We start from the raw sequence: 56230 nt of genomic DNA on the forward strand, positions 1-56230 counted from the left end.
TGGTACGAGGTAACGTATCGTGTCAGGAGGTCCGGTGAAGCGCCATACCCTATTGAGACCACAGTGGTAGTAGGGAGTTGGGGTCGTTCCGGAGGGCGTCCGGTGGTGGCAGGAAACTGCCAATGGTACGGAAACGTGCCAGTGACACGGGAACGTGTCATTCACGTCTGTCCGAGAGGGAGCCCGCGTGTTCATGATAAAAGGCCCGGGCGAGGCGAACAGCCAATGCCGAAGAAACATATCTAACAAGTAGCGCAGGCAAAGCCTGTTCGCCTTGCTCCACCCGCTAAACGGGATCCTCAAACACAAACACCGCCGGGATGATCCAGCGGTGATATTCGTGCTTGTCAGTTTGAGCGGGCTGAAACGCTAGATCTTATGCCCGCAGTGGCCTTCTTCAAAAGCCCAAATGCCAAGGCCTTCGCCTTCTTCAAGAATGGAATAGGCGACGTGGATGTCGGCATTTGCCGGAATATCTACGCTGAACAGCGGTGGATCAGCGTCAATGTCCTCGCATGTACAGCCAAGCTTTTCCAGCTTGGACCATTGCTTGGAGAATTCTTCCGGCAGTGTCGTCTCTTCCACCATGATCCGGTAGGTGGAATGACCCGATGCCTTATCGACCCTGTCAAAAACAAGCTGCCCTTTTTGCCGGTTGGCAAGCAGCTCGTCACCATTGGCAACGCCGCAAGCAAAGAAGGGTGTGTTTTCAAGCTTATAGCGATTGCCACCGAGCGAGCGTACCCACACAGTTTCACTCTCAATGCCGTGCCAGTCATGTGGATCCAGCTGGAAGACAAGTTTGTGCAGATTGCTGTTCTTATTCATGGGGCCTCACAAATTCTAAGCGCAATATACTCATGCGTTCCAGCGAAGCAACAAGCATCTTGAGGTAATGTGTTCATAGCCTAACAGAGCCGGTTTTTAGGTTAAGAGGCACGTTTAAACACGTGGAACCCGCTCCGGTTAGTCAAGAAAAAAGCCGAAGCAATCGCCCCGGCTTTAATTGATCAGATCTGATCTAAAACTTAGTCGCGCAGAAGATCGTTCACAGAGGTCTTTGCACGGGTCTGTGCATCAACGCGCTTCACGATAACCGCACAGCCCAGGTTCGGACCTGGAGTGCCGTCTGGAAGCGGTTTGCCTGGCATGGAGCCCGGAACAACAACGGAGTACGCAGGAACTTCACCGTAGAAGATTTCACCGGTCGTGCGGTCGACGATTTTGGTCGTTGCGGAGATGAACACGCCCATAGAAAGCACGGCACCTTCACGAACAACAACGCCTTCAACAACCTCGGAACGAGCACCGATGAAGCAGTTGTCTTCAATGATAACCGGACCAGCCTGAAGCGGCTCAAGAACACCACCAATGCCAACGCCGCCGGAAAGGTGAACGTTTTTACCGATCTGAGCACAGGAACCAACGGTCACCCAGGTATCAACCATTGTGCCTTCGTCAACGAATGCACCAAGGTTTACGAAGGAAGGCATCAAAACAGCGGACTTGCCGATGAATGCACTACGACGAACAATGGAACCTGGAACAGCGCGGAAGCCAGCTTCTTCAAAGTCGATCGCGCCCCAGCCATCAAACTTGGAAGGAACTTTATCCCACCAAGGAGCTTCGTCCGGACCGCCTTTGATGATCTGCATTGGGTTCAGGCGGAAAGAAAGCAGAACAGCTTTCTTGGCCCACTGATTAACAACCCAGTCGCCAGAGGATTTTTCCGCAACGCGCAGCTTGCCGTGATCCATAAGGTTCAGTGCGGTGTTTACTGCATCACGCACGTCACCTGTGGTGTCAGTGCTGATGTTGTCACGGTCATCAAATGCAGCGTTGATGGTGGCCTCAAGGGCCGCAAGATCAATCTGGCTCATTGGCGGCAGACTCTCATAATTAATGGGTTTCGAATTAGAGCTACCGAGGGGTACGCAAGCCCCAACCAGAAGTCAATACTCTCAGACTTCCGGTTGTCTCATGTATCAATTTAGGTTGCTTCATGTGCCTTGAATGGCTGCTGGGATTGTTCCATTAGCCATTTGTGGAAGGAAGATACCGGACGGGTCAAAGGACGGTTCGCATTACGTACAAACCAATAGCCACTTTCCAGAGAAAGGCGCGGCCAGTCCGGAACCACCAGATGACCTGCAGCCACTTCCTGTTCCACAAAGCGGGTATCAATCGCAATTGCACCCATGCCTGCAACAGCAGCCTGAATAGCCATGTTCCGGCTTTCAAACATCGCACCAGAGGTCTGATCCGGATGAGGCAGGCCAGTGCCATTCAACCAACGCGGCCAGTCTTCACGTCTGGAGGAGGTATGCAGCAATTTCAGCTTATCAAGCAGCTTGATGTCAGGGTTCGGGTCGCCGTTACTCAACTGAGGAGCAAACGCAACAACCAGATCTTCCTGCCAGAGTTGGTGCCGCTCAACATGCGGCCAGGCCCCATCTCCCAATCGGATTGCGCAATCATAGGACTCTCGGTCAAGGTCCACGACGCGCATACTCGTCGAGATCAGCAGCTCAATATCCGGATGCTTATCCTGAAAGTCCGGCAACCGCGGAATAAGCCAGCGTGTTGCAACTGTAGAAAGGGTAGATATGCGCAACTCAGTCCGGCTTCTGCGCCGGAACGCTTCAACAGCGTGCTCGATTTGGTCAAACGAATTGCCAAGATTGGAGGACAGGCGCTGCCCTTCTTCAGTCAGGGCAAGTCCGCGGCCATCACGAATAACCAGCGCGGCGCCAAGCTCATTTTCCAATGATCGGAGCAGGTGCGTCAGGGCTGATGGTGTTACGCCAAGATCCTCTGCGGCACGAGCTGCTCGGCCGTGTTTGGCCAACAGTGAAAATGCGTGTAGCGCGCGCAGTGAAACCATGACGAATGCCCTTCCTTATGAGTTCTTGAATTAATCTCAATAAAGGGAAAAAAGGCATTCGTCTAGACGATCGTGATATTTTTTCTCTTTGCGCCTTATTATGCGCAAAAATTGCAATTTTTGGTCGAAACTGCCCCTACAGGAGTTTGAGATGCGAAACCGAGGCACCTTCGTGTTTTGATGGAATAGCTCTAATTCTTGAGTTCCCCTAGGATATTATAGAGGAAACCGTCCAGATGATCGGTCACGAAATCCACGTGAGGCTCGCTGCCGCTCGAAAGCTCCCAATCCTCGCGGAAAACCTCACGTGTTCCGTCCGGAATGACAAGAACAGTGCGCATGCCAAGAGAGTTTGGAACAACCAGATTGCGTGAAAGGTCCTCAAACATGGCTGCTTTCTGCGGAAGAATGCCGTTTTTCTCCAAAAAACGCTGATAGGTTGCTTCAGCAGGTTTTGGAACTAAATCTGCTTCCATAATCCCGAAGATGTCTTCGAAGTGCTGTGTGATACCCAGACGATTGGCAACAGATTCCGCGTGTTTCCGCGTTCCATTCGTCAGGATGTAGCACTTGCCCGGCAGTTGGTTGATCGCATCTGCAAGCTGAGGATTTGGGTCCAGCACAGAGTGGTCAATGTCATGCACGTACTCAAGGAACTCATCGGGCTCAATGTGATGCTCAAGCATCAAACCACGAAGCGTGGTTCCATACTCTTTGTAATAGGAGATCTGTAACTCTCTCGCCTGCTCAGCCGGTTTTCCGGTGAGCTTTTGTACAAACTCAGACATCCGCTGATCGATTTGATCGAACAAATTTGAATGGTGAGGGTAGAGAGTATTGTCCAGATCGAAAACCCAGCTTTCAACGCTGGCAAATGGGGAATTGGTCATGCTTATCCGTTCAGTTATCAGCTATGCCGATAAGTGTTGTTTGATACCAAGCAAAACAGGAAAGAATAAGGATAGCAAGAGAGGCAAGCGTCTTTCACCTCCCTGCATCAATTATCAAGGTACGATCAGAGTACCAGCGCCATGGTCGGTGAAGAGTTCCAACAAAACGGCGTGGGCGACTTTTCCGTCAACAATAACAACGCCTTCAACACCCTGTTCAAGGGCTTCGAGACAGGTCTCAACCTTCGGAATCATGCCGCCGGAGATTGTGCCATCCTCAATAAGAGCCCGGGCTCCGGCACGGGTCAGCTGCTTGATAAGCTTGCCGTCTTTGTCCAGAACACCCGGAACGTCGGTAAGGAACAGCAAGCGTTTGGCGTTCAAAGAGCCCGCAATCGCACCAGCAAAGGTATCTGCATTGATGTTGTAAGTCGCACCATCACGACCCGGCGCAACAGGAGCAACAACAGGAATGAGGTCACGTTCAAGGATCAGCTCAAGCACCTTGGCGTTGACTGCTTCGGGCTCGCCAACAAACCCAAGGTCCAGAACCTCTTCGATCTTGGAATCCGGATCACGGTGCTTGCGGTGCAATTTACGTGCAGTGACCATGTCACCGTCTTTGCCACAAAGACCAACAGCACGTCCACCTTCGCGGTTGATGTCTGCCACAATGCCTTTGTTGATGGAGCCAGCCAGCACCATCTCAACAACCTCAACGGTCGCCTGATCCGTCACACGAAGGCCGCCTTTAAACTCGCTCTTGATGTTGAGACGATCAAGCATCGAACCAATCTGAGGACCACCACCGTGAACAACAACCGGATGAACACCAGACTGGCGCAACAGAGTGATATCTCGGGCAAAGGCGCGGGAAAGGGAGTCATCTCCCATGGCATTGCCGCCGTATTTTACGACAACACGTCGGTCATCATAGCGCTGCATATAAGGGAGAGCTTGGGCAATGACGTGCGCACGATTACTGGATTCCGAGAAACTCATAGCGATTTGTACACCTGGAGAAGACAAAGGACTGATACGCAAATCACACGGACTGCGTGTGAAGTATATAGCCGCATTATGAACACGTCACAAATGTTCAGTCATCCCCACCTGCGTGGATTTACTCAAGTAATCGAGGAAATTGTCTAATGCCTCTCGCGCAAATAATCTGTAAAACCGTCTTCACCCGCTGGAGGGGAGAACAAAAAGCCCTGAGCATTGGTGCAGCCGCTGCTTTCCAGCAAGTGCATCTGCTCTTCCGTCTCAACACCTTCAGCCGTCACTTCCATGTCTAGCAAATGAGCCAGTTCAATCAGATGAGCGCAAGCGGTGCTGTGAACAGCAGAGGTTGGCACTCCAGATAGGAAACTGCGGTCGATCTTGATCCGGTCAACAGGGCAATCCAACAAGTGCTTCATAGAGGCAAAGCCAGTGCCGAAGTCATCAAAGGCCACTGAGATACCCATCTCCTGCAGCTCGCGCATGTTCTCCATGGCATGTGGTGCTCTGTCCAGATCAATTCGTTCTGTAACTTCAAGCTCTAAGAAATGCCCGGGGGTGCCTGTGTCCTGTAAAATCTTTTGAATGCGGGAGACGATGTATTGGTCAACAAACATCCTGCCGCAAATGTTCACGGAGATCTTGAAACTAGGATCAACAAGATTGCTCCATCCACTGCGTGCTTTGCAGGCCTCACGGATAACCCAGTAACCGACGTCCTTTCCAAGGCAACTGCGGCACAGGGTTGTGATGAAACGGGAAGGGGGCAACAAACCACTCTCAGGGTGCTCCCATCTGATCAAAGCCTCGGCCCCAACGAGCTTGCGATCTGTCACACGGACGATTGGCTGATAATGCAGCACGAACTCATCACGGAGGTAGGCAGAAATCAGTGAACGCTCCAGTGGGGTAGGGCCAAGCTGGCGTGCTTTGTACCACTTCTTCAAATTCAGCCCTGCCAACAGCAGCGTTGGTAGCGCATGAATGAAACGCCAAACATAGGTCAACGCATTGGTAATGGTATGCTCAGGTACAAGAGCCCAATGATGACGGAGGGACGGAGTTGCACACATACATCACCCCCTTTGACTGATTTTGGCACTGTGATTGTAATCTTGCTTGTCTTTTCCAGACATTTGACGACCTCCCCTTCGACGACGGTCTGTCTATATTCGGGGGGTAAATTGACCCAAGGTCAAGAAGAGGTTAAGGCGGGCTGGGGAAAAGGCAGCAAAACGTGAGAACAAGGGAAGTTTTGGAAATTGCAGGATGGACAAGGGATGTTGGATATGTTTGCGGGGCCGCTATCCGAAAGAGGAAGGCGCAGGGAAATATGAGCCCTGCACCTGCAATTGATTAGCCGTAACTGACCAGCTGCGCGATCTCTGCGCGCAATTCATCCAGACCGTTGCCTTTTTCTGAAGAGGTGGCAATGACTTCCGGGTGTGCAGCAGGACGTTTCGCGAGTACTTTCAGAGTCTCATCTTTCATACGCTGCAGTTGCCCTGGCTTCAGTTTATCTGCCTTGGTGAGCACGACCTGATAAGGCACAGCGGACTTGTCCAGAATCGCCATGGCATCAAGATCGTTCTTTTTGATACCGTGACGTGAGTCGATCAAAGAGAACACACGACGCAAGGTGCTTCGACCGCGTAGGTAGTCAAAAATAAGTGATGTCCACGCATCGACCATGCCTTTTGGTGCTTCGGCGTACCCGTAGCCCGGCATATCGACAATCTTGAGGATGGAGTGCTCTGCTCCAAAGAAGTTCAGCATCTGGGTCCGGCCAGGTGTGTTGGATGTACGAGCCAACGTTTTCTTACCGGTGAGCTTGTTGATTAGGCTGGACTTACCAACGTTGGAACGACCGGCAAACGCGATCTCGATACCATCCAGCTCAGGAAGCTGATGCATCTCTTTCACACTGGTAATAAAATCCCAAGGACGCGCAAACAGAAGGCGTCCCGCCTCCAGTTGTTCTGCTGAATATTCTTTTTCTGAGCTCATGCCCTGCCTTTTAACCTGCAATCTCGATTTGGTCGAGTGCTGTTTTCCAAAGCGCAGCCTTATTGTTTGTCACGATGAAGCTTCACCACAAAAGGTGCTAACCCCAAACAAAAAACGCGACCCTAAGGCCGCGTTTTCGAAGTCTTATTCAAAGAGGAAAGCTTACTTACTTTCTTCCCTAGGCTTACGCTTAAATGTGCTCTTCAGGTTGTCAAACAGCTCAAGTTTCACGCCCTGACGACGCATGATGATTCCCTGCTGTGCAACGGAAAGAGTGTTGTTCCATGCCCAGTAGATTACGAGACCAGCTGGGAATGTTGCCAGCATGAAGGTGAACAGAACAGGCATCCAGTTGAAGATCATCTGCTGTGCAGGCTCAGCTGGCGCTGGGTTCATCTTCATCTGCAGGAACATGGTTACACCCATGATCAGAGGCCAAACACCAATCATCAGGAAGCTTGGCGGATCCCAAGGGATCAGACCGAACAGGTTGAAGATTGTGGTTGGGTCTGGAGCAGAAAGATCCTGAATCCATCCGAAGAATGGCGCATGACGCATCTCGATGGTAACGAACAGAACCTTATAGAGGGAGAAGAAGACAGGGATCTGAATAACCATCGGCAAACACCCTGCCAACGGATTGATCTTTTCCTTCTTATACAGCTCCATCATGGCTTGCTGCTGTTTCTGCTTGTCGTCCTTGAATTTCTCGCGGATCTCAGTCATCTGCGGCTGCACGAGCTTCATTTTACTCATGGAGACGTAGGACTTGTTTGCCAGCGGGAAGAACAGGGCCTTCACAATAACGGTCACAAGCAGGATAGCGACACCGAAGTTGCCAACCAGAGAATAGAGCCAGTCAATCGCCCAGAACATCGGCTTGGTCAGGAAGTAGAACCAACCCCAGTCGATCATGAGATCGAAGCTTTCGATGTTGTAGGATGCCTGATAGCCTTCGATCAGCTTGGTAACTTTTGCACCTGCATAGAGCAGTGATGAGCTGGTGATTTTAGTGCCATCAGCTATCTGAACCGCGTCACCAAGATAGTCACTCTGGAAGTTCTGAGTGCGGGCGTTGTAGGAGAAGTTTGGCTGGAACTCAGTGCCCGGAGTTGGGATCAGTGTTGCAGCCCAGTACTTATCAGTAAAGCCGAGCCAACCCGTGTTAGCGCGACCTGGGCGAATGCTTCCATCCTCAATCAGGTCAGAATAGTTGATTTCCTGGAGGCCTTCTTCGCCGATAACGCCGATAAGACCTTCATGCAGTACGAAGAAGCCAGCGGTTTCTGGCTCGCCGTTACGCGCAATCAAACCATAAGGATAAAGCTGAACGTTCTGGCCAGTGCTGTTCTGCACTTCCTGGTCAACAGTGAACATGTAGTTCTCGTCGACGGAGAAAGTGCGCTTGAACACCAGCCCTTCGCCATTGTCCCAGCTCAGAACGATAGGGGAAGACGGTGTCAGGTTACCAGAAGTCTCTGCAGTCCAGACAGTTTCAGCATTCGGAAGCTTAACCTGTGCTCCTGGATCTGCAACCCAGCCATGCTCAGCGTAGTATGGCTCTGGGCTGCCTTTTGGCGAGAACAGAACAACAGTTTCACTGTCCTTAGCCTGTGTCTGACGGTAGTCATTCAGGCGAAGGTCATCCAGCTTCGCGCCTTTCAGATTGACAGAGCCGGAGAGGCTAGGGGTGTCAATGGTCAGGCGAGGAGATGCAGCCAGTGCTTGTGCGCGACTGACGAATGATTGCGCAGCGGTCCCGCTATCGGTGCCTGGCGCAGCCACTTGACCGGATGCACCTTCAGGCAGTGCAACGGGTGAGCTGGAACCGGCTTGTTGTGCATCGTCTGCCAGCTGCGCCTGTTGCGCTTCCTGCTGAGCTTCTAACTGTGGTCCGGCAATAAAATATTGCCAGCCCAATAGCACAACCAGCGACAGCACGATCGCTACGATCATATTGCGATTATCGTTCATCGACTGGATCACTCATTTTCAAAAGGGTGGAATAATTGGTCATCACTGGTCAATTGGCCTCAACTTTATCATGTGGAGGTTTAGAATTTGCCAGCGAATTCGGTTTTGATCGGATAGGGCGAGGTTTACGAGGCTTGAACGCATTTCTTACACTACCTTTGAGGTCTTTCAGAAGCTCCTCGAAAGGTTGTGAGAGCGCTGCTCTCCTGCCAACCAGAACATAGTCGGCGCCTATCTGGGCAATATCCAAATTAAGGGAGGCAACAGCGGCTCGAAGTCGGCGCTTTATTCGACTGCGCTCAACAGAGTTTCCGGTTTTCTTGGTGACCGTATAACCCATTCGAGGGTCGCCATCACTGCGGGTTTTAGCCGCTTGAAGCACAAAAGCACGCCGAGCTATCCTTCCGCCTTTTGCGACGGTAAGAAACTCGGAGCGCTTTTTGAGTGTTTTCATGTTTTTGCGGCGGAACTTTTGTTCAATGGATATGAAGTGAATGCCGCCGCGCAACGTCGCGATTAAGCGCTAAGACGCTTACGGCCTTTAGCACGACGACGTGCCAGAACCTGGCGGCCATTTTTAGTTGCCATACGTGCCCGGAAGCCGTGGCGACGCTTGCGAACAAGGTTGCTCGGTTGGAAAGTACGCTTCATTTTATTACCCTAGCAGAGCCGTTAGCTCCAACTTAAACGTTAATTTGGATTGTGCGTCTTCTCCCCGAAGTCACTGCGACTTTATTCAAGTTACAGGACTTTGCGCAGGGGATCCGCACTCCTATTCGTCGGCGCTTATATTAGTGTGCGTGCTTCAAGTCAATAATTGCTGTGCCGGAATCTACGATATCCTGACTCTTTATTGCCTCACAGCCTCGTGTAGAGCTGTTACCCCTCATTCAAAACAGAGTGAAACTACGGGTAACGCACGAACCTGTGATAACACCGGAGGTCTTTCTGATTGTATGAAAATTGTAAGACATCAATTCACTAGGCGATTGAGCCTGCAAAAAACATAGTAACCTATTCAGTCTAGACTAGGCAAGAACACTGAGGTTTCGGTTCTTTTCAGGTCTGAACGTTGAAACCATCTAAGGAAAAGCACATGGGAATCACGGAACACAATGATAACAAGTCGCCAGCCGAGGGAGCTTTGGGCTTCGTCAAACGCTGGGGACTACTCTTTGTTATCCTTGCCGTGTCCGCCTATGGCATCTCTCAGGGCTGGCATCAGCAAATCACAATCAGCAACCTGATCAAAAATCAGCAACTGCTTTCTGGTTATCTGGCCGAATACCCAATCCTGACCCCACTGATCTATTTCGTCGTGTACACACTTGCTGTTGCGCTGTCTTTCCCGGGTGCATCCCTGCTCACAATCGCAGGCGGCTTTTTGTTCGGATGGTTCTTCGGTGGTTTGCTCACCGTTCTGGCAGCAACAATTGGTGCTTCACTGTTGTTCATCGCTGCAAAAACGTCGGTTGGCGCAACGCTCAAAGCAAGAGCAGGGCCGTTCCTGGATAAAATGTCAGAGGGCTTCCGTAAGAACGCGTTCAGTTATCTTCTCTTTCTGCGTCTCACCCCAGTGTTTCCGTTCTGGCTCGTCAACATTGCACCTGCGTTGTTCCATGTTCCGTTAAGCACATACCTGATCGCAACATTCGTCGGTATCATTCCAGGCACATTCGCCTATGCCTTCGTTGGGGCTGGTCTGGATAGCGTGATCCTGGCGCAAGAGCAGGCAAATCCGGGTTGTTCGGCTGCTGGCACATGTGAAGTGGAGATTTCCGCACTCATCACGCCTGAGCTGATTTGGGCATTTGCGGCGCTAGGTTTGGTAGCGCTCATTCCGCCGATTGTTCAGCGTTTTCGCGGCAAATAAATCTCAGACCAGATCAATTTCGAAATGACGGATTTTCTCGATGACAAATAACAATAATGCAAAAACATTGACCCCGGATATCTGTGTTATTGGCGCTGGCTCGGGCGGCCTCTCAGTCGCGGCAGCTGCAGCAGCCTTTGGCGTGGATGTTGTCCTGATTGAAAAGGGGAAGATGGGCGGTGACTGTCTGAATTATGGTTGCGTCCCATCCAAAGCAATTATTGCAGCTGGTAAAGCCGCTGCTACCTTTCGGTCCTCAGAAAAGTTTGGCGTTGGCGCTCAAGAGCCTGAGATTGATTTCTCTAAGGTGAATGATCACGTTCATGATGTGATCGCCACCATAGCTCCACATGACTCTGTTGAGCGCTTCGAAGGTTTGGGTGTGCACGTCATTCAGGGTGCGGGTGAGTTTACTTCCGCAGATACCGTCAAAGTCGGTGAGCAGATTATTAAAGCACGCCGCTTTGTCATTGCCACGGGCTCCAGCGCTGCAGTCCCTCCGATCCCTGGTATTGAAAACACACCGTACCTGACAAACGAAAATCTATTCGAACTGAAAGAGCGCCCAGAACACCTGATCATTATTGGTGCAGGGCCAATCGGCATGGAGATGGCACAGGCTCACCGTCGTCTGGGAAGCCGTGTCACAGTCATTGAAGCATTGCGTCCATTAGCAGTGACCGATCCTGCCCATGCTACTCAAGTCATCGAGAAGATGGAATCCGAAGGTGTTGAGATTCTTGCAAACACCAAGGTCAACAGCGTTGAACGCACTGACGCTGGCGTAAAAGTCTCTATCAAAGTTGATGATGAAGCCGAAGGAACCGTTGAAGGCACACATCTGCTGATCGCGGTAGGTCGTGCCCCGAACGTCTCTTCTCTTGGTTTGGAAGCCGCTGGCATTGAGTATAGCCGCAAAGGCATCAAAGCAGATGACGGGCTACGCACCACAAACCGTAAAGTTTATGCGATCGGTGATGTCACCGGTGGAGCGCAGTTTACACATGCCGCAGGAGCGCACGCATCACTCGTCATTCGCTCAATCCTGTTCCGCATGCCGGTCAACCACAACAACATAACAATGCCTGCGGTGACCTACACTGAGCCTGAGATTGGGCAGGTTGGTCTTTCAGAGCAGCAAGCACGCGAACAGCTGGGCGATAAACTGAAAATCTTGACCGCAGAGTTTTCCGGAAACGACAGAGCGCTTGCTGAAGGCAAAGGTAAGGGCCAGGTTAAGCTCCTGACTAACGGAAAAGGACAGCTCGTTGGAGCATCTATTGTGGGCCCAGGCGCTGGTGAACAGATTGGTCTGCTGGCTTTGATGATCTCTCAAAAGTTGAAGGTCGGCGCTCTCTTAGGAGTGGTCCTCCCGTACCCGACACTAAATGAAGCAATTCGTAGGGCTGCACTTACGTATTATGCGGATGCCCCCAAAAATCCATGGGTCCGCAGAATTCTGGCGCTTCTGAGAAAGTTCGGATGACGCAGTTGTGATCAGCTGTGAGAGAAGTGTGTTGCTTGGCACACGTCATCTGCTAAAAATGAGTAAGGCATAGCGCGTAACAACAAATTGCGCTGCACGATCATTGTGTACCAACTCATCAGGTAGGTGGATGGCTCAAAATAATGGGAGAGTGGCCTCTGAAACAGAGGTCACACCGAAAAAGCTGAACTCGGATGAAACTCCGAAAGACAGACACCGCAAGATATTTGGCGGTGGAATGGGCCTCTCTGGCAAACTTTTGCTGCTGACAATCTTGTTTGTCATGCTCAGTGAAGTTCTTATTTTTGTCCCTTCAATTGCGAATTATCGAAACACTTGGCTGCGTGATCGATTGGCGGTTGGCGGTGTTGCCGCAACTTTGTTGTCAGAAAGCGAGACACTATCTCCGCAAGTCCAGCAAAAGCTGCTTGAAGCAACGGGCGCTCAGGCGATTTCACTTGCCGTTGGAGAGCGCCGTAATTTGATCGCTATGGAGAGTTCAGAAATGAACATCACCAAGACGATTGATATGACACAGGATTCCCCATGGGATGCGATTGGGTGTAGCCTTCAGTTTCTGACTGGAACGCGAACCGGCCAGATCCGCGTCATCGGCGATATTGATATGCGCTCAGGCGGCAGAGTGGATATGGTCTTCCCAGCATCTTTGCTGCGAGACGATTTGCAGAAATATGCTCTGAACATTCTGCAGTTATCTCTCCTCATCTCATGCCTAACAGCCGCGCTTGTTTATCTGTCCATTCGGTCATTGCTGCTGCGTCCTTTACAACGGCTCACTGGCTCCATGATGCGGTTTGCTGAATCCCCTGAGAATGCGCGGGAAATTATCAAGCCAAGCGGGCGTGCGGATGAGCTGGGTGAGGCTGAAATTCAATTGCAGTCCATGCAGAAGTCTCTGAACCAGACATTGAACCAGCAACGCCGTATGGCAGCGTTGGGGCTAGCTGTTTCCAAGATCAACCATGATATGCGGAATTTGCTCGCGTCAGCGCAGCTGTTCCTTGAGCGATTGGAGCTACTGCCAGACCCGACCGTACAACGTGTTGCACCCAAGATCCTTGCAACGCTCGACCGGGCGGCCAGCTACACCAGCGCAGTGTTGTCCTACGGCAAGGCTCAGGAGGCTGCTCCTGAGCTGCGTGTCATCCGCCTTGCATCGGTTCTGCGCGATGTGGAGGAGGTTCTTGGCCTGTCCAGATACGCTGATGGCATAGAGATGCATGTCAGCGTACCGGAGACGCAGGAGCTGGAAGCAGATCCTGAGCAAATATTCCGCGTACTGCTCAACCTCTGCCGGAACTCGGTGCAGGCGATGGAAGCGTCCAAAGGCGCGTCTGGCGTTGTTTGCAGGATTGAGATCCATTCAGAGGTTAAAGACGACATGCTGTCCATCTATGTCTCTGATACGGGACCAGGCATCCCAGCAAAAGCTCAGGAGGGATTGTTCAAAGCATTCCAGACATCCGGCAAAGTTGGTGGAACAGGATTGGGTCTGGCGATTGCTGCAGAGATCGTTGTGGCGCACGGTGGTAAGATCACGTTGGAGAAAGAGGTGACGACCGGGGCTTGTTTCAAAATCCAGCTGCCATACCGGCATGGGGCACAAGCGACTGAAAAAATTACGAGACTATTCCCTGCTGACAGCAGCAAGGGCTAATCTCTGGAAAAGCTGTACTGTGCAAGTGCAGCTTTTCTCACGTTTAGGCTGCAATGCCCTACGTCTTTGTTCTGATAGTCAGAAATTGTTATCCCCAAAACGCAAAATCACTTTAAAAAACTTCTCTAAAGCGCTTGCCAAGGTCCAGTAAGGCGGCTACATAGACCCCCGTTCCGCAGGGAACGCGGCCTGCACCGGTAGCTCAGCTGGATAGAGCACCAGACTACGAATCTGGGGGTCGGGGGTTCGAATCCTCCCCGGTGCGCCATTTACTCTTCTCTAAAGAGTAGGTGGCTTAGATAGCATTAGGCCGATACATAATTCTTGTTCGCAAGAAACAGCGCACCGGTAGCTCAGCTGGATAGAGCACCAGACTACGAATCTGGGGGTCGGGGGTTCGAATCCTCCCCGGTGCGCCAATTTTCTCTCCCTTAAAATTTAGCTGTTTCATCTGATAGATGAGTTATGCTTACTAAACTCTTCAAGCATTCAATTGCTTGATGCGAGAGTTTCTTCTTCGCTCTGCCCTTGTGGAAGATTTTCCAACAAAAACCTGACGATGTTTTCGCCCATCACAGCTGCAATCTGTTTTTCTGTGAAGCCCTTTTTCAAAAGTTCCTGTGTCAGAACCGCATATTCAGATGTATCGAAGGCAGTCGTAACAGAACCATCGAAGTCAGATCCCAGCGCCACATGGTCGATACCGGCAATTGAAACAGCATAATCAATTGAAGCTGCAACGCCCTTTGGGCTGATGTCGCAAGCTGCTGCATCCCAAAAACCGATACCAATCAACCCGCCTTTTGCTGAAATCTTCCTGACTTGATCATCTGTGAGATTGCGAGGCGTGTCACAAATCCCCTTCACGCCTGTGTGAGAAACGATGATCGGTCGTGTCGCCATTGCCAGCACATCTTCAACCACCGCTGGAGAGGAGTGAGCAACGTCAACAATCATCTCCTTCTTCTCCATAAGCCGTACCACGTCCTTGCCGAAGTCCGTGAGGCCTGCCTTGGATTGGCCATGGAGAGAGCCACCCAGTTTATTGTCGAAGAAGTGCTGGAGGCCCATCAACCTCAAGCCGCCCTCATAAAGCCGATCCACGTTCTTGATATCACCATCCAGTGCATGCCCACCTTCTGTGCCTAAGACCCCGGCAATGATTTTGGAGCCTTGGGCTCTGGCTGTCAGGACAGCTTTCAGTTCTTCTCTATTATGGACAACAGTAATTTCGTCTGGATGCTTCTGCTCCAGATCGTAAAGGCGCTGCGCTTGCAACAGCGCACGCTCAGAAAGCCTATTCAGTGCGCTAGAAGGCCAGCTTTGCAGCCAACCTAGCAGAGTGATGTTGTCAAAGGCCTCGGCTGAGTTCTTCTTGTAGTTTTGTCCACGGGGGGACTTGGTGACGCTGGTGAAGATTTGTACACCAACATTACCCTTTTTGAAGCGCGGCAGGTCTGAGTGACCGATCGAAGATTCCTGCGATATGTTCCGGCCCCAAAGCAAAACATCATTGTGAAGGTCCGCAATGCGTAGCTTATCGTGTAAAGCCTGTGCATCTGCACTGATGGGATAGGAAGCGTGTTCGACAACGTGATTTTGGGATTGATCAACATACTGGGCAACGTAGCCAGATCGAATAATACCGTATCCAGCTGCTGCAATAATCACAACGGCACCTAAACCAACCTTTAAATAAGAGATACCCATAATACACGCTCAATATGTTTGTAGTCACCGACCCAGAAATATTGGTTTACCTTAAGGTAAATCGCATGTTTGTCCAGATACTCTAGCCGAGAGATGCTCCCGTTATAGTGCAGGCGTGTTGCGTATCTCCTTGTAGGCAGACAACACTTCTGGGTAATATGAGAGCGAATTTCATCGGTTCTATAAACAGTTAAAGGCGAAAGGCGTTATCATGAATGCTCAGCAACTGGTCGAGACCATTCGCTCGCGTACATCTGCATCTCTTAAGCTCATGAAAGCTCCCGGGCCGAATAGAGAAGAGATGAAGCTGATAATTGAGGCCGCTGCAGCTGCTCCTGATCACGGGCATCTACATCCATTCCGAATTTTGGAGATCCCGACAGACGCACGCAATGATCTGGGAGATCTGTTTGTAAAAGCCGTTGAAGAAATAAAAGATGACCCAACCGAAGAAGCGCTTACCCGTGCAAGGGAAAAAGCGCATAAAGGGCCTGTGCTTCTGGTTTTGATCGGATGTTTTCACGGTTCTGATGAGACCCGTATTCCCCAATATGAGCAAATGCTCTCAGCGGGGACAGCTTTGCAAAACATGGTGCTTGTAGCTCACGCAATGGGGTATGCATCCCGGATTACCAGTGGTGACAGTGCGCGTTCCTCTGCCTTCCATAAAGGACTGGGTCTCTCAGAAAACGAGGAATTCCTGTGCTTTATCTCTCTTGGTAAGATTGACGAAGCAAGGCCTGCCAAGGGTAGACAAGAAGCCCAGGAAATTCACTCTACGTGGGTGCCGGAATAACGCGCTTACTTCGCTTTTGGGCGGAACGCCACAATCACATCTGGGTCCGTTTCAATGCGCCCAGCACCGATCAGATCAAGACAGTACGGCACCGCTTGGAACACTGCATCAAGGCAGGTTTTAATGCTGGCTGGTTTACCCGGCAAGTTGATGATGAGGCTTTTGCCCCGAATGCCAGCTGTCTGACGTGAAAGAATTGCTGTCGGCACTTCTTTCAGGGACAACTGTCGCATCAGTTCACCAAACCCGCGAAGCTCTTTCTCCATAACGAGCTCCATAGCTTCCGGAGTCAGATCGCGAGGAGAGGGGCCTGTTCCGCCTGTTGTAAGGATGAGGTCGATGCCATCTTCATCAGCCAATTGCTTCAAAGTAGTGCTGACGCTTTCGATTCCATCCGGAATGATCTTATGGATGGGCTCCCACGGACTTGTCACAGCTTCTTCAAGGTATGCGAGAATAGCTGGGCCACTTTTGTCTTCGTAAGTTCCATCACTGGCGCGATCGGAGATGGTAACAGCTGCAATCTTCATGGATATCTCTCATAGACACGGATGATTTGCAGCGAGAGTAAGCGTGGAAATGCTTGGGTTCAAACATTAATTGCCTGCTACTTTCCTTGTCCTCTTATTCTTTATGGCCTGCAGAGAGCTGACATCCTTCCGCGGTTCGCCATCTATTCCCCATGTGTTTCTCACTGTGTATTTTGATAGACTGACGCTTCTTTGTTTAAACGTTACTATCCCGTCATTACTGAAGTTTTTAGGATGTTATCTACGTAATCCGGGGGGAGAAGCTGCAACAGATTGAGATGCATTTTACCCGTAACAGTAATGGTCTCTTGCAAGTCCGATACTAACTTTGGGTAAGGTCATGTGCAGTTATTCTAAGACACTCTCAGCTTACAACTTTGATGTGCCGGGATGTTTCGGACATGTACTCTGCAGCTGTGCTAAATAGAACAGGTATGGGTAAGTACGTAGAATAGCTTGGCGATCTGAATTTTGAAATGCACTCAAACAGCTGTTGGGCTGCAAAGCGTAAGGAATCCGCTTAATGCGTAAAGTGCAAGTTGCTGCATTAGATGAACTTGAAGATCGTAAGCCTGCTCATGCACTTGTTAGCGAGGTGGATCTCGTTGTCGTAAGGTTCGATGAGGACATCTCCGTCCTCTACGGTCGTTGCCTCCATCGAGGTGCATTGCTTTCTGATGGATATGTCAGAGGTCGCAATCTGATTTGTGGATTGCATCAGTGGGATTATCGCCTGAACTCCGGCGTCAGCGCCTATGACAACAAAGAGTGCCTGCGAAAATTCACGCATTTCGTTGAAGACGGCAACATCTATGTTGATGAAGATGAAGTGAAGGCATGGGCAAAGGACAATCCGCAACCCTATTTCCGCAAAGCCTATCTGGGTGAGTACGCGGACTTTCATGGTACGGAAGAAGAGCCTCATAACAAACTGATTCAGACATACGCACGGGCAGGGCTGAAGCAGACGGGCCATCACGGTGCAATTGAAGCTATGGGAGTGCCGACAACAGAACTGCCTCAATGGGAAGATATTCAGATACTGACAGCGCAACTGCAAAAGCCGCCGCGGTTGGATGAAGAACCCGTTGGAACTGATATTGTTATCGGCCCCAAAGCCCAGAAGCCGTTACACCTGAAAATCCCGCTCTTTGTCTCAGACATGAGCTTTGGTGCACTATCAGAACCCGCCAAGATTGCACTCGCTCGCGGCGCAGAGAGCGTTGGCACAGGCATCTGTTCTGGTGAAGGCGGGATGCTTCCAGAAGAGCAAGCAGAAAACACACGCTACTTTTATGAGTTAGCTTCTGCGCGTTTTGGTTTCTCTTGGGATCAGTTGGAAAAAGTTCAGGCCTTTCATTTCAAGGGCGGGCAAGCTGCCAAAACCGGAACTGGCGGACACCTGCCAGCTGCGAAAGTGACTGAGAAAATCGCAGCGGTGAGGGGACTACCTCCGGGAGAGGGCGCAATCTCGCCTGCAAGATTTCCTGAGTGGATGAAACCAGCAGATTTCCGCAAGTTTGCAGATGAAGTGCGCGACAAGACTGGCGGGATCCCAATTGGTTTCAAGCTGTCTGCACAGCATATCGAGAAAGACATCGATGCCGCTCTGGAAGTTGGCGTTGATTACATTATCCTCGATGGACGTGGTGGCGGCACCGGTGCCTCTCCGCTCGTGTTTAGAGATAATATCTCTGTTCCAACCATTCCGGCGTTGGCGAGAGCGCGTCGTCACCTGGATCGTAGTGGTCAACGGGATGTAACGCTTGTCATCACCGGCGGTCTTCGCAAACCGGAAGATTTTGTGAAAGCAATGGCCTTGGGTGCCGATGCCATAGCCCTGGCGAATGCGCCAATGCAGGCCATCGGCTGTATCGCCATGAGAGCATGCCACACCAACAACTGCCCGGTCGGTATTGCCACCCAGAAAGACCATCTGGTCGCGCGTCTGGAAGTTGAAAAGTCTGCAAAGCGTCTGGAGAAGTTTTTCACGGCCTCAGTTGAACTGATGAAGGTGATGGCCCGGGCTTGCGGGCATGCGCATATTTCCGACTTCTCTATCGACGATATTACAAGTTGGAAAAAGGAAATGTCGGAGCTTGCTGGTATCAACTGGGCAGGGCACGGCCCCAATGACTAATTCTCCCTGCCATCAACGGCAGCACAAAATCAGTAGGGTGCAGAAATGATTGTTGCTGAAGGTATTATTCTGATTGCACAAATTTACTGCGTGATTGGTCTTGTCGTCGCACTGGCCTTTATCAGTTTTGGCCTTGGGCGCGTGGAACTTGCCGCACGTGGAGCTTTTCTTTTCCGCCTGCAAATCATCCCGGGGCTGATCCTGCTTTGGCCAATAGTCATTGTGCGTTGGATTGCGTTGGAACGCTCCGGTGAAAAAATCTTGCTCGATAAAGAAGAAAAAGAACTCCACGAAGAGCAGGAGGCCAAGAAGTAATGCAACGTGCCTATAGAAAAGCCCACCGCACCATTTGGCTCATTCTGGCCATTCTCATTCCTCTCGTTTTGGGCCTAGCGCTTTTGATGCGTCCAACAGGAACGCACGAACAGCCGCCTGTTCCCCTTGACGACACAGCAAAGTCGGCTCTGGAGGCAAACCAGTGAGTGTTAAATATGTACCGGTAATCTGGAACCGTACAAAATTTGTCTATGATGCCGTCGTCTTGGCAACTGTTGGCGCATATCTGGGAATCTACATCTACATCGCGCCGATGTTCCAGACAGTCACAAGACCGATTGATTGGGATATCTACAAAGCGCAGGCATTTGGTACCTGTGTCTTCTTCCTACTCACATTTATTCTATGTATCGGGCCACTAGCTCGACTGGACAAGCGCTTCCTGCCGCTTCTTTATAACCGCCGTCACCTGGGCGTGATCACTTGCGTGCTGGCCTACTTCCATGTCGACAACATTCTTGGCTGGTACAATGCGTTCTCGCCAATTAATCGTTACGTCTCGGTCTTCATTGTAAATACCAGCTTCGACCGTTTTCTTGGTTTCCCATTCGAAATCCTAGGCGTCTTTGCTCTTCTGATCCTGACCATTCTCGCAGTTACAAGTCATGATTTCTGGCTCCATTTCCTAAAGCCTACGCTTTGGAAGACACTTCATATGGGGATCTATCTGGCTTATGCGCTGGTTGTTGCCCATGTTGCACTCGGTGCTTTGCAGAGTGCTGCAGGTCCTTTCATGACCACTGCAGTCGGTGCGTCTGTTGCGCTTGTCGCCACCTTACACTTGCTTGCTGCAAGAAAAGAGCATCTCTTTGATACGCAACAGAATACGATGGATGACAGCAGCACGTGGATGGATGCAGGTGATCCAAAAGATGTTCCTGATAAGCGGGCGAGAATTATTTCCATTACCGATGATGAGCGCGTCGCGATCTTCAGAAATGGCAAGAAACTCTCTGCGATCTCCAATGTTTGCGCCCACCAGAACGGACCTTTGGGAGAAGGTAAGATTGTCTATGGCTGTGTGACCTGCCCATGGCATGGCTATCAGTACCGCCTGGAAGATGGAAAATCTCCACCTCCATTTACAGAGAAAATTTCCACCTATCGGCTCAAATTGGAAAACGGTCGTTTGTGGCTGAACGTAGAGGCTCTGCCACCGGGAACGTATGTTGAACCTATTGTTTCTCCGATAATGGCGGAGGGAAGCTAATGGCCAAAAAGAAACCAGATCCCTTCTTTATCGGTTGGGCGAAAAAGCCACCAAAGAGCCTGCAAGGCTTCTTGTTCCTAATCTCTGCAATTCTCGTTGGCGCAGCAGCAGGCGTGGCGTTTGGTATTGGCTCGTCTGTTCCGGACCCGGGTGACGCTCGCTTTGCTTGGGGCGCTGGATATCAAACGTTTACAGGCTACGTAGATGCAAAACCTTACCCTCTACTCCGGCTTCCTGCAGGAGAAAATGGGCGTGACAAGCCGCATGCCATGCTGATTTCTGGTATTGGCAAACGCGGCATGCAGCAACTTGCCGGCCCTTTGGATGGTCAGCCTGTTGATGCTGGCGGCATTTTGCTGAAGCGTGGCGATCTCGATATGTTGCAGGTCGGAGGTAAGGTCTCTCTTCGCGCTGCGGAAAATCCGGTCCAAAATTTTACCCCAGCACCAGCAGAACATTTAGGCAAATGGCGTCTAACCGGTGAGATTTGTGACGGTAAATGCTACAATGGCGCAATGCGTCCGGGCGTCGGATTAGCCCACAAAGCCTGCGCAAATCTCTGCATCATTGGCGGTATTCCTCCCGTTTTTGTGACTTCTACACCTCTTATGGGAAGTGAATTCTTCGTATTGGCTGACGAAAATGGTGAGCCCTTGACTGCTGAGGTTGAAGATTGGGTTGCTCTACTGATTTCGTTGGAAGGTGAGGTCGAGCGCCGGGATGATCTGATGATCTTCAAGGTGAACCTGGACAGCGCTAAACAACTCTAGCTTATCGGAGACAGCACTTACGGCGGCGAAGCAGTTTGCCGCCCAAAAACAGCGTACCCAAAGGTTGAAGTGGCGAAACAATTCATAGACTGCTAAAAACACCACGTTTGCAGTGCAACACAAATTGTATTGCGTCCTCCTTCCTAGGCGCTCTTGTTTGCCGCATGTTCCCAAGCGTGCGCACAAAGCAGCGCCGCCGCTAAGCACAATCTGGTGATCCAATGATACAATTTTATGCCTACCCAGAATCCGTATTCTGCGCGAAAGTTCGAATTGCTTTGGATATGAAAGATCTGGATTACGCCGAGCTACCGCCCCCAGATGGATATGGATCAGCAGCCTATAAGAAGATCGTTCCAGCGGGTTCAATTCCCGGCCTGAAGGATGGTGAAGCTGCTCTGTCAGATTCAAACGCGATCCTTGAGTATCTTGAGGAAACCGCACCGTCTCCAGCGCTAATGCCAGAACACCCTGTCGAGCGCGCTAAAGTCAGAGCATTGATGGGCCTGCACGACACGCGGATTGAGCCATCAGTTCGTGCATTTTATGCCCCAATCAAAGCCGGAAAGCCGCCGAGGGATGAAATCTACAAGCAGTTGATCAATGACATGAGTGCTGTGTTCGAACGTTTGGAGGACATGATTGAGGCTGAGCCGTATGCGATCGGTCATCATGTTACTTTGGTTGATGTAGCCTTTGCCACAACGTTTTCTCAGGCTCAGCAGCTTGCTGGTATGTTTGGTGGAGAGCTAATGCTGAAGCCTAAATGCCAACATTGGTGGCAAGCTATGCAATCTCTCTCTCATGCAGCAACGTCAATCGATATAAACCGCAAAGCGATGCAGGATTGGGTTGCAAAGTTTATTCAGGTAGACGCATAAGCGTGCCGTGAGCTCAAAAGATAAAGGCGCCCCAATTTGAGGCGCCTTTCTTATTCTGCATGAACAATTTTTACTGCGCCAAGCCCCATTTCTGAGCTGTCGCATCAAGGAAACCATTCATTTTTTTAATCTTGATCCAGTTGTTGATGTAGTTGATCCAAACCTGATCAGTCTGTGGCATCAACATAGCGATCGGAGTCGGGTTTCTGCTTTCAGAAACTGGCACGTTGGTGATCTGCTTGAACTTTGCTTTCAGCGTAGCACCTTCAATGTTGGAGGTGATGAAAACATCAGCGCGGCCTGACAGCACTTCCTGATAACCACGAGCAGGTGCCTCAACAACCTTGATAGTCGCATTCGGGAACCATTCCTTGCTCAGCTTCTCAAATGTAGTGCCAAGCGTGGTTGCGACCGTCACGTCTTTCTGGTTGATGTTGTCCCAGCTGTTGAACTCACCAACTTTGCTGGTGGTCGTATACGGCAGGATCTCAACGGAAATATAGCTTTCGGAGTAACCAGCCACTTTCATGCGGCTTGGGGAGATTGAAGCAGAGCCAGTCAGGTTATACTTGCCTGCAACGATACCATTCACCAAGGTTTTCCAATCGGTTGGAATAAAGGTGAGCTTCACACCAAGGTCGGTTGCAAGCTCGTTCATGATGTCGATGTCATAACCTTTATAACCATTGCTGGCAGGATCACGAACAGACATTGGGTTCCAGTCTCCGGTTGTACCAACCCTCAGTTCACCGGAATCCAAAATTTCGTTAAGCGCGGATTGCGCAAATGCAGAGCCGGAGAACAACGTGCCCGCGGCGAAAATTACAGTAAGAAATGAACGTAGCATCTTCATGAGAGTTCCTTGAAACGCAGTTGGAATCTGGCCCAATGCAAACCTAGCCATTTTAGCGATAACTACAATGCTGTTTTTGAGAGAAAACCGACTTCAATTAATTGTGTGCGGTAAGTCTCTATAAGATTTGTATAAGAGCGCACGACACTCTAGGTTTTGTGTCCGGCAATCTATCTGTGTTGAGGCAGATACATGAGCTGCTTACGTGTTTTGCTTCCGTTGGCAGCCTTCTTAAATTTGGAAGGTGGATACCTTGAAATTCCGAAATGCAGCAGTGCTCGTCGCATTGGCATTCGTTTTGGCGGGCTGCACTGGTGACCAGTGGGGCTGGTATGTAGTCTCACCAGATACTGAGACAGGAAGAGTTAATCTCGGTTTCATGATCGCCGGGCTGCAAGAAACAGTCAGTGTCTCGCTCACAGCAATCGCAATCTCCATGTTCGTTGGCCTTATTGTCGCTCTGCCGGGGCTTTCAGACAATAAATACGGAATTGCGTTTAACAGAACTTACGTTGAAGTGGTGCGCTCAGTGCCAAGTCTGGTGCTGATTTTTTGGGTTTATTACGGCTTGCCTGTTGTCGCGAATATTTCGATCAACGTGTTCTGGGCAGGTGTACTGGCTCTTGCCCTGTCAGACAGCGCGTTTCAGGCTGAAATTTTCAGAGCAGGTATACAGTCAGTCGACAAAGGACAGATCGAAGCGGGGCGCTCTCTTGGGCTGAGTTATTTTCAGCGTCTTCGTTTTATCATTCTTCCTCTTGCTATCCGCCGTATGCTGCCACCGCTCGGAAACCAATTGGTCTATATGCTGAAAATGTCGAGTTTGGTGTCCGTGATTGGCCTGCAAGACCTGACAAGGCGTGCAAATGAGCTGGTCGTCACAGAATATCGACCACTCGAAATCTACAGCGTCCTTGTTCTGGAATATTTGGTTTTGATCCTGATTGTTTCGCAAGGTGTCCGTTGGCTGGAGCGTCGTTTTAAGGCTGAGCATGCCTAGAAAACAGGTTGTTACCTAGCTTTTCTCTGGTGACCAGTTGGCCAGCAAAGCCTTTAGTTCCGGCTCATCTACAGCATGAACAGCATCGCTTACGGAGAACCATTTCCGTGTGCGCTCGTCCTTTTCTGGCCAGTCCTCAAGCATCTCAGTCACTTCCAGCGGATAAACCTTCACGCGGCAAGGGATTGGTTCTTTGGTGACCCGAAGTTTAGGGTAATGGTAGATGCCCGCAGCTTGATCTGTCAGCTCACCTTTGATGCCAGCTTCTTCGAAGGCTTCTTGCTCTGCAGCTTCTCCACCACTGAGATCCTTCATTGGCCAGCCTTTAGGGAGAACCCAACGCTTGGTTTCGCGGGACGTAATCAGAAGAATTTGTAGCTTACCTTTTTTATTCGTTTTGAAAGGCAGTGCAGCAAACTGGCGTTTTGGTTCTGGCCAGACTTGTGCCTCTGTCTTTCTAAGGGCACTCTTCATGGGTTTCTTCCTTAACAGTGATCCGGCCTAGTTTCATTTTTGTTTGATCCAGATCTTCAGCCGTGAGCAGAGCTTTCCTTTGTTTGTGGTAGGAAGTTAGGTCTGCCCCTGACTATCTAGTGTACTGCTTATATTTTTTCAGCGCTATTGCAAGATATAGCTGTGATTGCAGCCCGGTTGAGCGAGATTTATTTCCTTTTCTACATATTTAGAATATTTGTTCTGAAATTTCCAGATAATACTTTTTACCTAGACTTCATGGCGAGACTGTTGCTAAAAATACTTTAAACTTGAAATATTAAAAAATGGAATCGCAGCTCGGTATTGCTTTGATGCCAAAAAGAGTGTGATCATAAAAACGATAATAGGGGGCTGATAGTGGAACTGGATGCAGTAAGCATTGAGCAAAGAGATGGAGCTGACCCGCTCGCTCATTTGCGCCAGCTTTTCTCAATTCCTGATGGGATTATCTATCTGGACGGAAACTCATTGGGGGCTCTACCTAAGAATGTGTCTGCGGTTTTAGCCAATGCAGTCGAAGAGCAGTGGGGCAAAAGTCTCATTAAAGGGTGGAATTGCCACGGCTGGATTGATCTGCCAAGCAAAGTCGGAAACCGGATTGCCAAGCTCGTTGGAGCTGATGACGGAACCTTGATCTGCGCCGACAGCACCTCTCTGAATGTCTTCAAAGTCCTGGCGACTGCCATCAAGATGCGCCCAGGCCGTAAAGTTATTCTCTCCGATACAGGAAACTTCCCGACTGACCTCTACATGGCGCAAGGTCTGAAAGAACTGACCGGCGGCGACATTGAGTTGCGTCTGGTTGCTCCGGAAGAGGTTGAGGCTGCCCTCGATGATACTGTTGCAGTCATGATGCTCACAGAAGTGGATTACCGCACAGGTCGCAAGCACGACATGAAAGCGTTAACTGAGAAAGCGCATTCTGTTGGAGCGTTGGCGATGTGGGATCTATGCCACTCAGCAGGTGCTTTTCCGGTCCATCTGAAGGAAGCAAAGGCGGACTTTGCTGTTGGTTGCTCCTACAAGTATCTGAATGGCGGCCCCGGTGCTCCGGCATTTGTTTATGTGGCACCCCAGCATCAGAACCATTCAGGCAACCCACTAACGGGCTGGATGGGACACGATGCGCCGTTTGCTTTCGATCTGGGATACACGCCATCTGCTAAAACAGACCAGATGCGCGTTGGTACGCCTCAGGTTCTTGCCATGACCGCTCTGGATGCATCTTTGGATGTGTTTGATGAAACTTCTTTGGAGGCGTTGCAGGCTAAATCCATTGAGTTGAGTGAGCTGTTTATTGCCGAAGTCAAACGTCGCTGCCCTAATCTGGAGCTTGCGTCACCAACGGACCCACTTAAGCGCGGTTCTCAAGTCTCGTTCCGTCATGAGCAAGGCTATGCAGTCATGCAAGCACTCATTGATCGTGGAGTGATTGGAGACTTCCGCGCGCCAAATATCATCCGTTTCGGGTTTGCTCCTCTATACCTCTCTTTTGCTGAGGTCCTTAAAGCTGCTGAGATTCTTGAAGAAATTATTGCCGGAGATCTCTGGGACAAGCCGGAATACCACCAGAAGAGCAAGGTTACATAAGCATGGTTGAGAGTATTGATCGCAAATTAGAGCACCACGGGGCAGAGCTCTCTTTCAAAGAAAACATGTCTTATGGCGATTACCTTCGTCTTTCCGATGTACTGGGTGCGCAAGCACCTCTAACTGAAGCCCATGATGAACTGCTGTTTATCATTCAGCATCAAACAGCGGAACTTTGGATGAAGTTGGCGATCCGTGAGATGTCGGAGGCTTGCACTGCTTTGGCAAAGGATGAGTTTGCTGAGGTCTCAAAGCTGATGGCCCGCGTCAACAAGATCTTCGCGCAGCTCAACAGCGCGTGGGACATTCTGCGCACCATGACGCCAAGCGATTACACCACGTTTCGTGATAGCCTTGGCAAGTCATCTGGATTCCAAAGCTACCAATACCGTGCCATCGAATTTGTGGTCGGTAACAAAAACCCGGCCCTGATGAAACCACATGAGCATATGCCGGAAGTATCAGCATGGCTTCATCAGATTTATGAGGCACCGGGCATCTATGATCAGATGGTGCGTGCTTTGGCGCGTGCAGGCTTCGAAATCTCCGATGCAGTACTCAACCGAGACGTCACTAAGCCATATACAACTGATGCGTCAGTTCAGAAGGCTTGGGAAATAATATATCGCAATCCACGTGATAATTGGCATTTCTACGATCTTGCGGAGAAGTTAATCGACTTTGAGGACTTTTTTCGTCGGTGGCGATTCAATCACCTTACAACTGTAGAGCGTATTATTGGAAGCAAAATGGGCACTGGAGGCACTTCAGGGGCACCGTACTTGAAAAAAATGTTGGATACTGTGCTGTTTCCAGAACTTTGGCAGGTGCGCAGTGATCTGTAAGATTGCTGCGAAAACTACTCAATTTATGAAATTATTTTGTTCTAAAATCTCTTTAAATTGCGCATATAAGTGGAATTATCTATATGTTTCAGGCAATATATGCGCAGTCGAAGCTGTTTCCTCGCAACTTATGGGAAGGTTGTTGGGAGATGGAATCTGGAAAGTTTCACTCAACTTGTCCAGATAGAACCACAATAATCGAGTGATTAGGCTGCAAATGGCGCGGACTTCTGCCTTGAAATAATATGCTACTAAGGGCATTAGGTGGGTGCTTGACAACAATAAAACGCCAGTCCTTTGCAGTCTGGGGGGATAATAATGCTGGAAATCGAACAGCTGTCGAAGCAATTCGGCGGGTTTAGAGCCGTCAATAATTGCTCATTTTCGGTTCAAAAGGGCACAATCACAGGTTTAGTCGGTCCAAATGGAGCTGGTAAAACCACAACGTTTAATCTGATTGCCGGTGCCCTTCAGCCAACTGCTGGAAAAATCAAATTTTTGGGAGAAGATGTAACGCGCCTCAGCTCTGATCAGCTGTTTCATAAAGGCTTGGTACGTACATTTCAGATCCCGCATGAGTTTCATCGTCTGTCAGCTCTCGAAAACCTCATGTTGGTTCCGCCCGCTCAAAAGGGTGAGAGCTTATTCCAGAACTGGCTCAGCTTTGGCAGCGTGAAGAAGCAAGAAGAAGAAGTACGCCAGAAAGCTTTAGAGACACTGGAGTTTCTGGAACTGTCTCATGTTGTAAATGAGCGTGCAGGTAATCTGTCCGGTGGACAGAAAAAGCTTCTTGAGCTTGGTCGTACAATGATGACCGATGCAAAGCTTGTTCTGTTGGACGAGCCTGCCGCTGGTGTCAACAGAACATTGCTACGCCGCCTTGAAGACAAAATCCAAATCCTGAACCAGGAACGTGGCTACACATTCGTTCTGATTGAGCACGATATGGAGATGATCGAGAAGCTCTGCGATCCGGTCATCTGTATGGCGGAAGGCTCGGTTCTGATTGAAGGTGATTTCCAGACCGTTCGTTCTGATGCGCGGGTGCTTGAAGCCTACCTCGGTGAAACGGTTGGGGAGGCTGCACTCTAATGACGTCTCAAGCAATTGCAGAGCAACCAATGTCAAAGAACTCCGTGCAACAAGAATACTCCGGCAAACCAATCCTCACCATGACAGGTGTTCGTGGCGGATATGGCGATGCAGACATCCTGCAGGGTGTCGACATGCAAGTGACCGAGCAGGAAATTGTTGTAATTGTTGGCCCGAATGGAGCTGGCAAATCGACTGCGATGAAGGCGATCTTTGGCCTTTTGAAGGTTCGCGGAGGTTCTATTGTCGTCAATGGAACAGATATCGCGGGCTGGAAGCCAAACCGTATTGTACAGCACGGTGTTTGTTACGTCCCTCAGGTCAACAACATCTTCCGTGAGATGACCATTCACGAAAATCTCGAAATGGGGGCCTTCCTACGGAAAGGTGACATTTCTAAAAGCTTGGAAAGGGTCTACACCCTGTTCCCTGATCTCAAAGAACGCCGCAATGCGTTGGCTGGAAACCTGTCAGGCGGTCAGCGTCAAATGGTGGCAATGGGCCGTGCATTAATGCTCAACCCGTCATTGCTCTTGCTGGATGAGCCGACCGCTGGTCTCTCTCCAAAATACATGGAGCAGATTTTTGAGATCACCCGCAACCTGCGTGATGCAGGTCTTTCGATCTTGCTCGTAGAGCAGCACGCCAAGCAAGCATTAGCATTTGCTGACAAAGGCTACGTTCTTGCAGCTGGTAGCAACCGGCATGAAGGAACGGGGCAGGAGCTGCTCGCAGATCGTGAAGTCGCTGAAATGTTCCTCGGCGGGTAATAAGGGAAAATCCAATGCCATTCATGGAATTCGTCAATTTTTACCTCATGCCGGGGATCGTACTGGGCTCAATTTACGCTCTGGGCGCAGTTGGTATCACGCTGGTATTCGGCATCTTGAGATTTGCGCACCTTGCGCATGGTGACCTCGCAACGCTTGGCGCATTTGCGGCTCTCGGCGTGGTGACCATCTTCGGAGTAAGCCCTTGGGTTGCTCTTCCCGTTGCCATGGTTGTTTGCGCGTTTATGGCGATCGGCATCGACAAACTATTCTACGACTACCTCTCAGAGCGTCCAAAGATCATCGTGGTGATGTCCTCACTAGGTATCGCTCTCATGTTGCGTGCCGTTGTTCAGGTGGTCTGGGGTGTTGATACAGAAACATATACCCGTGGTATCGTCAGACCAGATGATTACTGGGGCATCCGCATCCGTGATCGCGAGATCTACACCATCATTGCAATGTTTGTGATCGTTGGCGTGTTGTGGGCGTTCTTGCAGAAAACCAAGTGGGGCAAGGCCATGCGTGCCATGTCCGACAACCCGGATCTTGCGCTGCTTTCTGGCGTTGATAACCGTAAGATCACAATGTTGACTTGGGGCATCGTCGGCGTTCTGTGTGCTGCTTCTGGTTTCTTCCTTGGCATCAACACAGAACTGAAACCGCTCATGGGCTGGACGATGCTTCTGCCAATGTTCGCAGCTGCAATTCTTGGCGGTGTAGGGCGTGTGGAAGGTGCAGTCATTGGCGGCTTGATTGTTGGCATAGCTGAAGAAACATCTGTTCTGTTTATCCCGGGAGAGTACAAGGCCGCTATGGCGTTTGCGATCCTCCTGCTCATCCTTCTTGTGCGGCCAACTGGCTTGCTCAAGGGTAAAGTTCTGTAGGGGGGGGGAAGAAACATGGAACTCATCGGTCTGCTTAACTATGCGGTGTTCATGGCGATCTTTATCGGCATTTACTCCCTTCTGGCTCTCGGCCTTAACATTCAATGGGGCTTTTCCGGTCTCTTTAACGCTGGTATCGCAGGCTTCTTCGCCGTTGGAGCTTATTCATCTGCGCTGCTCACGGCACCAGAATCCGCTGTCCATCTGGGTGGCTACCAGCTGCCCGTTGTTGTGGGTTGGATCGGTGCGATGGTCGCTGCTGGCGCAATTGCATGGCCAATCGGCAAAGTATGCTTGCGCTTCCGCTCTGATTATCTGGCAATCGCGACAATCGGCGTGGCGGAAATCATCCGTCTGGTCGTGAAGTCAGAAGGTTGGATGACAGGTGGCGCACGCGGCGTGAATAAGATCCCGCGTCCATTTGGTGATCTGTCCTATCTGTATTCCCAGCTGGCTTATCTTGCTCTGGTCTTTGCCATCGTGCTCGTCGTGTACTGGGCTATCGAGCGTCAGATTTCGGCTCCTTGGGGCCGTATGATGCGCGGTATCCGTGACAATGAAGATGCGGCAACGGCAATGGGTAAGGACATCAAGGCGCGTCGTCTGGAAGCATTCATCTTCGGTGCTGCTGTGATGGGGCTTGGTGGTGCGCTGTTTGCTCACTTTAACCGTTCCATAACCCCTGAAGCCATCGACCCGATGATCGCCACATTCCTGATCTGGATTATGTTGATCCTTGGTGGCTCAGGTAACAATCGCGGTGCACTTCTCGGCGTAGCCGTTGTCTGGATCATCTGGTCTGCGTCAGAGTTTGTAACGGATCAGCTGCCAACAGAATACGCCATCAAAGCTAAGTATATGCGCGTGTTTATCATTGGCTTGCTTCTGCAATTGGTCCTCCGGTTCAGACCGGAAGGGATCTTGCCGGAACCTCAGGGAACCGCTGGCAGTCCAGAAGTCAAAACCTTTCAAAAACAAGAAAGTGCAGCGAAATAACGCCAGCACTCGTGGAAATCAATTTTAACGCCCTGGTCAATCCGGATAGTATTTGAAACAGGGCTCTTTGGAGGTGAACTGATGCTTAAGAAAATCGCATTGGCAGCAGGCTTGTTCAGCGCTACTGCACTTGCATCCAACGCTGTTCAGGCTGATGTAAAAGTCGGTCTTCTGGGAGGTATTTCTGGTCCAATCGCGGCTATGGCTCCACCAATGCTGGACTCTGCAAAACTGGCTATCCAGCAGGTGAACGAGCAGGGCGGTATTCTGGGTGGCCAGAAGCTTGAAGCTGTTGTGGGCGACAGTGCGTGTAACCCGCAGAACGGCGTGGATTCCGCAACCAAGCTGGTAAACATTGAACAGGTTGCGGGTCTTATCGGCCCACACTGCTCTGGTTCAGTTCTGGCTGTTGCGAACTCTGTGACTGTTCCTGCTGGTATCACGCTGATCACACCATCAGGGACTTCCCCTGAAATCACAGGTCTGGAAGATAAAGGTCAGGTATTCCGTACAGTACCTTCCGATGACTTCCAGGGCCGCTCACTCGCGCGTACGCTGTTGAACCTCGGCACTAAGAAAGTTGCTGTTGCCTACCTCAATAACGATTATGGCAGCGGCCTTGCAAATGCTTTCAAAGTTGAATTTGAAGCAAACGGCGGTGAGATTGCTGGATATTCAGCACACGAAGAAGGTAAGGCATCTTACCGTTCCAACCTTGCTGAGCTGTCCCGTGGTGGCGCAGATACGCTTGTAATCTTCGATTACGGTGACGGCACTGGCCTGACCATCCTGCGCCAGGCGCTGGAAAACGGTTTCTTCACCAACTTCGTTGGCGGCGATGGCATGAAGTCAGATGCAATCATCCGTGAACTCGGCGCTGAAAATCTGACCACATTCATTGCTTCTTCTCCAGTAGGCGAGAAGTCCAACAGCCTTGAGCTCTTCAACGAAGCGTACAAAGCGGTTGGCGGTAACCCGGATGCAATCTTCGTATCCAACTCCTACGATGCTGCATTCCTGATGGCTCTGGCTCTGGAAAAAGCTGGTGGTGACGCTGCTAAGGTTTCCGAGGCAATGGCTGCTGTGTCCGACGGACAGGGTGAAGCTGTTCTTCCTGGTGAATGGAAGAAGGCAGTTGAGCTGATCGCAGCTGGCAAAGACATCGACTACAAGGGCGCATCTGGCGACCTGAACTTTGACAATGCTGGCGACGTTCCTGGCTCTTACGGCCTGTTCAAGGTCGAAGGCGATGCATTCGCGCTGCAGCAGGCTCTGAACTAAGGCTCAGAACAGTCAAATAAGGAAAGAGCCGGCCTCATCTCAGGCCGGCTTTTTTCATGGCAAACTTCTCACTTAGTAAGAATCAATTTGCCAAGTTTCGTGATCGACAATCGGTAGTTATCTTCGCGATGGGAGATTGTGATCTCGCGCTCATCGCCAAAGAGTGCCTTGCTATCAACAGTGCGCTCATGTGGCTGACTTTGTGAGCTTTCCTGAGCTTTTTCCATATCAGTCATTCGCCTCAGCCTTTCCCCAATTTTGGCTAGCGTGGATGGTCGCGATACCCTCAAGAGCTAGGGGGACTCTATCGCGTTTATTTCTTGACTTTCATATTCATGTTTTATTACAAGTGCAATGCCTACTCAATAATTGCTGGAGATCGCGTCCTCCCGCAAACCGTCCTGGAGTAGGATTTATATCGATGCGCAAGCCAGCTGTTACTCTCTCCCTCAACAGCCAGCCAGCCCACGATATCCTTGATATCTGCGACTGATTTGCATTTGCAACTAAGTTTTAATTTTTGGGTTGGGGTCCTATGAATAAGTTGGTTAAGCTGTTTTCACTTGCTCTTGCTGCCTTGTGGATAACGCAAATAACTGCAGCTGAAGCAGCAAACACGACAAGAGAACCAGTGATCGCTCTCCAGTTGAATAAAGCTGAGACCACTCAGAACGGGTGTCGTGTAAGCCTTCTTGTTCGCAATCACCTTAAAGATGAGATCAATCAACTGGCGTTGGACTTGGTAGTCTTTGATAGTGCAGGCGGAATTGCTGATTTCCTGAGCATGAAGACAGGTCGTCTTCCTTCCGGAAAGACGCGAGTTCAGCAGTATGACCTCCCATCCAGCAGTTGTGCAGACATCTCGTCATTGCTCATCAATGATGTCAGCCAATGCGAGGGAGCTGAAAATGTATCTCCGGCTAGCTGCTTAGACTCATTGAATGTATCCTCTCGCGCTGCGATAGAACTAACACTCTGAACCGCTGCAGAACCGAATTAGAAAAACAACGAGATTTCCAGAATGAATGCCATGATTGAAAACCTGGGCCTGACTGCAGCAATGACACCTTTTATGGATCTGCTTGCAAAAGGTGGTGTGGTTGTTGGGTTGCTGCTGGTTGTCAGCGTACTTGCTCTAACAATTGTTATTGCAAAACTCTGGCAGTTCTGGATTGCAGGCGTTGGTCGTCATCGTAAAGCTGAGCAGGCTGTGGCCTTCTGGCGCGTCGGCAAGCGTGATCAGGCCTACAGGATCGTGGTAACAGATCGCTCTCCGGTCTCCGACGTTCTGGCACATGCCATGCGCGGTCTCATGAAACCGCAGGTGCCAGAGAAAAGAGTCCGGGAAGATGTCGAGCGCGTTTGCTTCACGCATCTCGCGGATCTTCGCAGTTATCTGCGGGCATTGGATATGATTGCCCAGATCGCTCCTCTACTCGGCCTGTTCGGAACAGTGCTTGGTATGATCGGGGCGTTTCAGGCTATGGCCGACGCTGGTTCGCAGGTCGATCCATCTACTCTGGCAGGTGGCATCTGGGTCGCGCTGCTGACAACTGCCGTTGGTCTGGCCGTTGCAATCCCAGCTTCCGTGATGCTGTCACTGTTCGAAGGCCGCATCGAACGCGAGCAGGGGGCAATGGAAAAGATCGTCACTGAACTCTTCACCGGGGCAGTCACCTCCATCGCTACTCAAACTGAAGAAGCGGAACAGGTTGGAACACAGCCACGTTTTGAGGTTGTTCACGATGCGCCTTAGTGAGGCTCCAAAAAGAAGTCGTGCGCCTGGTCTCACATCTCTGATTGATGTGATCTTCCTTTTGTTGATGTTCTTCATGCTCGCCTCCACGTTCTCGATCTACCAAAAGTTGGATGTGACATCGGGAGTTGAGGGCGCAGGGCAAATGGAACAGTCCCCAATCCTTTTGCAAGTATTCGCAGAAGGACAGCTGTCGGTGAACGGTGACCGGGTGAAGGTTGAGGCGTTGATTGCGGCGCTCGACAACGCAGGTATAGAAAAAGTACGACCTGTGGCGATCATCCCTGCCAAGGATTCCACCGTGCAGGATGTCGTGAGTGCGCTTGAGATGCTTAAAACAGCAGGCTGGTCAGCGACGATCGTTGGCAATTGAATTCAGAATATTGCGAAATAAGAAGTTTAAAGAATGCGTCTGAAGACAAAACCACAAAAGAGGACATTTGAGAACACGATTCCATTGATCAATATCGTGTTCCTGATGCTCATCTTCTTCCTCTTTGCAGGTTCAATTGATAGAGACGATGCAAAAAACGTGAGCCCTGCAGAAACGCAGGAGCAATCCAGTCGTGAGCTTATTGCCGGAGCGCTGATTATCGCTCCTGATGGATCGATAAGCCAAAACGAACAACCAGTTCTTGTTGAGGATCTGATACCGCTGGACGGTAATAAAGACCCTCTGATGGTTGTTGCTGACAAGGCACTGTCTGGTCAGACACTCGCCAGAACCCTTGCCGCGCTGAAAAAACAAGGTTTCTCTGATATTACATTGGTCACCGTAAGGGCTGCCCAATGAAGAAGAGCATTCGCAGGAAAATCGGTGGTTCAGCCCTCACGACCGCCTTACTCGTGTCTGTCAGCGTTCACGCAGCTGGGTTTGCTTGGTTCTATACACGGGCTCCTGAAGTTCAGGTTGCCTCAACACGGTCAACGTCACTTTCTGTCGTCGGGTCGATTGAGGATCTTATTGCAGGTTCTAAGGAAGCTGTTGAACCGATTGAGCCGGACCAGCCAGATGAAGTTGAGCCTCGTGAGATTGAAACTTCGATAGAGCAAGTCAAAGAGATTGAGTCTGTTGAGCCCATTGAGCTGGTTAAAGCAGAGATCACACCAATCAAACCGATTGCAACGCAGGCTGTGAAACCATTACCAGAACCTGTTGCTGAAGGTGTTACCATCAAGGCTGAGATTGAGCCAATCAAGCCAAAAGAAGAAATTAAGCCGCTCAAACTTGAGCTTCAGCCTGAACAAATCAAACCTGCTGAGGTGCAGGAGATTAAGCCCGTTGAAGTTGCAAAAGTTCTGCCTGTTAAACAGCAAGAACCAGTAGAGCCGACTAAAGACGTCGATCCTGTAAAGCTGAAAGAGCAACAAGACCCAGTCAAACCGGACGAAGCCAAAATATCTCAACCAGAAAAACTGGAAGTGGTGGAGCAGGAAACACCGGAAGAACTGAAGCCGGTAGAAAAGAAGTCTGCTGAACTCGTTGATGAAAAGAAAGAGCTTGAGGCAAAGCCCGTTGAGACTGAAGTTGCTGCAGTAACTGTTCCAGTCCCGCGAGCAGCGCCGCCACGTCCAAAGCAGCCGCGGAAAACCAAGCCTAAGAAAACCGCAAAGAAGGCTCCTGCAAAAGTCAAAAAAGAGCCTGCCAAGAAAGCAGGTAACTCGGATGTTAATTCTGCTCGAGGCTCCAAGGTTGCCCGTAAAGGCTCCAACACCTCAAAGAATGGCAACAACATCGCTGGCTCCGGCGACGGTGCAGGCAATGCTGCAACGAGCAATTACTGGGGCAAGGTGCAAAAGAAGATCCAACGTGCTGCGGATAGACGATACCCGAGACGTGAGAAGAATCGGAAGAAGTCAGGCATCGTCCGTGTGAGTTTTGTCGTGCACAGAGATGGGGCTGTAACGGGAATTAGGCTATCCCGTTCGAGTGGGAATAAGCGATTTGATCAGGCCGCGTTGAAAGCCCTAAAGGCCGCTGCGCCATTCCCTGCATTTCCATCCTCGATGAGGAACAATACGGTCAGTAGAACAGCGCCGATAGTCTTCAAAGTACGATAACAAAAAAGGCAGCGAATATTCGCTGCCTGATCATCTCGTCGCTGATGGCGCGCTTACTCAGCAGCAGCCATATTCTTTGGCAGAAGTGGGTCTTCAATCTGCAACAGGTGGCGAATGCTCGCACGGTTGTCAGCAAGATCCGCAATCGTGCACTTGTCGAGCACACCGAGGAACGCTTCCAGCGCTTCATGCAGAACAGAATTGAAGCCGCAGTGATTGACGAGCGGGCAGTCCTGACGGCCACTGTCAAAGCACTCAGCAAGAAGGAATGACTCTTCAGTCGCACGTACCACCTGACCCACGCTGATTTGCTCAGCTGGACGTGGCAATACGATACCACCGTTACGCCCTCGGATGGTTTTCATCAGATCAGCGTCAACGAGCACCTTCATGATCTTGAAAAGGTGAGTTTCCGACATGGAAAACGAAGCCGCGATCTCAGCAACTTTGCTTGGCTTGCCAGGATTTGCCGCACAATACATCAGGGCACGTACAGCATAGTTGGTTTGTTGAGTGAGTCTCATAATATTAGCTATGCGTCTTCCGGTGTCTGTCGTCAATAAAAATATGCATCTCTAACTCAACAATAAACCATTCCCAGTTTAGAGTCATTAAAAACTTTGTCGGTGCTGGAAACAAACCCGACACCGTTCTTTTGCCAGTGCGCGTGCAAAATATATCTAAATCCAGCTGATCCTACAATAATCACAGAGCAAATATCTGGCGTGAGAAACTCGTCATTTATTCAGCAAGCTAATGGTGATACAGCTCAAATATGAGAGTGAACACGACGGACGCAATTGAGTTCCAATGAAGATTTCAAAACAAAGCCTTGAGGAGCAAGCCGCAGATTTTCTGAGGCAGCAGATTTTGGCGGGTCATTATGTCTCAGGCGACAAGCTGACGGAAAGTACGCTTGCAAAAGGTCTGGAGCTGTCACGCACAACTGTGCGCATGGCGTTGAACACACTCTCGAGCGAAGGACTTGTCTCGCAAAAGCCTTATGCTGGGTGGAGCGTGACGACACTGACGGACCACGATATCTGGGAAATCTACCATCTCCGTGTTGCGTTGGAGAGTCAGGCTGCTCAAATGGCAGCTGAAACGATCACGCCTGAAAAGGCTGTTCGGCTGCGTAAAGAGCTGGAGGTCTTCAAGGAGATCTGCCAGCAAGACGGTGTCTCCCTAACAGAAGTCACGTTCTATGACTTTGAGCTTCACAAGCTAATCATTGAACTGAGTGAAAGCGCACGCTTGGCGCACATGTACAAGAGCGTGATCAATCAGCTCTCAATTTATATTCGCATCACGCACTTTGACTTTGATATTGAAGACAGTGCGAACACTCATGTCGGTTTAGTGGAAGCCATTTGCTCTGGCGAGGCGGAAAAGGCCCGCAAGCTCGCTATTGAGAACATCAGTACCTTCACTGAAATGGGCCATAAGCTGAAACATGAACATGTGAAGCTGGCGACTGACGACTGATAGCGCTTGAAGATTTGAGATAGTCATAAAAAAGGGCGGCCCGGAGGTCGCCCTTTTGCTTTGCCTGAGGAGGAAGCTTATTCCGCAAGAACAGCACCAGCTGCTTCGCGGGACTGCCGGAGAATATCTTCGCCACTTGTTAAAGCGAAGTCCTCACGCATCCACTTGATGAATCCGTAAACCATATAGCTGATGATAAACATCAGTGGGATAGAGGTTACGATGGCACATGTTTTGATGGTGTTCAGTGGGGCGTCAATGAACATCATCGCAAGTGGAACTGCAGCCAGCATCACACACCAGAACAGGCGCAGCATTGGAGATGGCTCTTCGTTCTCTTTCAGACCCTTTGTAGAAGCCGCTGCCATGGTGAAGGCTGCAGAGTCCAGAGTGGTTGCCAGGAAGAGAACGGAGACCAGCGCAAACAGAACGATGAAGATCGCGCTGAGTGGCAGGGTGTTCATGACCTGAACAATCGCCTGATTTCCTTCGCCGGAAGCTACAAGACCAGCAACATCAACAAGACCGGTTACGTTTGCTGACTGAGACAGACCGCCAAGGATACCGAAGAAGAAGAAGCAACCAGCACTACCGCTCAGCAGCATGTTCGTGATGACGCCGCGGATACTACGACCCTTGGAGATTTTGGTCACGAAGATGGATACGAACGGAGTGTAGGTGATCCAGTAGAGCCAGTAAAAGATTGTCCAACCTTCTGGGAAACCGCCATTGTCAACCGGATCAGTGTAAAGGCTCATGCGGATGAAATCCTGGATCATGATGCCAAGACCATTCACCGTAGACTTCGCGATGAACATTGTTGGGCCAACCAGGAACACAGCAATACAGAAGCCGATTGCCAGATATGTGTTCATTGAGCTGATACGCGCCATACCCTTCTGAATGCCCACATATGAACTCAGAGAGAAGAATGCGGAGATAATCAGTATCAGTACCAGATTCACATTGAAGGTTGGTTCAATACCGATCAGAGAAGACAGGATCTCAGAAACCATCGGCACAGACACACCAAGTGTGATGGAAAGTGCACCGAAGATGGTGAAGATGAAGATCACGTCAATCACACGGCTGATCAAGCGCCAAAGCGGAGTTATCGGCTTGTCACCGCGGATAGCAGTACACACAGCTGAGAGGCTGAGACCAGGGTTCTTGCGAACGTGGAAGTGGTAAGCAACTGGCAGAGAGACAATGCAGTAAGCTGCCCAGGCGCTGAAGCCCCAGTGGAACAGGTTGTAAGCAGTGCCCAGCTCGTAAGCCGCAGTCGTACCAGTCTGAACTCCTAGAGGAGGGGCGTTGAAGTAATATGCCCACTCAGTAAAGGCCCAGTATACTGTTGCAGAACCCAGACCTGCACAGATCATCATGGAAACCCATGCGAATGTGCTGTACTCAGGGCTGCCTTCACCCAGACGGATATTGCCGTATTTGCTTATCCCAAGCGCAGCCAGAAAGATAACTGATCCAAACACAAGCAGCAGCACAGGCGTGCCGAAGATCGCATTGAATGTACCGAACAGGTAGTTGGCTATCTCGTTGCCCTTTTCAGGGAAGATTGTCAGGCCAGCAACAATGGCGATGACAAACCCCAGACTTATTGAAAGCAGTAAGGTGTCTAATCTTTTCCCAGTGTTAGACATTTGTTATTCCTCCATCTTCAAGCGTAAGCAGGTTGTGCATTCACTTGATATTTTTTGATTAGGTCTTCGTTCAGCTCGATCCCAAGGCCTGGGCGATCAGGAACAACAAGCTGCCCCTCAGCGAAGACCACTGGCTCTTTAGCCAGCCCGTTACCCGCAACAAGCGGACTATTGCTCTGGGAGTATTCCATCAGGTTTCCTTGCTCGCAGGAGGCAAGGAAATGCACAGATGCAGCAAGCAGAATGTCTGTGCTGAACCCATGAGGAATGAGTTGGACACCGCGCATCTGCGCCATGTCATAAATCTTGCGCATCTCGGTGATGCCACCACAACGCGTAATGTCTGGTTGAATGATGTCTGGCTCACAACGCTCCAGCATGTCGTGGAACTCGCGACATGTGGTCAGAGCTTCACCGCCAGCAATCTTCTGAGAAGCCTGAGCTCCAAGTTTCACATAGCCACGTTCATCGTCAGCCATGACGGGCTCTTCAATCCAGTGCAGATTGAAAGGTTCCAGACGCTTACACATATGCAAAGCATGAGAGGCAGTGCGCCATTTGGTGGCAAGATCGATCTGCAGCTGTATGTCTGGACCGATTGCTTCACGCACAACGCGTACAATCTCATAATCAGTGTCTGGATCATCACCCAGAATGCCACCGCCAAATTTCAGGCTGGTGAAGCCCTTTGCGACCAGATCCTGTGCGATCTTGCGGTTGTCTTCTGGGTTATCTGCTGGGATGAAAGTGCCGTAAGCCGGAATTCGGTCACGATACTTCGCTCCTAGCAGAATATGCAGTGGCACACCATAGTGCTTGGCGGAGATGTCCCACAGTGCAATATCGATAGCGCTCATGGCATGAATGCCAGCACCGCGACGACCAACATAGTTGCTGGACCAATACATCTTGTTCCATAAGCGGCTGATCTCAAGTGGATTTTCGCCGATCAGCAGGGACTTCAGACCCGTGCAATACAAGTTGGACTGCGGTGCTTCAATGAGTGCTGCAATCACGGTTGGCGAGCTGTCTGACTCCCCAAGCCCCACCAGACCAGTGTCGGTGTGGATGCGTACGATCAGTGCATCTTCGCCCCACTCGCAATTTTGTGCGAGCAGCGGGACACGAAGATGGATGACCTCAACATCAGTGATCTTCATTTTATTCTCCCTGATGCGCCGGTCCTCAAAGAAGGCCTGCGCGTTGTTTTAATTATTCTGCGGGGATGGAAAGCAAACGCTCGACGCGCTGATCTTTCTGAATGAGTGAGCAGTAAGCGTAGCCAAAGTCTTCGATGGCGGTTTTCTCGCCATTGATCACGCCTTCGAGTGTTTTCAGGATTTGTTCGGAGACATTCTCAAGGCTGTCTTCACCGCGCATGATGCCGGTTGCATCAATGTCGATGTCTTCATTGATCAGTTGACTGTTGCCACTGACGCGGATGACTGGAACAATCGGATTATTGAAACCAGCCCCACCAGTGGTCCAAAGGATCACCTGACAGCCGAGTGCTGCAAAATGCATCGCTGAGCCACCACAAAGCATTGTCGTTTCAGACAAGTACATGCCTGGAGCCTCTGGCTTCTCCAACTTAGTCGCATTGATGCGCAAGATATCCTGAATTGGCTTGGAGCCTGTCTTTGCAAGAGCGCCGAGTGACTTTTCTTCGATGGTTGTCAGGCCGCCAATGCTGTTACCAACACTCATGGTTTCAACCTGAGTGCCCTCAACATGCCAGCGCTTTTCTTCATCACTGATCAGCTGGTCGATCTTCTCAGAGACTTCTAAGGTGACAGCCCGCTCTTTAAGAATATGCTCGCAGCCAAGCAGCTCCAGAAGCTCACCTGCCACGGCAGAAGCCCCCATATCAATCAGCTTGTCAGCAGCAAGACCAACACTTGGGTTAGAAGCAATGCCAGAGCTGGTGTCTGAGCCACCACATTTGATACCCACCAGCAGCTTGCTGATTGGAGCATCAACCATCGGTGTTGCATTGGCGTGCTCAACGATCTTGGCAATCCGTTTCAACCCTTCGCGAATAGTCGAAACTGTTCCGCTTTCTTTAATGCAGGTGAGGGTCTCAACAGGACGCCCGGTTGCACGGATTGGCCCAGCCACAAGGTCAGGCGTAATGCTGCCACAACCCATATTGATCACCAGCGCCCCGGCGATGTTCGGGTTGGTCGCTGCGTTGATCATGGTGCCAATCATCTCTTCGTTGCCACCATACATGCAGGTATTGTAATTGGTGACGACAACAGTACCGGGTGTCTTCTCAGAGATCGCACGTGCGATGCCTTCCGCGCACTCATCGGCAGCGATAACCATGATGAGATTGCGGATGCCGACAGATCCATCTTCTCGCTGATAGCCTCTGAACGTCTGCATCAGTCCACCTCAATTTCCATTTGGGTGATGATTTCGTTGATCATCACCTCTGGAATATCCAGATTTAAGCTTCGAATGTTTTGAACGTGAGCAAGCTGGCCCTGAGGAACAGGTTTGATTGCTTTGCCGACTGCGACGCCGCCTTTAATCAGCTGGTCCTCTGGTTTCATGGGGCGCAGTGCGACTTTGTTGCCGAAGGGAATAGCTTGCAGAAGCTCCAGCTCTCCCAAGCTTTCGTTCTGTTCGGAGATCACCAGAACTGTCTCCCCCTTGCTGGCATTTTCCAGCAGGGTTGCAACATTGTCTGCAGCATTAAGGCGAAGTGCCTTGATCATAATGTACTCCGTCGATTGTCCTACAATCGACTATTACATAAAATACACATCAAGTCTTGAGAAAAATCAATATTGTCTGACAATCGAGGTGGCGGGGGAATTAATTATTAAAATTCAGCGACTTGGCTTTGAAAAATTTCGGGTGCTGGGGGCTGATGAATGTTCTCAGCTAGGAAAAACTAAGTAAAATCCAGCAGAAATATGGGCTTTTTACAAAAAAAACACGGCGCAAAACCAAAAGCTTCACGCCGTGCCACCAAATGAGTCTCCCTGTTCTACCCAGGAAGGGATCAGCTATTTCTCCTAAAGTGGAGAAACGTCGACATAGACCTGATAGTCATAAATCAGAGTGTCATTGAGCTTCAAAACAGCTGAGAAAGGGATCTGGAGTGTGCTTTTGTCATGACGCGTATAATGCACCGTGCCCGTGCAAATGACTGTATCACCAACACTCCAGGCGTCTTTGAGTGTGTGTGACATAGCTGCGATGGATTGGAAAAAGGCTGCATTTGCATCGACAACCTGCTGGTAACCTGAAATCTCATCAAAATTCCCAAGCTGGAACCGAACGTCTTGTGCCAGAAAAGATCCGACAGCCTCAGCGCTCAAAGAGTCGACGGCTTGATAAAGCTTATTGGCAAAGTCGCGTGCATCTACGTGTGCCTTAGTGAGGGATGTCATTTTCTTTCCTATCGTTCTTTTAGGTTGGGAGAGTGGTTGCTGCATCTGAAAGCTTAGAATTCAGGAAGCTCGAAGTTTCGTGAGTCGAATGTGTCCGTTTGTCAGTGCCAGCCCAAAGAACAGAACGGCAATAGCAGCGAAGATGGCCATGCTGATGGGTTCTGAAAACACCAGTGCAGCAACCAAAATACCTGAAACTGTGGCAAAATATCCGACTTGGCTGAAGCCAACACTGTCCGTTCTGTCTTGAATAAAGAACGTGAGAGCATAGCTCGCTGCACTAAGAAATCCGATGCCAAGGATGATCCACCAGATGTCCTGGAATGGCTCGACAAGCGCTGGCAGACTATCGCCAAGAAGAAGCAAAGGCAGCAGCAACAGCACTTGAGAGAACATGGTCCCGGTTGCAGTCCCAACTGAGGAGGCGTCTTTGGGATAGGCTTTGTTGCGGTAGATGTTTGCAATTGCCAGCGACAAAGGCATGCCTGTCCCAATCAAAATCCAGATAGGATCAAACTGACTGACTTGAGCACTACTGAGTGTCACAAAACTAATCCCGGCAAGCCCAACCAAAATCCCGACAAGCCGCTGTGTTGCAATCAGCTTTCCATTGACGATTGATGAGAGCACCGCCGTAATCAAAGGCGATAGAGTTACAAGAACAGTCAAAAGCCAGGCTGGAATATGCTGTAGGACCAGGTATGCAACCAGCGAAGGCACTGTGATCCCAAGGAAGCCATTGATGATGTAATACTTGATATGGCGGCGTTTCAGCGAGAGGCTCTCATGCTTCAGATGAAGCAAGAGGTAGAGGAACAAACCCGCCAATAGTAACTGCGCAAATGTTGCGCTCAGTGCTGTGACCCCAGCTTTTGTCACAAGCTTGGCAAGAGCGTAATTAACGCCAACAATTGCGCCGATCAGGATGATGTAACCTGTTGGATTATTGTGCTTTCCAGTTTCCGTATAAGTTGCTTGACAATCCATTAGGCAGCTCCTTTTTGGAAGACACTGGTCTGGTCGCGACCGTGCGGTTTCAGCAGGTCCGACTGCGGGCCAATTGAAACGATACCTGTGGGATTGAGATGACGGTGGCTGCGGAAATAATGCTCCCGCATACGTTGGAAGTTCACTGTTTCTGCGATACCAGGATACTGATAGAGCTCGCTGAGATATGAGCTGAGATTGGGATAATCTGTAATGCGTCGCAGATCGGTTTTGAAATGTGTCACGTAAACAGCATCAAACCGAATGAGACTAACAAAAAACTTCCAGTCAACTTCGGTGATTTGAGCTCCTGCCAGATAACGCCGAACACTCAGCCGAGCCTCCAAAAGGTCAAGAGCTTCAAAGAGCTTAGAGACAGCAGCATCATAAGAACTTTGAGAAGTTGCAAAGCCAGCGCGATAGACGCCAGAACTCACGTTTTCCTGAATGAAATCAGCAAGCTCATCAATCTCCTCGCGTAATGCTGCTGGATAAAAATTGATGTTTGAGGAAGCCAGACCAGCAAAAGCTGTGTTCTGCATCCGCATAATGTCCGCTGAATTATTGCTGACGATCTTGTTCGTCTTCTTGTCGACCAGGAGAGGGACCGTAAGCGCGCCAGTGTACTGGGGGAAGGCGCGCAAATAGACTTCAAAAATAAATGTGTCTCTTGGAACACCTGCTGCATCATCAAACAAGGTTTGGTCAATCTGCCATCCCTTATCCCCCATGACCGGATGCATCTCGCTGACAGAAATGATCCCCTGCAACCCCATTAATGATCGCATCACCATCACACGATGGCACCACGGACACGCATGTGATGTATAAAGATGGTAGCGATCTTCTTCCGCAGGAAACTCAGCAGCCACATTCGGTTCTATCCAGTTACGAATATCGCTGCTGATAGGGCGATAGGTTCCGTCACTACTTTTGGGTTTTTCATGCAGTTGCCCATTGATAAGCATCATAGCCATTGGACTGTCCTCTTTTTCTGAAGAGAACTTAGTAAGTTTCCTATTTCACGATAATCACCTAATGTGGAAACTTGTTGGTGAGAAAAAGAGAACGAATAAGACAGGGCGAATGGAACATATAAATGCAATACCCGTTTTCGTAACGGTGGTTGAGCAAAGGGGATTTGCCGCTGCTGCGAGGCAACTCGGCGTTTCAAAGTCAGCTGTCAGCAAGCGGGTTTCTTTGCTGGAGGAACATCTTGGTGCGCGTCTTCTCCACCGTTCCACCCGCAACATTAGCCTGACTGAAGCAGGAGAACTTTACTACGCTCGCGCGGTAGATGCATTGGCTGCAGCGCAGGAAGCAGAAAGCGCAGTTGCGCAGCTACAGGGCAAGCCAAAGGGACGGCTAAAGATAAATGTCCCAATGACATTTGGCCGGCTACACATAGCTCCGCTGATCCCTAAGTTCTTAAAGAATAATCCAGAAATCAGCATCGATATGATCATGGATGATCGCTTGGTAGATTTAGTTGATGGCGGATTTGATCTGGCAATCAGAGGAGGGCGCCTTCAGGACTCGTCCTTGATCGCTCGAAAAATAGCACCTTGCCGCAACGTGCTGGCAGCCTCTCCCGGTTATCTAGATGAGTTTGGAATGCCAGAAAACCCGGAAGATTTGCATCACCATAATTGCTTGCATTACGCATACTTTAGTGACCAGCAAGAATGGACGTTAGAGGGTGCGGACGGACCCATCAAAATCGAAGCCTCTGGCAATTTCCAGGTTAACAATGGCGACGCCCTCACAGTTGCTGTATTGGGCGGTTGCGGAATCGGTCGACTGACCACCTTTGCAGCAGGTGATTATCTGAGATCAGGAGAATTACGCCAAGTCTTGCCAGAATACACCTTACCAACCCAAAACATGTACGCCGTCTACCCCGCCCGCCAATACCTCCCCACTAAAACCCGCAGCTTCATCGACTTCATCTCATCAGAAATCGGTGGCGATGAACCTTACTGGGATGACGGGCTCTACCCCTCCAACCTCTCAACATCAAACACCAGATAGAGCAGGTTTTTGCACCAGTGCATTACGGTTTTGCGTTCTTGCTCGTCTGCTGTGAGGGCGACGATGTTGAGGCAGGAGACACTGATGAGGTTTTGGAGATAGGCGAGGCGGTGAGGGTTGTTTGGGAGTTGGCGGCCAAACTTTTCCTGGATACGGATGAAGCGTGCCAGAATTTGGTCCATGTGCGCTTCTTCTAGCTCTGACAGTTCTTTGGAGGAATTCATGGAGCGGCGAAGCTGCCAATGGCCTGCAGTGTTCGCTTGTGCATTGATTGCCATTTGCTCAAACATATCATCGATATAGTCCCGGATTGGCTCACTGCCATCATAGCGTGCATCCAGATCATCAAGTCCGGTTAAAGCATTTTCCAGCCAACGACGAAACAGCTCATAAAGAATGGATTGCTTGTTGGGAAAGAAGTTGTAGAGCGACCCCACACTGACGCCAGCACGGCGGGCAATCTCATTGGTGTTGATCCTATCAACCTGACCTTCGCTCAGCATATCCAGCGTTGTCTGCAGGATAAGCTCGATTTTTTCTCGTGAGCGTTGTTGTTTGGCTTTCTTTCGCAAAGCGAGTGATTGCGCGTTCATGGATGGCATGGGCTGGCTGTCCTTTGTAAAGCTCGCTTTCCTGTGTTCTGCACAACAAGATTTCCGGTGGCAAGCCCTTAAGAAACAAATTAGCAGATATACTCACTGAATAACTTGACTTATAAAGTCATATTATCTATTGGAGTCAAAGTCGAGTGATTGCTCAACTTTTTGGTCATTAGATCGGAAGTTGCTGTTAATTCTAAAAGTATTGAAAAATCAAATGATTGAGCTCCAGCCAAATTAAACGTCAAGCCAGAAGCCAGACATCTTTGGAGCGATTATCAGTGGGATAGGTGTTTAAAACATGGGTATCCACTACAAGTCTGCGCTTCTGTCTGGCTCCTCTATTAGCTTGCTGCTGTTTGCTGGAATTGTGAACGCGCAAGAGGCGGGTCCTCCCAATCAAGATCTGGATGAAGTTGTTGTATACGGCTCTTCCGTTGCCGAAGACGCGTTGGCGCCGACCCTAGGTTATGTCCCAACTGAGACAGCGAGTGCTGGCCGTATTGGTTTGCCGATCGAGGAAACACCGCGTTCTGTTTCGGTGGTTTCCTCTCAGCAGATGGAAGATCAGGGCGCTGAATCTATTGTAGATGCGATTTCCTACAGCGCTGGTGTTGTACCTGCGATCTACGGATTTGATCTTCGCTACGATAACTATGCAATTCGTGGTTTTGAAAGCGCTGTTGGTGGGCTTAACTATCGCGATGGGTTGCCGTTGCGAATTTTTGCCTGGGGTGGCTGGAACATTGAGCCATTTGGTGTCGAGCGCGTTGAAGTGCTGCGTGGCCCGTCCTCCGATTTATTTGGTGCGAACCAGCCAGGTGGCCTGGTCAACACTGTCACAAAGCGCCCGCAAGAAGATTTTTCTGCGATTTTGCAAGCAACCTATGGAAACAACAACCGTAAACAACTTGCTGCAGACGTAACGGGCTCCCTCTCAGAAGGTTCTCCAATCAGCTATCGGTTGGTTGGAGTTGGCCGTTTGTCAGATACCCAAGTGGATCATGTGAATGATGACCGGTTCTATTTTGCTCCATCTATTACTGCGAAGCTTGGCGACAACACAAAACTTACATTGCTGGCTCAATACCAGAAAGATTTTCAGGGTGAGAGCTGGCAGATACTACCGCAACATGGGACTCTGCTGCCAAATAGTCAGGGTAGTTTCGACTACGACACATTTGCCGGTGATCCGGATCGCAAAGGGCTGAACCGTGACCAGCATTATGTTGGTTATGAGTTTGATCACCAGTTCGACAATGGCCTTGAGTTCTATCAGCGTGCACGCTTGGCTTATAATAATATTACCTATGATGGTGCCTACAATGGGGGCGCAATAGACTTTGACACGCTTTTAGCAAGTGGGGTTCCGAAGGCTTCGGGTGTTGATACCGTTGTTCTTGTCAAAAACGAAATCGAAGAAACTGGCTATCAGGGATCCATTGATACCGCACTCAAGTTTGATGCCACATTTGGGGCTGTTGAGACGCAAATTATTGCGGGTCTGGACTACTATAAAGGCTATTCCGAAGCTGATTTAGGAAGCGGGTATGCCGGAGAAAAGAACCTCTTTACGGGCCAAATTACAAATCTCCTACCTAGCCTGCCAGGAATTAACGCGGCTTTGTTGAGCGACTATACAGGGTTCTCAGATCAATCAGTTACGCAAACCGGGTTGTATGCTGCAGCAAATTCCAAGATACTTGATAGGTTCCGGCTTGATTTAAATGTTCGTCATGATTGGCTAGAGCGAGACACCAAAGGGCAAAGACCTGAGCCATTTGCCGTAGTGGCGGATGAGCAAACATTTGACCGTGCGCTTACCGGACGTATTGGTCTCTCATATGTGAGTGATTACGGCATCACACCCTTCGCGAGCTATGGCACATCCTTTGATGCTCCTCCTGCTGGAACGACCAAGGAGGGTCGAGCCTTCAAACCGACTTATGCAAAGCAGTTTGAAGTCGGCATCAAGTATGCTCCTACGAGTTTTGATGGTTTCTTCAGCGTAGCCGGTTTTCAAATTACAAAAGATAATGTTCTGACAAATGACCCGAGCCACGCAGGACCTGCGCCAGCGTCGATCCAGGCCGGAGAGGTCAGGGTGCGTGGCTTGGAGTTTGAAGGTGCAATTGAGCTATACAGTGGTTTGTCTGCGCTCGGCAGCTACACCTATCTGGATACTGAAGTCACAAAAGATACAACTTCGTCTCTTTTAGGAAATCAACTTGAGCGCATTCCAGAGCATGCAGGCTCCCTCTGGCTCAAATATGACTTTGCGGAAAATACCTGGTTAGATGGTTTGAGTGTTGCCGCTGGGGCGCGATATCTGGGAGACCGATATGGTGACAATGAGAACGCGATTAAGCTTGATCCGGTGACACTCCTGGATGCGGCCGTGAGTTATGAATACCAAAACTTCAAACTCTCTTTCACAGGCCGGAATCTTGCAGACAAGTCATATATTAGTCATTGCGGTAAAGCGACACTTGCATCGCTTGTGCCTGCAAGTCTGAATATGGACTCCCACAACTGCACATATGGCAAGGGACGTGAGCTGCGGTTGCAGTTGACCAGTACTTTCTAGAGCTTCTCAATCAGTAAATACGGTGATGCCACGGGCTTTTCAGTCCGTGGCTGGTTTTGTGAGAGCGACATGCAAACCATCCACGCATGCATCAAAAAAATGAAGCTGCTGTTGTACTGCACTGTGCAGTTCCTTGCTGTGACTTTGCTGGGCCTTCAGCAGACGACAGCAGCTGAATTTCCAGTGGTGTTTGAGCATCAGTACGGGACAACGACGGTCACTGCAGAGCCCAAGCGGATCGTTTCTGTCAGCTTCATTGGGCATGACTTCCTTCTGGCGTTGGGAGTGAAGCCGGTAGCCCTTCGGCGTTGGTATGGCAGCTACCCGAGTGGTGTCTGGCCTTGGGCGCAACCTGCTCTGGGGGATGCCAAGCCGACAGTCATGTGGGGTGAGATTAATGTGGAGCAGATCGCTGCTCTGAAACCTGATCTGATCTTGGGTTTGTGGTCTGGAATGACCCGTTCTCAGTACAAGATACTCTCGCAGATTGCGCCCGTTCTCGTGCCTGAAGAGCGCTTCGGGGATTACGGAACGCCGTGGCAGCAGATGACACGCACAATAGCGAAGGCTGTTGGGCGTACTGCAAAAGGTGAGCAAGTGGTGCAGGATCTGGAAGCTCGCTTTTCTGCTATTAAGGCACGCAATTCGACATGGCTCGGCAAATCTGCCGTGGTTGTGTGGCCGGGAGATATCGGGGCCTATCCTTCGTCAGATTTGCGTGGGCGTTTCCTGAGCGATCTTGGGTTTATTGTCTCTCAAAAAGTGGAAGCGCTTGTTCGCAGCGATCTTTTTTATGTGCGTGTCTCGCCAGAGGACTTGGATCCGATTGATACGGATGTGCTGATCTGGCTCGACTTTGGCTCAGGTGCCTCCCAAATCAACACTTTGCGGCTCCGACCAACAATGCGCGTCTACAATGAAGGCCGTGAGGTGGTGGCAACGCCTATGATCGCAGCTGCCCTCTCACATTCCTCACCACTCAGCCTGAGCTTTGCTTTAGATCAGCTGGAACCGCTGATCGCAGCAGCGATTGATGGTGACCCGGCAACACCTGTTGCGACTTCAGTTGAGGCAGGCATCACCCGTGCACAGCAAATGGAGGGGCAGTGATGTTTGCTGAAACCGCTCAACGAGTTGGGACTGGTGATAGTCTTGCTCACTCCGGTCAGTCTCGAGGTGGCTGGTCACTTGCGTTTGTAGCCATTTTGATTGCTTTGTCTGTGGTGTCGCTTGGTGCAGGTGTGCGGGCAGTTCCACTCTCGGCAATCAGTGATGCTTTGCTGGCAACTGATCTGAGTAATCCGGATCATATTGTGATTTTGGAAATGCGTGTGCCACGGCTTATTGGTGCGCTTTTGATCGGTGCATCTCTGGCAATGGCTGGTGCGATCATGCAGATCGTAACCCGCAATCCGTTGGCTGATCCGGGATTGTTTGGAGTGAATGCCGGTGCCTCTATGGCCGTTGTGCTCTCCATTTGGGGAGCAGGCATTTCTGCTGCCGGGATGTTCATCTGGCCAGCAATGGCGGGTGCGTTTGTGGTGAGCATTGCGGTGTATGGGCTTGCTAATCTGGGGCAGGGCGGAGCCAGCCCCTTGCGCATGGCTTTGGCGGGTGCGGCTGTCAGCTCATTCCTTTTGGCATTGGTGCGTGGTGTACTGCTGGTCAGTCAGCAAACGTTGGAAACCTATCGCTTCTGGGTGGTTGGCTCATTGCAAGGCGTCAAGCCGGAGATCTTGTTCCAACTTTGGCCGTTCTTTGCAGCTGGCTTTCTTGCCTGCGTTCTCCTCGGGCGCTGGCTGAATGCACTTTCGCTTGGTGAGGATTTAGCGAAGTCACTTGGCACTAAGATGGGTCTTGTGAAGGCGTTGAGTTTGTTTGCTGTGGTCTGTCTCTCAGGCGGTTCTGTCGCTTTGGCAGGACCTGTTGCATTTGTGGGACTTGTTGTGCCGCATGTGGCACGACGCTTCAGTGGAGCGGACAGCGCTTGGTTGTTGCTGTTCTCAGCTCTGCTGGGCGCGTTGTTTGTGCTGTCCGGAGACATTCTTGGCCGAATAGTGCTTGAAGGTCGTGAGCTGCAAATTGGCGTCACAGTGGCATTAGTAGGTGGTCCGTTCTTCGTCTATCTCCTCAGAAAAACAAGGATGATGTCTCCATGAAGTTACTCGGTCATCATCTCGTCGTGCCGTTACCCGGCGGTGCATTGCTCATGCGTAAGCGCAGTGCTGTGGTGGGTGCAGTCTTGCTGGTACTCAGCTTAATTGCACTGTTTGCTGCGCATTGGCTTGGAGCTTATCCAATCTCAGCAGACCGTATCGTTCCGCTGTTCTTCAGCGGGGAAGGCGGTGTGGACCAACTCATCCTTCTGGATGTGCGGATGCCGCGTATTCTCGTCGGAGTGTTTGTGGGCGGTCTTATGGGCATGTCCGGCGCAATCTTTCAGGCACTTATGCGTAATCCGCTGGCGTCGCCAGATGTGCTTGGGTTCAATGCAGGCGCTGCGTTTGGCGCATTGTTGACGATCTTCCTGTTTGGATCTGCGGCCTACGTGTTTTGGGGGGCAGTGGCTGGTGGAGTGTTGACGGCGCTTCTTGTTGTCGCACTGTCCTGGCACCGCGGGCTGGATCTGTTCCGGTTGATCATGGTTGGCATTGGCATTGGGTTCACTCTACTGGCCTGTGCTGATTTTCTCATGTCTCAGCTTGATATTCAGCGCGCATCTGACATGGCAAAATGGCTCGTCGGTAGTCTTGGGCAGGTGCAATGCGAAGACATAACACCGGTTGCCATCGCATTTGTTGTTCTGGGCGCACTGGGTGTTGTGCTGCAGTACTTTTTGGACAGGCTCGCCTTCGATGAGGACCTAGCAGCGGGCTTGGGCCTCAAAGTGAATGGCCTGCGGTTGCTTCTGGTTGCTGTTGCTGTGGTCATGACAGCAACAGCTGTTGCGGTTGCTGGCCCAATCCCTTTTGTGGCCTTTGTCTCTGGCCCAATAGCTCGCCAGCTTTCCAGAACTCCATCGTCAGCGCTTATCCTTGCGGCTGGGATTGGTATTCTCGTCACGTTGCTATCTGACACCGCTGCACGCACATTGGTTGCAGCTTTTCAAATGCCGACGGGTGTTTTTACAGCTCTTATCGGTGCTCCCTATCTTATTTGGTTGCTTGCCCGGCAGGCAAAACGGAACCTCATCTAATGCTTGAGCCTCAAGAAAACACGCCGCTGGAAGCCAGGGATCTAGGGCTCTCGTTTGGATCGCATGTTGTCCTTAAGGACTTTAACCTGGCAATTCCGAAAGGGCAGATTTCGGTTGTGATTGGCCCGAATGCCTGCGGAAAATCGACACTCCTGCGGTCATTGGCTCGATTGGAAAAGCCGAGTGCGGGTACTGTGTTGCTGGATGGTAAATCCATCCATAAGCAGCCCACCCGAGGGGTTGCCAAGCGCCTCGGTATTTTGCCCCAGATGCCTGTTGCACCCGAAGGCATCACGGTTGGTGATCTTGTAAGTCGCGGTCGTACGCCTCACCAGTCCGTCTGGCAGCAATGGTCGCGGCAGGATGAAGTGGCCATTCAAAATGCGATGGACATGACAAAAATTACTGAGCTGCGTGACAAAGCTTTCAGTTCGCTGTCTGGCGGTCAGCGGCAACGTGTCTGGATTGCAATGGCGCTGGCACAGGAGACTGATCTGTTGTTGCTGGATGAACCAACGACTTTTCTTGACCTTGCACACCAGATTGAACTGCTTGAGTTGTTGAAGCGATGCAATGAAGAACAGCAAATGACAATCGTCGCTGTGTTGCACGATATCAACCTCGCAGCACGCTATGCTCATCATCTTGTGGTGATGAAGAACGGGCAAATCGAAGCGCAGGGCAGTGCTGACAAGGTCGTCACACAAGACATCATGAAATCAACCTTTGGTCTGGAGTGCTATGTGATGCCTGATCCGGTGAAGGGAACCCCGCTGATTGTTCCAGCTTGATGCCAACAATATTTTGATAAAACAAGACGAGCACTTTGATGACAACCACTGCAACAGAACTTCATAAGATCGAAAGCCTCATTCCCGGTATCGAGTTTGCCAAAGCCATTGTGCTTTTTGCTGCCGAAGCAAAACTCCATAATCTGACGCTGGAAGAAATTACCAGTACCCACTACCGCGTGAATTCTCCAGTCGGAATGGTTGAGTTTCTGAAGGCGGATGCAGAGGCAAAGCTGGTGATCTCAGCACCATCTCAAGAGGCACTGCATCTTGTCAAAGAGAGTGTCGAGCATCTTATTGGCCACATTGACATAAACATTCCACCTCAAATGATCTGGGCTGGGGACTTCACAGCGGGTGTTCACCCTCCCAATTTTCTTGAAGTTCAGGTCGTTAAAACAGCTGCTTTCAGCTCCAATTTTATCCGGGTAACGGTCTCAGCAGAGGGCATTCAGCGCTTCTTTGAAGGTGGCTTGCATTTTCGTCTGTTGTTCTCAAAAAACCTGGGTTTTGAAGCCAGATGGCCCTATTGGGATGACAAAGGCCGCACGGTCTGGCCTGAGGGTGATTATGAATTGATGCGCCCTGTCTACACTGTTCGCCAGTTCGATAAGTCAGCACAGACTATCGACTTTGATGTTTTCCTGCATGAAGGCGGGCCGACAGCGGAGTGGGCAGCTCGCGTTAACGAAGGGGACAAGGTTGGTCTGCTTGGCCCTGGTGGCGGGTGGATTCCGGAGGCCAAGTATCTGTTGCTGGCTGGAGATGAAACAGCCATTCCAGCCATCTCACGCATTCTCGAAAGTTCTCCTGCAGGTACGAAAGGTGCGGTGATCATCAGTGTTTCAAAAAAAGGTATGGAAGCACCAATCCCGTTATCTGAGACAATGAGCCTTGAATGGATTTATCGGGATGCTCATGGTCATGACGGATTATTTGATGCTGCAAAACGAGTGGAAATTCCTGAGGTTCAGGAGGCATTCTTCTGGTTTGCTGCGGAAAAGAAAACTGCCAAGAAAGCGCGCAAGTATTTCCGTAATGAAGTTGGTTTCAAAGCCGATAATTGCTACATCGCGGGGTTTTGGGAGGAGGAATAAGCTCTCCTAAAACCCAAAGAGCTTTGCGCCTTGGTAAAACAGGAATGACACCAGCCAGGCATAGCTTAGAGACAAGATCAGCGAGAAACTGGTGAACTGCCATGACTTTCCTTCTGAATGCACCGTCGCAATGGTTGTTAGACAAGGCGTGTAAAGCAGGCAGAACAAGCAGAAACTATAGGCTTCCAGCGGTGTGACACTCACCGAAATGGCTTGAGAAACACCACTGGCAGATAGTGCGTAGATTGTAGACAAAGATCCGATGACGATCTCTTTGGCGATGAAACCGAAGATCAGTGCCAGAGTAAGATACGGATTGATGCCGATTGGCTCCATGATCGGCTGAAGCAAAACGCCCAGTTGGCCGCCATAGGTATTCAATCCTTCTGCGCCAACTGGCAGGTTCGTCAACAACCAAACCAGAATGCAGCCGATGATAATAAACCGTGAAGCTCTTCTGATGAACTCACGCACCTCACCCCAACCTCTGAGTAAAACTTGTTTGACTGTCGGAATCCGATAGGGGGGTATCTCCAACAAGAAGGGTTCCTGGCTCTTGAACTGCTTGGAAAAGCTAAAGATGGCGGCCGTTGAAAATGCGGCGAGGAAGCTGATCACGTAAAAGGAAAATAACACTAGTGCACCTTTGGAACTGGGAAAGGTGGCACTGATAATAAAAACGAACACAGCAAGGCGCGCAGAGCAGAGTGAAAATGGAATAACCAGCATAGCCAGCAGGCGCAAGGAGCGGGTACGCATGACCCGCGTGCCCATTAATGCGGGTACATTGCAACCGAACCCCATCATTTGCATCGCAAAAGCGCGGCCATCCAGCCCAACGCGGCGCATCAGAGCATCCATCAAAAAGGCAGCACGCGCCAGATACCCGCTATCTTCAACAGCGGCCATGCAAAAGAAAAAGAGCACAAGAAGCGGCACAAATGATGCGACCGTCGACAGACCAAGCCATATGCCATTGATCAAGAAGCTATTGAGCCAGACAGGCGCCCAGGCCAAACCCGGCTCCAGCAGTATCGTTTGTACCCAGTCAGCACCTCGGCTCACAAGATCCTGAGAGGGAAGGCCAATCTCCCAGATCACGGAGAAGATAACCAGCATGCTGAGAAAGAACATGGGCAGGCCCAGCAGCGGATGCAAAAACAGCTGATCCAGCTTTTCCGTCAGTGTTTTCGGCCAGATTTTGGGAAGAGTCACGCAACCTTTCAAAGCATCATCGAGCGTTTCCTCAGTCATCAGTGTTTTGAACAGCGAGTCATAGTCCGCCAGAACTGGCTTGCTGGCAAAGTCAGAGCTTAAACTGTCTGAGACTTGTTTCATGGCATCGTCAAAGCCAGTGCCGTATTTGGCGCTAATCAAAGCCACCGGCATCTTGAGAGAATTCTGCAACTGCTCAAGATCAAACGTGATGCCGAGCTTATGAGCTTCATCACACATGTTGAGCATGACAACAGCAGGCAGTCCCAGCGCCTTCACCTGCAAAGGCATCAGGATCTGTCGTTCAATCTGCGCTGCATTGATAACGATGATAACCAGATCAATCGGAAATTTTGTCAAAAACCGGTTCACGACGGCTTCGTCTTCAGATCCGCCTTCCAGATTATAAATACCCGGCAGGTCAACATATTCCACGTTTCGCCCTGCTAAAGGCACGCGCGCGCGCATCACATTAACGGTGATGCCTGGCCAGTTGCCAACAGAGGCGCGGGCATTGGTGATGCGATTAAACAGCATGGATTTGCCCGTGTTTGGCTGACCGATAAGTGCAATACGTGGGGTACTCTGGGCACCTGCCTCAGGCCGAGGGTTCATCGCCTTTGATCTCCTCCACAACAACGCAACGTGCCTCAGAACGTCGGATCGCAACCTGTGTTACCTGATTGACACGAAGCAACATGGGGCCACCCAACCAAGCCAGCCGTATAACGCTGACTTCCTTTCCAATGTTGATCCCCAGTGCGTTCAGGCGAACGACCAGAGCGCGTCCATCAGATGTTTCCTCACTCTTGATCTCTTGCACAATGGCTCTTTCGCCTTTGAGAAGGTGATCGAGACTGCGGGTTTTCGGTGCACTGCTCATAGTCTGTTCTTGGGGCGTTGGGATGAAGTTGAGGTTTAAACTCATAAATACACAAGCTCCTCTCAGCAAACTGGTTAGAAGCGTGTTGCCGCTGGCTTGAAAACTTAGCTAAAGCAGAAATTATTGTAGTTTCCCCGTAAGATCTAATTGCGAATAACTTGCAAGTAGTGATTGAAAATATGAATGTAATTCTCTAGTTAAAAATCATTAGTTGGTTAGCCAGAACGACTCGTTCGAGCCAGGCCGTTGAGTGCTAGGTAGAAAATGGCTAACGACAGCAGTGCCCATATTGCAGGGCAGGCGCGCGCAACTTCACACAACGAGCAAGGTGATCGTACAGCCCGTTCAGTCATTATCGTGCTGGCGGGGCTTTATGTAGCTCAGGCTATTCCGGTTTATCTTGTCGCTGCGGCCATGCCGGCGATCTTCCGCGTACAAGGCATCAGTCTTGTCAGCATTGGCTCTATGGCACTTTTGATGCTGCCCTGGGTTATCAAATTCCTC

General features: G+C 50.4%; 58 protein-coding genes and 2 tRNA genes (1 of these 60 running past the window's edge). 34 read left to right on the forward strand and 26 right to left on the reverse strand.

Features of this window, described 5'->3' with window-relative positions; all coding sequences use genetic code 11:
• Positions 1-369: 369 nt before the first annotated feature.
• The 10 genes from PsW64_RS26640 to rpmH all read right to left on the reverse strand — a co-directional run bounded on the left by PsW64_RS26640 (position 370) and on the right by rpmH (position 9408).
• Positions 370-828: a DUF4265 domain-containing protein gene (locus PsW64_RS26640; protein WP_063305574.1), complete on the reverse strand. Its 459-nt coding sequence runs from the start codon at positions 826-828 to the stop codon at positions 370-372.
• 200 nt (positions 829-1028) lie between these two features.
• Entirely contained in the window at positions 1029-1880 is an 852-nt protein-coding gene (gene dapD, locus PsW64_RS26645) for a 2,3,4,5-tetrahydropyridine-2,6-dicarboxylate N-succinyltransferase (protein ID WP_057462871.1), read from the reverse strand.
• Positions 1881-1990: 110 nt separating this feature from the next.
• Positions 1991-2884 (reverse strand): LysR substrate-binding domain-containing protein, encoded by an 894-nt coding sequence (locus PsW64_RS26650; protein WP_063286795.1) that lies wholly within the window; start codon positions 2882-2884, stop codon positions 1991-1993.
• Positions 2885-3075: 191 nt separating this feature from the next.
• Complete coding sequence (locus PsW64_RS26655; protein WP_063286796.1) at positions 3076-3774, reverse strand: pyrimidine 5'-nucleotidase; 699 nt, start codon at positions 3772-3774, stop codon at positions 3076-3078.
• A gap of 114 nt (positions 3775-3888) precedes the next feature.
• A complete protein-coding gene (gene argB / locus PsW64_RS26660) occupies positions 3889-4776 on the reverse strand; it encodes an acetylglutamate kinase (protein ID WP_057462869.1) in 888 nt (295 codons plus the stop codon).
• Positions 4777-4922: 146 nt separating this feature from the next.
• Complete coding sequence (locus PsW64_RS26665; RefSeq protein ID WP_063305575.1) at positions 4923-5849, reverse strand: EAL domain-containing protein; 927 nt, start codon at positions 5847-5849, stop codon at positions 4923-4925.
• Positions 5850-6132: 283 nt separating this feature from the next.
• On the reverse strand, positions 6133-6783 hold the full coding sequence (gene yihA, locus PsW64_RS26670; protein ID WP_057462867.1) for a ribosome biogenesis GTP-binding protein YihA/YsxC: 651 nt from the start codon (positions 6781-6783) through the stop codon (positions 6133-6135).
• 162 nt (positions 6784-6945) lie between these two features.
• Entirely contained in the window at positions 6946-8757 is a 1812-nt protein-coding gene (gene yidC / locus PsW64_RS26675; protein ID WP_063305576.1) for a membrane protein insertase YidC, read from the reverse strand.
• Between the two features lie 49 nt (positions 8758-8806).
• A complete protein-coding gene (gene rnpA / locus PsW64_RS26680; RefSeq protein ID WP_063305577.1) occupies positions 8807-9265 on the reverse strand; it encodes a ribonuclease P protein component in 459 nt (152 codons plus the stop codon).
• Between the two features lie 8 nt (positions 9266-9273).
• Positions 9274-9408, reverse strand: coding sequence for a 50S ribosomal protein L34 (rpmH, locus tag PsW64_RS27280; protein WP_014283918.1), 135 nt, complete (start codon positions 9406-9408; stop codon positions 9274-9276).
• Positions 9409-9853: 445 nt separating this feature from the next.
• Here rpmH and PsW64_RS26685 point away from each other — a divergent pair, with 445 nt between their 5' ends.
• The 5 genes from PsW64_RS26685 to PsW64_RS26705 all read left to right on the forward strand — a co-directional run bounded on the left by PsW64_RS26685 (position 9854) and on the right by PsW64_RS26705 (position 14213).
• Positions 9854-10630 (forward strand): TVP38/TMEM64 family protein, encoded by a 777-nt coding sequence (locus PsW64_RS26685; protein WP_063305578.1) that lies wholly within the window; start codon positions 9854-9856, stop codon positions 10628-10630.
• Between the two features lie 40 nt (positions 10631-10670).
• Positions 10671-12116, forward strand: a complete 1446-nt coding sequence (locus PsW64_RS26690) for a dihydrolipoyl dehydrogenase family protein (RefSeq protein ID WP_063305579.1) — start codon at positions 10671-10673, stop codon at positions 12114-12116.
• Positions 12117-12267: 151 nt separating this feature from the next.
• Positions 12268-13794: a sensor histidine kinase gene (locus PsW64_RS26695; protein ID WP_063305625.1), complete on the forward strand. Its 1527-nt coding sequence runs from the start codon at positions 12268-12270 to the stop codon at positions 13792-13794.
• 191 nt (positions 13795-13985) lie between these two features.
• Positions 13986-14062 (forward strand) — tRNA-Arg (locus PsW64_RS26700).
• Between the two features lie 74 nt (positions 14063-14136).
• Positions 14137-14213: transfer RNA gene (locus PsW64_RS26705), tRNA-Arg, on the forward strand.
• 70 nt (positions 14214-14283) lie between these two features.
• Here the strand turns inward: PsW64_RS26705 and PsW64_RS26710 are convergent.
• A complete protein-coding gene (locus PsW64_RS26710) occupies positions 14284-15504 on the reverse strand; it encodes a dipeptidase (protein ID WP_063305580.1) in 1221 nt (406 codons plus the stop codon).
• 211 nt (positions 15505-15715) lie between these two features.
• On the opposite strand from PsW64_RS26710, the gene PsW64_RS26715 reads away from it, so the two are divergent.
• Entirely contained in the window at positions 15716-16300 is a 585-nt protein-coding gene (locus PsW64_RS26715; RefSeq protein ID WP_063305581.1) for a nitroreductase family protein, read from the forward strand.
• Positions 16301-16305: 5 nt separating this feature from the next.
• Here PsW64_RS26715 and mog read toward each other — a convergent pair whose 3' ends face one another.
• Complete coding sequence (gene mog, locus PsW64_RS26720) at positions 16306-16830, reverse strand: molybdopterin adenylyltransferase (protein WP_057462860.1); 525 nt, start codon at positions 16828-16830, stop codon at positions 16306-16308.
• A 523-nt stretch (positions 16831-17353) separates the two neighbouring features.
• Between mog and PsW64_RS26725 the strand changes: the two genes are divergently transcribed.
• The 6 genes from PsW64_RS26725 to PsW64_RS26745 all read left to right on the forward strand — a co-directional run bounded on the left by PsW64_RS26725 (position 17354) and on the right by PsW64_RS26745 (position 22167).
• A complete protein-coding gene (locus tag PsW64_RS26725) occupies positions 17354-18970 on the forward strand; it encodes a glutamate synthase-related protein (RefSeq protein WP_063286803.1) in 1617 nt (538 codons plus the stop codon).
• A 45-nt stretch (positions 18971-19015) separates the two neighbouring features.
• Positions 19016-19285, forward strand: a complete 270-nt coding sequence (locus tag PsW64_RS26730) for a hypothetical protein (RefSeq protein WP_057462859.1) — start codon at positions 19016-19018, stop codon at positions 19283-19285.
• The gene (locus tag PsW64_RS27720; RefSeq protein WP_159096913.1) at positions 19285-19452 is read left to right on the forward strand and encodes a hypothetical protein; all 168 of its coding nucleotides are present in this window, start codon (positions 19285-19287) and stop codon (positions 19450-19452) included. Before PsW64_RS26730 ends, PsW64_RS27720 begins: the two co-directional genes overlap by 1 nt.
• Positions 19449-20516, forward strand: coding sequence for a Rieske 2Fe-2S domain-containing protein (locus PsW64_RS26735; protein ID WP_063305582.1), 1068 nt, complete (start codon positions 19449-19451; stop codon positions 20514-20516). The genes PsW64_RS27720 and PsW64_RS26735 overlap by 4 nt, the downstream gene beginning before the upstream one ends.
• Positions 20516-21286, forward strand: coding sequence for a hypothetical protein (locus tag PsW64_RS26740; RefSeq protein WP_063286805.1), 771 nt, complete (start codon positions 20516-20518; stop codon positions 21284-21286). The genes PsW64_RS26735 and PsW64_RS26740 overlap by 1 nt, the downstream gene beginning before the upstream one ends.
• Before the next feature lie 221 nt (positions 21287-21507).
• The gene (locus PsW64_RS26745) at positions 21508-22167 is read left to right on the forward strand and encodes a glutathione S-transferase family protein (protein WP_063305583.1); all 660 of its coding nucleotides are present in this window, start codon (positions 21508-21510) and stop codon (positions 22165-22167) included.
• 70 nt (positions 22168-22237) lie between these two features.
• Here the strand turns inward: PsW64_RS26745 and PsW64_RS26750 are convergent, their stop codons facing one another.
• Positions 22238-23020: a transporter substrate-binding domain-containing protein gene (locus PsW64_RS26750; protein WP_208981048.1), complete on the reverse strand. Its 783-nt coding sequence runs from the start codon at positions 23018-23020 to the stop codon at positions 22238-22240.
• Between the two features lie 244 nt (positions 23021-23264).
• Between PsW64_RS26750 and PsW64_RS26755 the strand changes: the two genes are divergently transcribed.
• Complete coding sequence (locus tag PsW64_RS26755; RefSeq protein ID WP_199914828.1) at positions 23265-24020, forward strand: amino acid ABC transporter permease; 756 nt, start codon at positions 23265-23267, stop codon at positions 24018-24020.
• Positions 24021-24035: 15 nt separating this feature from the next.
• Here PsW64_RS26755 and PsW64_RS26760 read toward each other — a convergent pair whose 3' ends face one another.
• Positions 24036-24494: an NUDIX hydrolase gene (locus tag PsW64_RS26760; RefSeq protein ID WP_063305585.1), complete on the reverse strand. Its 459-nt coding sequence runs from the start codon at positions 24492-24494 to the stop codon at positions 24036-24038.
• A gap of 378 nt (positions 24495-24872) precedes the next feature.
• Between PsW64_RS26760 and kynU the strand changes: the two genes are divergently transcribed.
• The 7 genes from kynU (at position 24873) to PsW64_RS26795 (ending at position 31976) form a co-directional block, all read left to right on the forward strand.
• A complete protein-coding gene (kynU, locus tag PsW64_RS26765; RefSeq protein WP_063305586.1) occupies positions 24873-26105 on the forward strand; it encodes a kynureninase in 1233 nt (410 codons plus the stop codon).
• 2 nt (positions 26106-26107) lie between these two features.
• Positions 26108-26950 carry a tryptophan 2,3-dioxygenase gene (gene kynA, locus PsW64_RS26770; RefSeq protein WP_063305587.1) on the forward strand — a complete coding sequence of 281 codons (843 nt, stop codon included), beginning with the start codon at positions 26108-26110 and terminating at the stop codon, positions 26948-26950.
• 318 nt (positions 26951-27268) lie between these two features.
• Positions 27269-28042 (forward strand): ABC transporter ATP-binding protein, encoded by a 774-nt coding sequence (locus tag PsW64_RS26775; RefSeq protein ID WP_057462851.1) that lies wholly within the window; start codon positions 27269-27271, stop codon positions 28040-28042.
• A complete protein-coding gene (locus PsW64_RS26780) occupies positions 28042-28812 on the forward strand; it encodes an ABC transporter ATP-binding protein (protein WP_244271718.1) in 771 nt (256 codons plus the stop codon). Before PsW64_RS26775 ends, PsW64_RS26780 begins: the two co-directional genes overlap by 1 nt.
• A 14-nt stretch (positions 28813-28826) precedes the next feature.
• Positions 28827-29699 (forward strand): branched-chain amino acid ABC transporter permease, encoded by an 873-nt coding sequence (locus tag PsW64_RS26785; RefSeq protein WP_057462850.1) that lies wholly within the window; start codon positions 28827-28829, stop codon positions 29697-29699.
• A 15-nt stretch (positions 29700-29714) separates the two neighbouring features.
• Complete coding sequence (locus tag PsW64_RS26790; RefSeq protein ID WP_057462849.1) at positions 29715-30695, forward strand: branched-chain amino acid ABC transporter permease; 981 nt, start codon at positions 29715-29717, stop codon at positions 30693-30695.
• 81 nt (positions 30696-30776) lie between these two features.
• Positions 30777-31976 (forward strand): ABC transporter substrate-binding protein, encoded by a 1200-nt coding sequence (locus PsW64_RS26795; RefSeq protein ID WP_063286811.1) that lies wholly within the window; start codon positions 30777-30779, stop codon positions 31974-31976.
• 68 nt (positions 31977-32044) lie between these two features.
• Here the strand turns inward: PsW64_RS26795 and hemP are convergent, their stop codons facing one another.
• Positions 32045-32212 carry a hemin uptake protein HemP gene (hemP, locus tag PsW64_RS27285; RefSeq protein WP_082596781.1) on the reverse strand — a complete coding sequence of 56 codons (168 nt, stop codon included), beginning with the start codon at positions 32210-32212 and terminating at the stop codon, positions 32045-32047.
• Positions 32213-32511: 299 nt separating this feature from the next.
• Between hemP and PsW64_RS26800 the strand changes: the two genes are divergently transcribed.
• The 5 genes from PsW64_RS26800 to PsW64_RS26820 are packed head-to-tail and all read left to right on the forward strand — an operon-like array spanning position 32512 to position 35793.
• Positions 32512-32955: a hypothetical protein gene (locus PsW64_RS26800; RefSeq protein ID WP_063305588.1), complete on the forward strand. Its 444-nt coding sequence runs from the start codon at positions 32512-32514 to the stop codon at positions 32953-32955.
• A 51-nt stretch (positions 32956-33006) separates the two neighbouring features.
• Positions 33007-33732: a MotA/TolQ/ExbB proton channel family protein gene (locus tag PsW64_RS26805; RefSeq protein ID WP_208981049.1), complete on the forward strand. Its 726-nt coding sequence runs from the start codon at positions 33007-33009 to the stop codon at positions 33730-33732.
• Positions 33722-34105, forward strand: a complete 384-nt coding sequence (locus PsW64_RS26810; RefSeq protein WP_063305590.1) for an ExbD/TolR family protein — start codon at positions 33722-33724, stop codon at positions 34103-34105. The genes PsW64_RS26805 and PsW64_RS26810 overlap by 11 nt, the downstream gene beginning before the upstream one ends.
• Before the next feature lie 33 nt (positions 34106-34138).
• Positions 34139-34525 (forward strand): ExbD/TolR family protein, encoded by a 387-nt coding sequence (locus PsW64_RS26815; RefSeq protein ID WP_057462844.1) that lies wholly within the window; start codon positions 34139-34141, stop codon positions 34523-34525.
• Positions 34522-35793, forward strand: a complete 1272-nt coding sequence (locus PsW64_RS26820; protein ID WP_063305591.1) for an energy transducer TonB family protein — start codon at positions 34522-34524, stop codon at positions 35791-35793. The genes PsW64_RS26815 and PsW64_RS26820 overlap by 4 nt, the downstream gene beginning before the upstream one ends.
• Positions 35794-35846: 53 nt before the next feature.
• Here PsW64_RS26820 and rirA read toward each other — a convergent pair whose 3' ends face one another.
• Entirely contained in the window at positions 35847-36317 is a 471-nt protein-coding gene (gene rirA / locus PsW64_RS26825; RefSeq protein WP_082596779.1) for an iron-responsive transcriptional regulator RirA, read from the reverse strand.
• A 286-nt stretch (positions 36318-36603) separates the two neighbouring features.
• On the opposite strand from rirA, the gene PsW64_RS26830 reads away from it, so the two are divergent.
• The gene (locus tag PsW64_RS26830; protein WP_057462842.1) at positions 36604-37278 is read left to right on the forward strand and encodes a GntR family transcriptional regulator; all 675 of its coding nucleotides are present in this window, start codon (positions 36604-36606) and stop codon (positions 37276-37278) included.
• Between the two features lie 77 nt (positions 37279-37355).
• On the opposite strand, the gene PsW64_RS26835 is transcribed toward PsW64_RS26830, so the two are convergent.
• The 7 genes from PsW64_RS26835 to PsW64_RS26870 form a co-directional block, all read right to left on the reverse strand.
• Positions 37356-38936, reverse strand: a complete 1581-nt coding sequence (locus tag PsW64_RS26835; protein WP_063305592.1) for a BCCT family transporter — start codon at positions 38934-38936, stop codon at positions 37356-37358.
• A gap of 17 nt (positions 38937-38953) precedes the next feature.
• Entirely contained in the window at positions 38954-40096 is a 1143-nt protein-coding gene (locus tag PsW64_RS26840; protein ID WP_057462840.1) for a mandelate racemase/muconate lactonizing enzyme family protein, read from the reverse strand.
• A gap of 52 nt (positions 40097-40148) precedes the next feature.
• Positions 40149-41324: a UxaA family hydrolase gene (locus PsW64_RS26845; RefSeq protein ID WP_063305593.1), complete on the reverse strand. Its 1176-nt coding sequence runs from the start codon at positions 41322-41324 to the stop codon at positions 40149-40151.
• Positions 41324-41659 carry an SAF domain-containing protein gene (locus PsW64_RS26850; RefSeq protein WP_063286819.1) on the reverse strand — a complete coding sequence of 112 codons (336 nt, stop codon included), beginning with the start codon at positions 41657-41659 and terminating at the stop codon, positions 41324-41326. The genes PsW64_RS26845 and PsW64_RS26850 overlap by 1 nt, the downstream gene beginning before the upstream one ends.
• A gap of 303 nt (positions 41660-41962) precedes the next feature.
• A complete protein-coding gene (locus PsW64_RS26860; protein ID WP_063305595.1) occupies positions 41963-42340 on the reverse strand; it encodes a nuclear transport factor 2 family protein in 378 nt (125 codons plus the stop codon).
• A gap of 60 nt (positions 42341-42400) precedes the next feature.
• On the reverse strand, positions 42401-43327 hold the full coding sequence (locus tag PsW64_RS26865) for a DMT family transporter (protein ID WP_063305596.1): 927 nt from the start codon (positions 43325-43327) through the stop codon (positions 42401-42403).
• Positions 43327-44304, reverse strand: a complete 978-nt coding sequence (locus PsW64_RS26870) for a glutathione S-transferase family protein (RefSeq protein WP_208981050.1) — start codon at positions 44302-44304, stop codon at positions 43327-43329. Before PsW64_RS26870 ends, PsW64_RS26865 begins: the two co-directional genes overlap by 1 nt.
• Before the next feature lie 109 nt (positions 44305-44413).
• Between PsW64_RS26870 and PsW64_RS26875 the strand changes: the two genes are divergently transcribed.
• Positions 44414-45358, forward strand: coding sequence for a LysR family transcriptional regulator (locus PsW64_RS26875; protein ID WP_063305597.1), 945 nt, complete (start codon positions 44414-44416; stop codon positions 45356-45358).
• On the opposite strand, the gene PsW64_RS26880 is transcribed toward PsW64_RS26875, so the two are convergent.
• A complete protein-coding gene (locus PsW64_RS26880; protein WP_063305598.1) occupies positions 45322-45960 on the reverse strand; it encodes a TetR/AcrR family transcriptional regulator in 639 nt (212 codons plus the stop codon). The genes PsW64_RS26875 and PsW64_RS26880 overlap by 37 nt on opposite strands.
• A gap of 298 nt (positions 45961-46258) precedes the next feature.
• Here PsW64_RS26880 and PsW64_RS26885 point away from each other — a divergent pair, with 298 nt between their 5' ends.
• The 6 genes from PsW64_RS26885 (at position 46259) to PsW64_RS26910 (ending at position 53628) form a co-directional block, all read left to right on the forward strand.
• A complete protein-coding gene (locus PsW64_RS26885) occupies positions 46259-48544 on the forward strand; it encodes a TonB-dependent siderophore receptor (protein ID WP_063305599.1) in 2286 nt (761 codons plus the stop codon).
• Between the two features lie 69 nt (positions 48545-48613).
• Positions 48614-49654, forward strand: a complete 1041-nt coding sequence (locus PsW64_RS26890; protein ID WP_063305600.1) for an iron-siderophore ABC transporter substrate-binding protein — start codon at positions 48614-48616, stop codon at positions 49652-49654.
• Positions 49654-50703 carry a FecCD family ABC transporter permease gene (locus tag PsW64_RS26895; protein WP_063301196.1) on the forward strand — a complete coding sequence of 350 codons (1050 nt, stop codon included), beginning with the start codon at positions 49654-49656 and terminating at the stop codon, positions 50701-50703. Before PsW64_RS26890 ends, PsW64_RS26895 begins: the two co-directional genes overlap by 1 nt.
• Positions 50700-51740 (forward strand): FecCD family ABC transporter permease, encoded by a 1041-nt coding sequence (locus tag PsW64_RS26900; RefSeq protein ID WP_063305601.1) that lies wholly within the window; start codon positions 50700-50702, stop codon positions 51738-51740. Before PsW64_RS26895 ends, PsW64_RS26900 begins: the two co-directional genes overlap by 4 nt.
• A complete protein-coding gene (locus tag PsW64_RS26905) occupies positions 51740-52531 on the forward strand; it encodes an ABC transporter ATP-binding protein (protein WP_063295268.1) in 792 nt (263 codons plus the stop codon). The genes PsW64_RS26900 and PsW64_RS26905 overlap by 1 nt, the downstream gene beginning before the upstream one ends.
• 38 nt (positions 52532-52569) lie before the next feature.
• Positions 52570-53628, forward strand: coding sequence for a siderophore-interacting protein (locus PsW64_RS26910; protein ID WP_063305602.1), 1059 nt, complete (start codon positions 52570-52572; stop codon positions 53626-53628).
• 6 nt (positions 53629-53634) lie between these two features.
• Here PsW64_RS26910 and feoB read toward each other — a convergent pair whose 3' ends face one another.
• A complete protein-coding gene (feoB, locus tag PsW64_RS26915; RefSeq protein WP_057462828.1) occupies positions 53635-55458 on the reverse strand; it encodes a ferrous iron transport protein B in 1824 nt (607 codons plus the stop codon).
• Positions 55442-55771 (reverse strand): FeoA family protein, encoded by a 330-nt coding sequence (locus PsW64_RS26920; protein WP_063305603.1) that lies wholly within the window; start codon positions 55769-55771, stop codon positions 55442-55444. Before PsW64_RS26920 ends, feoB begins: the two co-directional genes overlap by 17 nt.
• 219 nt (positions 55772-55990) lie before the next feature.
• Between PsW64_RS26920 and PsW64_RS26925 the strand changes: the two genes are divergently transcribed.
• Positions 55991-56230: the start of an MFS transporter gene (locus PsW64_RS26925; protein ID WP_063305604.1), read on the forward strand. 1089 nt of this gene lie beyond the right edge of the window; only the first 240 of its 1329 coding nucleotides appear in the window; the start codon lies at positions 55991-55993; its stop codon lies off the right edge, out of view.

The organism is Pseudovibrio sp. W64 (assembly GCF_001623145.1).
GTDB lineage: Bacteria > Pseudomonadota > Alphaproteobacteria > Rhizobiales > Stappiaceae > Pseudovibrio.

What these genes read in the sequence shown, in the direction of transcription:
- PsW64_RS26710 (WP_063305580.1), bottom strand. Translation starts at nt 15,504, where the DNA reads ATGGGTATCTCTTATTTAAAGGTTGGTTTAGGTGCCGTTGTGATTATT.
- PsW64_RS26750 (WP_208981048.1), bottom strand. Translation starts at nt 23,020, where the DNA reads ATGAAGATGCTACGTTCATTTCTTACTGTAATTTTCGCCGCGGGCACG.
- PsW64_RS26815 (WP_057462844.1), top strand. Translation starts at nt 34,139, where the DNA reads ATGCGTCTGAAGACAAAACCACAAAAGAGGACATTTGAGAACACGATT.
- kynA (WP_063305587.1), top strand. Translation starts at nt 26,108, where the DNA reads ATGGTTGAGAGTATTGATCGCAAATTAGAGCACCACGGGGCAGAGCTC.
- argB (WP_057462869.1), bottom strand. Translation starts at nt 4,776, where the DNA reads ATGAGTTTCTCGGAATCCAGTAATCGTGCGCACGTCATTGCCCAAGCT.
- PsW64_RS26800 (WP_063305588.1), top strand. Translation starts at nt 32,512, where the DNA reads ATGAATAAGTTGGTTAAGCTGTTTTCACTTGCTCTTGCTGCCTTGTGG.
- PsW64_RS26730 (WP_057462859.1), top strand. Translation starts at nt 19,016, where the DNA reads ATGATTGTTGCTGAAGGTATTATTCTGATTGCACAAATTTACTGCGTG.
- PsW64_RS26665 (WP_063305575.1), bottom strand. Translation starts at nt 5,849, where the DNA reads ATGTGTGCAACTCCGTCCCTCCGTCATCATTGGGCTCTTGTACCTGAG.
- hemP (WP_082596781.1), bottom strand. Translation starts at nt 32,212, where the DNA reads ATGACTGATATGGAAAAAGCTCAGGAAAGCTCACAAAGTCAGCCACAT.
- PsW64_RS26805 (WP_208981049.1), top strand. Translation starts at nt 33,007, where the DNA reads ATGATTGAAAACCTGGGCCTGACTGCAGCAATGACACCTTTTATGGAT.
- PsW64_RS26820 (WP_063305591.1), top strand. Translation starts at nt 34,522, where the DNA reads ATGAAGAAGAGCATTCGCAGGAAAATCGGTGGTTCAGCCCTCACGACC.
- PsW64_RS26745 (WP_063305583.1), top strand. Translation starts at nt 21,508, where the DNA reads ATGATACAATTTTATGCCTACCCAGAATCCGTATTCTGCGCGAAAGTT.
- PsW64_RS26655 (WP_063286796.1), bottom strand. Translation starts at nt 3,774, where the DNA reads ATGACCAATTCCCCATTTGCCAGCGTTGAAAGCTGGGTTTTCGATCTG.
- PsW64_RS26790 (WP_057462849.1), top strand. Translation starts at nt 29,715, where the DNA reads ATGGAACTCATCGGTCTGCTTAACTATGCGGTGTTCATGGCGATCTTT.
- mog (WP_057462860.1), bottom strand. Translation starts at nt 16,830, where the DNA reads ATGAAGATTGCAGCTGTTACCATCTCCGATCGCGCCAGTGATGGAACT.
- PsW64_RS27720 (WP_159096913.1), top strand. Translation starts at nt 19,285, where the DNA reads ATGCAACGTGCCTATAGAAAAGCCCACCGCACCATTTGGCTCATTCTG.
- yidC (WP_063305576.1), bottom strand. Translation starts at nt 8,757, where the DNA reads ATGAACGATAATCGCAATATGATCGTAGCGATCGTGCTGTCGCTGGTT.
- rpmH (WP_014283918.1), bottom strand. Translation starts at nt 9,408, where the DNA reads ATGAAGCGTACTTTCCAACCGAGCAACCTTGTTCGCAAGCGTCGCCAC.
- PsW64_RS26795 (WP_063286811.1), top strand. Translation starts at nt 30,777, where the DNA reads ATGCTTAAGAAAATCGCATTGGCAGCAGGCTTGTTCAGCGCTACTGCA.
- PsW64_RS26895 (WP_063301196.1), top strand. Translation starts at nt 49,654, where the DNA reads ATGTTTGCTGAAACCGCTCAACGAGTTGGGACTGGTGATAGTCTTGCT.
- PsW64_RS26835 (WP_063305592.1), bottom strand. Translation starts at nt 38,936, where the DNA reads ATGTCTAACACTGGGAAAAGATTAGACACCTTACTGCTTTCAATAAGT.
- PsW64_RS26900 (WP_063305601.1), top strand. Translation starts at nt 50,700, where the DNA reads ATGAAGTTACTCGGTCATCATCTCGTCGTGCCGTTACCCGGCGGTGCA.
- PsW64_RS26920 (WP_063305603.1), bottom strand. Translation starts at nt 55,771, where the DNA reads ATGAGTTTAAACCTCAACTTCATCCCAACGCCCCAAGAACAGACTATG.
- PsW64_RS26775 (WP_057462851.1), top strand. Translation starts at nt 27,269, where the DNA reads ATGCTGGAAATCGAACAGCTGTCGAAGCAATTCGGCGGGTTTAGAGCC.
- PsW64_RS26860 (WP_063305595.1), bottom strand. Translation starts at nt 42,340, where the DNA reads ATGACATCCCTCACTAAGGCACACGTAGATGCACGCGACTTTGCCAAT.
- PsW64_RS26885 (WP_063305599.1), top strand. Translation starts at nt 46,259, where the DNA reads ATGGGTATCCACTACAAGTCTGCGCTTCTGTCTGGCTCCTCTATTAGC.
- PsW64_RS26905 (WP_063295268.1), top strand. Translation starts at nt 51,740, where the DNA reads ATGCTTGAGCCTCAAGAAAACACGCCGCTGGAAGCCAGGGATCTAGGG.
- PsW64_RS26650 (WP_063286795.1), bottom strand. Translation starts at nt 2,884, where the DNA reads ATGGTTTCACTGCGCGCGCTACACGCATTTTCACTGTTGGCCAAACAC.
- PsW64_RS26715 (WP_063305581.1), top strand. Translation starts at nt 15,716, where the DNA reads ATGAATGCTCAGCAACTGGTCGAGACCATTCGCTCGCGTACATCTGCA.
- feoB (WP_057462828.1), bottom strand. Translation starts at nt 55,458, where the DNA reads ATGAACCCTCGGCCTGAGGCAGGTGCCCAGAGTACCCCACGTATTGCA.
- PsW64_RS26890 (WP_063305600.1), top strand. Translation starts at nt 48,614, where the DNA reads ATGCAAACCATCCACGCATGCATCAAAAAAATGAAGCTGCTGTTGTAC.
- PsW64_RS26880 (WP_063305598.1), bottom strand. Translation starts at nt 45,960, where the DNA reads ATGCCATCCATGAACGCGCAATCACTCGCTTTGCGAAAGAAAGCCAAA.
- PsW64_RS26910 (WP_063305602.1), top strand. Translation starts at nt 52,570, where the DNA reads ATGACAACCACTGCAACAGAACTTCATAAGATCGAAAGCCTCATTCCC.
- dapD (WP_057462871.1), bottom strand. Translation starts at nt 1,880, where the DNA reads ATGAGCCAGATTGATCTTGCGGCCCTTGAGGCCACCATCAACGCTGCA.
- PsW64_RS26830 (WP_057462842.1), top strand. Translation starts at nt 36,604, where the DNA reads ATGAAGATTTCAAAACAAAGCCTTGAGGAGCAAGCCGCAGATTTTCTG.
- PsW64_RS26810 (WP_063305590.1), top strand. Translation starts at nt 33,722, where the DNA reads ATGCGCCTTAGTGAGGCTCCAAAAAGAAGTCGTGCGCCTGGTCTCACA.
- rirA (WP_082596779.1), bottom strand. Translation starts at nt 36,317, where the DNA reads ATGAGACTCACTCAACAAACCAACTATGCTGTACGTGCCCTGATGTAT.
- PsW64_RS26785 (WP_057462850.1), top strand. Translation starts at nt 28,827, where the DNA reads ATGCCATTCATGGAATTCGTCAATTTTTACCTCATGCCGGGGATCGTA.
- PsW64_RS26640 (WP_063305574.1), bottom strand. Translation starts at nt 828, where the DNA reads ATGAATAAGAACAGCAATCTGCACAAACTTGTCTTCCAGCTGGATCCA.
- PsW64_RS26845 (WP_063305593.1), bottom strand. Translation starts at nt 41,324, where the DNA reads ATGCAGACGTTCAGAGGCTATCAGCGAGAAGATGGATCTGTCGGCATC.
- PsW64_RS26760 (WP_063305585.1), bottom strand. Translation starts at nt 24,494, where the DNA reads ATGAAGAGTGCCCTTAGAAAGACAGAGGCACAAGTCTGGCCAGAACCA.
- PsW64_RS26690 (WP_063305579.1), top strand. Translation starts at nt 10,671, where the DNA reads ATGACAAATAACAATAATGCAAAAACATTGACCCCGGATATCTGTGTT.
- PsW64_RS26740 (WP_063286805.1), top strand. Translation starts at nt 20,516, where the DNA reads ATGGCCAAAAAGAAACCAGATCCCTTCTTTATCGGTTGGGCGAAAAAG.
- PsW64_RS26875 (WP_063305597.1), top strand. Translation starts at nt 44,414, where the DNA reads ATGGAACATATAAATGCAATACCCGTTTTCGTAACGGTGGTTGAGCAA.
- PsW64_RS26780 (WP_244271718.1), top strand. Translation starts at nt 28,042, where the DNA reads ATGACGTCTCAAGCAATTGCAGAGCAACCAATGTCAAAGAACTCCGTG.
- PsW64_RS26850 (WP_063286819.1), bottom strand. Translation starts at nt 41,659, where the DNA reads ATGATCAAGGCACTTCGCCTTAATGCTGCAGACAATGTTGCAACCCTG.
- PsW64_RS26685 (WP_063305578.1), top strand. Translation starts at nt 9,854, where the DNA reads ATGGGAATCACGGAACACAATGATAACAAGTCGCCAGCCGAGGGAGCT.
- PsW64_RS26870 (WP_208981050.1), bottom strand. Translation starts at nt 44,304, where the DNA reads ATGGCTATGATGCTTATCAATGGGCAACTGCATGAAAAACCCAAAAGT.
- PsW64_RS26865 (WP_063305596.1), bottom strand. Translation starts at nt 43,327, where the DNA reads ATGGATTGTCAAGCAACTTATACGGAAACTGGAAAGCACAATAATCCA.
- yihA (WP_057462867.1), bottom strand. Translation starts at nt 6,783, where the DNA reads ATGAGCTCAGAAAAAGAATATTCAGCAGAACAACTGGAGGCGGGACGC.
- PsW64_RS26840 (WP_057462840.1), bottom strand. Translation starts at nt 40,096, where the DNA reads ATGAAGATCACTGATGTTGAGGTCATCCATCTTCGTGTCCCGCTGCTC.
- PsW64_RS26725 (WP_063286803.1), top strand. Translation starts at nt 17,354, where the DNA reads ATGCGTAAAGTGCAAGTTGCTGCATTAGATGAACTTGAAGATCGTAAG.